The sequence below is a fragment of the Xanthobacter variabilis genome (genome assembly GCF_043831965.2).
GTDB lineage: Bacteria > Pseudomonadota > Alphaproteobacteria > Rhizobiales > Xanthobacteraceae > Xanthobacter.
Window position 1 is genome coordinate 4,493,166 of record NZ_CM195533.1, and the last position, 57,671, is coordinate 4,550,836.

The window sequence follows — 57,671 nt, forward strand, 5'->3', positions numbered from 1 at the left end:
GTTCAACAACCTGGTGGGCGTGAAGCCCACCAAGGGCCTGGTGCCGAACACCGGGCTCGTGCCCGCATGCCGCAGCCTCGACTGCATCTCCGTCTTCGGCGTCACCACCGGGGATGCGACGCTGGTGCGCCAGGTGATGGAAGGCGTGGACGAAGGCGACGCCTATTCCCGCGCCGCCGCCGCCCGCCCCCTGCCGCTCACGGGCTTCCGTTTCGGCGTGCTCGCGGGCAAGGAGCGCTTCTTCGACGGCGACAAGGAGGCCGAGGCCCTCTACGACACCTCCATTGCGCGCCTCACGGCGCTGGGCGGCACCGCCGTTCCCATCAATTACGCGCCGTTCCGCGACTGCGCGAACCTGCTCTATGGCGGTCCCTGGGTGGCCGAGCGCCTCGCGGCCATCGAGAACTTCTTCGATGGCCACGCGCAGGAGATGGACCCCACCGTGCGCACCATCGTCGGCGGCGGGCGCAAGTTCTCGGCCGTCGATGCCTTCTGCGGCGCCTATGCGCTGGAGGCCTATCGCAAGGCCACCGACGGCGAATGGGCGAAGATGGACGTGCTGCTGCTGCCCACCGCGCCGCGCATCACCACGGTCGCCGACATGCAGGCCGAGCCCATCGCCCGCAATTCCATGCTCGGGCGCTACACCAATTTCGTGAACCTGCTGGACTGCTGCGGCGTCGCCGTGCCCGCCGGCTTCCGCGCCGATGGGCTGCCGGTGGGCGTGACGCTCATCGCCCCCGCTTTCTGCGATGATGCCCTGGCGGTGCTGGCGGACCGGCTGCACCGCGCCGCCGCCAAGGACACCCCTTGCGGCCTTGGGCGCGATCGCGGCGCCGCGCTGCCGGAGGCCGCCCGGCTTGCCCCCTCCACCGATGGGCTGGTGCCCCTGGTGGTGGTGGGTGCCCACCTCTCCGGCATGCCGCTCAATCCCGAGCTGACGCGGGCCGGCGGCGTGCTGCTGAGGGCCTGCCGCACCACGCCGGACTATCGCCTGCACGAACTGCCGGGCACGGTGCCGCCCAAGCCTGGACTGGTGCGCGAGCCGGGCTTTGCCGGCCCCGGCATCGAGGTGGAGGTGTGGGGGCTGCCGGCCGCCGCCTTCGGTGCGTTCGTGGCCGCCATTCCCGCCCCCTTGGGCATCGGCAAGATCTCGCTGGATGACGGCAGCGCCGCCAGCGGCTTCCTGTGCGAGGCCCACGCCATCGCCCAGGCCCGCGACATCACCAGCTTCGGCGGCTGGCGCGCCTGGCGCGCCCAAGGCAGCGCGGCATAGGTCGGATCAAGCTTCAGGGGGCATGCCCGCCACATGGCTCACCCCTTAGGCCACCAACTGGCCCGCCTCTCGGCCCACGGCATGGGAGCGCGGCTTGGGAGCGCGGCTTGGGAGCGCGGCTTGGGCGCGGCTTGGGTGAGGTTTGGGCGCGCCTCCCACCGCAACCCCTCTCCCGCGTGCGGGGCGGGGGCGTGAACGCAGGGAAGAACGGCGCGGCAAGAAGGGGAAAGCTGGGCCTCTCAAAGGCCATGCGCTTTCAACGCCCATGGTCGGCATGAGAGGCCGGATCTTGGTCGCGCTCCCTCCCCGCAGGCCGGGGAGGGAGCGCGACACGGACCAAGCCTTGCTTCTCGCTTCTCAATCCCGCCTTGCACACCGCACCAGGATCGCATCCGCCTGAGCGAGCCGAGCCGGATGGGCCCGAGCCACAAAAGCAAAGGGGCCGCCCCCGCGACGGCCCCTTGCCCGCTCGATGCGCGTCAGAAGAAGCGATCGAAGCGCACGCGGTCTGCGGGCAGCCCGCCTTCGCGCACAAGCATCGTCTCCAGCGCCTGCATCATCGGAGGCGGGCCGGCGCAATAATAGTCGAAGCGATCCATGGTCCCCTCAAGCCAGGCCTGCGCCGCCTCGTGCACCATGCCGTGCGCGAGCCCGCGCACCATCTCCCCCGACACCACCGGCACATAAGTCAGGCGCGGCCCGAGACCGGTCAGCGCATCAAGACACGCCACATCCAGCACATCGGCGCCGGTGCGCCCGCCATGGAAGAAGATCACGCGCCGGGGCGCGCCCTCCGCCGCCACGGCACGGGCAATGGAGACCATCGGCGCCAGGCCCGAGCCCCCCGCCAGGCACACCACGTCCCTTTCCCCCGGCCGCAGATGGGCCAGGCCGAACGGCCCGTCGAGCGTGACCTCGTCGACCGCCCCCTCGAACAGGCGCGTGGTCATGCGCCCGCCGGGCACACGGCGCACCATCACCTCGAACACCCCCGCCTCATTGGGCAGGTTGGCGAGGGAATAGGCGCGCTCCAGGCCATCGGGCAAAGACAGCATCACATATTGCCCAGGCAGGAAACGCGCCGGCCCCTCGGCCCGGAAGCGGAAGCTGCGGATGTCGTGGGTGATGTCGTCGCTGCCGTCCAGCACCGCCTTGCACCGCACGGGAGAGATCAACGGCACGCAGGCCGGGTCCAGCCGCACCTTCACCGTGCAATCCCCACGCGCGCGGCATTGGCAGGCCAGAACGCGCCCCTTGCGCCGGTCGCGATCGGAGAGGCCCGGCGCGTCGGGCCAAAGGTTCTCCACCTCGCCGGAGGTGACTTCCACCTTGCAGGTGCCACAGCCGCCGGCATTGCATTCGTAAGGCAGGCCGAGGCCCGCGCGCAGGCCGGCCCGCAACAGGGTGTCGCCGTCCGCGCAGTCGAAGGTGTCGCCGGTGTCGCCGGTGTCGAGGGTGATGCGCGCCATGGCTCAGGGCACCAGCACGATGTCGTTGCCGCGCAGCTCGAAGCGATGGACCTTCAGGGGAATGGTGCACGGCGCCCCGCACGGCTTGCCGGTGGCGAGCTCGAACGCCCCCGAATGCCAGGGGCATTCCACCACCATGTCCTCTTCATCCACCTCCCCTTCGGAGAGGGAGGCATCCCCATGGGTGCAGGTGTCGTCGGTGACGAAAAAATGCCCGCCGACGCGGAACACGGCCAGCGGCGCGCGGCCGTCCAATTCCACCTTCAGCGCCCCGCCTTCCGGCACGTCGGAAGCGCGGCAGAGCACGATGTCGTCCGTCAGGGTCTCGCTCATGCTTCGATCTCCGCCAGGGAAAGGCCCCGCCGCTCGGGCCCCAGGGCCAGATAGCCGCCATCCACCGACAGGGTGGTGCCGGTGATGAGGGAGGCGCGCGGCGACAACAGAAACAGCACCGCCTCGGCCACCTCGTCCGGATCGCCAACCCGGCCGGTGATGTGCATGGGCGCGGCGATGCGATCCGCCTTCGCCCGGTCACCGCCGACCATGGCGGAGATGGGCGCGGACCAGGTCCAGCCCAACGACACCGCGTTCACACGGATGCCGTCGCCGGCAAGATCAAGGGCCTGCGAGCGCGTGACCTGCTCGATGGTGGCCTTGGTGGCGGGATAGACCCAGCGTCCCGCCTGGGCGATATGCCCCGACACGCTGGTGAAGTTCACCACCGCGCCGCCGCCCTGGGCCGCCATGTGCGGTCGGCAGGCCTGAAGGAAGGCGATGCCCCCGAACACGTTCACATTGAACGCCGCCGCCCAGTCCGCCCGCGAGGAGGACGGCCCCTGGTCGATGTAGCAGGCGGCCGCATTCACCAAGGCGTCGATACGTCCGAAGCGCTCCACGCAGGTGGCGACCGTGGCCGCGATGGCGCCATCATCCCCCACGTCGGTGCGGACGAAGAGCCCGGCGGCGCCGAGCTCCGCCGCCACCCGCGCGCCACCCTCCGCGTCGATATCGGCGATGACGACGCGGGCGCCCGCCTCCACCAGCTTGCGCGCCACAGCGGCGCCGATGAGGGTGGCGCCGCCGGTGACGATGGCCACCTTGCCCGACAAATCAGCCATGGCTCGCCTCCTGAAGGCTCGGCCAGCTTCGGAGCGCCCCGTTGCAGAACACAAGGGGCTGGGCTCCGGCGCCGCGCCGGTGCGCAACCACCCGGCCGATGAGAATGATGTGGTCGCCGCCCTCCACCACCTCGTGCCGCGCGCATTCGAACGTGGCGAGGCAGCCCGGCAGCAGCGGCGCGCCGCCCGCGCCCGCATCGAGATCGAGCCCCGCGAACCGATCCGCGCCCGGGCGGGCGAAGCGGTTGCACAGGTCTTCCTGGGCGGCGGAAAGCACATTGATCGCGAAATGCGTCGCGCCCCGGAACAGGGACAGGCGCGGTGAAGTCTTGGCCAGGCTCCACAGCACCAAGGGCGGGTCCAGGGAGACCGAGGCGAAGGAGTTCACCGTCAGCCCCACCTTCTCACCCTCCGGCGCCAGCGTGGTCACCACGCACACGCCGGTGGCGTAGAGGGAGAGGGAACGGCGCAAGGCGCGCCGCTCCGCTTCCGCAGTCTCGGCCGCAGCGTCGAGCGACACCATCTCACGCGACATGGGCCACCTTCGACGCCACATAACGCTTGGCCGCGTCGAGATCGGCGATGGCCGGCCAGAAGCGGGTGGGATCGTTGAAGTTACCGCAGAACTCGTCGGCAATGGCCGGCACCTTGGAGGCGGCGCCGAGGATTTCCATCACCGCCGGCGTGGGCGGCACCAGCAGGCCATTGGTGAACCCGCAGGTATATTGCCCGGAGGTTTCCCAGAAGCCGTTGAACAGGCTTTCCATCCAGTCGCGGTCGAACGGCTTGTCGCCCCGCTCCAGAATGGCGGCGAGATAGGCCTTCACCATACGATTGGCATTGTTGGCGCCCTGCCCGGCGATGGGATCGTTGAGCACCACCGCATCCCCGATGCCGAACACGATATTGCCCGAGGGCAGCACGCCCACCGGCTTTCGGGTGACGGGCGTGAACGAGCCCTTCAGCCACGCATTAGCGTCGGTCAGCTCCATGTCGTCGGGCACGTGCTCGGCCTGGTCGGGGGTGAGGCGCTTCACCACCTCACGCACGGTGGCCAGCATCTCCGCGCCGTCCTTCACGTCCTGGAACACATCCATGGGGCCGCCGGGCACGGCCTCGAAGAGGAAGGAGCGGCACTCGCCCTTGGTGTGCGTATAGAAGGGCAGCGAGAAGTATTCGCCAGCACCCGCAATGAAGTTGAAGCGCAGCGGACGGAAGGGGATCTCGCGCCATGGCCGGTCACCGGTGAGGTTCGACCCCGTCACCAGCACGGCGGCGAGATTGCGCGGCGGCACCTTGTGGGGCGAGCGGGCCTCGTCGCGCTCAAACAGGGCCGTGATTGCGCCCTTGCCGGCGGCGACGATGGTGAGGTCGTTCTCGGCCGAGATGCGCTCCAGGTCGGCGATGGTGATGGCCTGGATGACGAGCCGCCCGCCACGCCGGGAGAATTCGTTCATCCAGCGGTGGAACTTGGTGCGCACGTCCAGCGCCTGGCCATGATTGACGCCGAGCCGCCCCTGCACGGACAGGCCCACGGTGCCGTCCGGCCCGCGGAAGTCCACATGGATGCCCTCGCCATAGGGGCCGACGTCTTCCCAGAAATTCAAGCACAGATCGCGCTCGATCTTCAGCGAGCTTTCGAACAGGAAGGCCGTGGTGGCGAGGCGCGAATGCAGCACCTGCTCTGCCGTGCGGTCCGAATAGATGGTGACGTCGTAGCCTTTGTCGATCAGGCCGAAGCCGAGCAGCAGGCCGGCCTGCCCGCCGCCGATGATGGCGATCTTGCGCATGGGATGTTCCTTGAAATCTGGAAGGTCACGGCCGGGTCTTGAAGCCCGGCTCGTGGGGGCTGATGAGGGGCAGATCTAGGGTGACGTGGCAGAAGCGCCAGCCGTTGGGCGCGCGCTTGAGGCGCGTGTCGTAGGTGCCGCCCAGGAAGTGGGCCACCGGCTCGTCGCCGGGCTGGTCCTTGATCTTGGAGAGCTCCCACAGCCACCAGCGGCAGCGGGCGCCCTCCCCGTCCTCGTCGATGTCAATCACCGGCGAGGTCATGTAATGCAGCGTCCAGACGATGGTTTCGCGGCCGATGCGGGCGAGCTCGCTCACGATCAGCTCGCGGCCCTGGAAGCGGCCAAAGCCGGCCGCCTCCCACACAGCATCCTCGGTGTACAATCCGGCGAAGATCTCCGGATCGTTCCGCCGGTCGGCGCCGAGGGCATAGAGCCCGACGAGCCTGCGGATCTCCTCCAGGCTTTCGAGCCGCGCCAGGCGGCGCTCCAGCCCATCGGTGCCGCCCATCGCGGTGCTCATGCCGGGATCTGGCCGTGCTCGGCGACGAAGCGGGCCTCGTCGAACGAGTGCGGCACCTTCGGATCGCCGCGATAGAGCTCCACGTGGGGTGCCACCTCGGCCATGGACAGGGCCATCCAGAACACCGGCTTGGCCTCGGGCGCGATCTGGCCCAGAGGGAATTGATCCACATATTCCAGGATCTTGGGCAGCGCGGGCAGCATCGCCTCGTAGAATTCCTTCAGCTCCGCCTTGGTGGAGCTGATGCGCTTGTGCTGCCGCTCATCCTGGGTGGACAGCGCCCAGGCGGCGAAGGGGGCGAGGCCCTGGAAATCCGCGGGAAGGGTCGTGGTCATCGCGTCATCCTCACTCGGCGGCGGTCATGAAGTGTTCAAGGGCGTGGTAGCCGTGGCGGATGAGCACCTCGTCGTCCTGCAGGTGCATCACGCTCTTGGCGCCGGACTCCAGGGCGTCCTGAGTGTCCTCCATGGTGGCGGTGTCCTCCAGCCACGCATTGCGCTGGAGAACCTGGGAGAACTCCTGCGCCCACACTTCAGAGTTGGTCTTCGGCATGGGCAGGTAATACTTTCCTTCCCAGCGTGTCTTGTTATGGGCGAGCGGCCAGAACTGGTGGGTGAACCAGATGCCTTCCGAGACATGCAGCAGCAGGTTCGGGAATAGCACCGACAGCTCGAAGGAGAAATCGGGCCGGCGATCCGGGTTCACGCTCGGCGGCAGCATGGAGGCGCCGCGATTGGTGACCAGCGAGGCGCCGGTGATGGAATTGGCGAGCTTGGCCACGGGCTTGGGCTCGGCATCCATGGACAGGCACACCGCCGTGGTGCGGTGGGGGCCGAACAGCTGCACGTTCTGAAGGCCCGAGGAGAACACGTTCGGGAACGAACCGGCGTGGATGGTGGCCACGTGATAGGCTTCCGCGAAGGCGTCGTGGGCGACCTTCCAGTTGCAGTTCAGAACCGTGTTGTAGGCATAGCACTTGCCCATCTTCTCATAGGGGAAGTCGCCGAGATGCCGGCCGATGCCGCCCAGAAAATCGGTGAGGCTTTCCTTGCCCTCCGCGTCTAGATTGACGAACACGAAGCCGGCCCACACCTCGGTGCGCACGGGGGTCAGGCCATTCTCGCCGCGATGGAAGCAGGAGTGGAACTTCTCCTCCTCCGGCACCGAGACCAGTTCGCCCTTGGCGTCATAGACCCAGCCGTGGAAGCGGCAGGTGACCACCGCCGCCTTGCTGGAGCCAAAGGTTTCGTCGCCGGTCTCCACCACCACCTTGTTGCCCCGGTGGGAGCACACATTGTGGAAGCCGCGAATGGTTCCGTCCTTGCCGCGGATGAGGATGATGGAGGTGTGGGCGAAGGCCAGCTTCTTCACCTTGAAGTCGCCGGCCTTGGGCATTTCCTCCACCCGCGCCACCTTCAGCCAGGCCTTTTTGAACACCTTCTCCATTTCGGCGTCGAAGAAAGCGGGGGAAACGCAGGGCTCCACCGGGATGGGGCCGGTGCCGAGCTCGGGAAAGGCCGAAGCCCACTTCTGCTGGGTGTCAGACATGGATGTGCTCCTCAAAGTCCGTATTGGGCGCGCACGAGATGGGCGATGCCGAGCCGTTCCAGGATCGGCATGGGGCAGAGGAAGGTGACGCGCACCACGCCCGGCAGACGGCTGATCTCGATGGAGCCGGTGATGGTGGCCCGGTTCAAAATCTCGTCGTAGGGCAGGCCCGTGACGGCGGCGGCGCGCTCCAGGCCGTTCTTGGTGGCATCATTGAGGTTGGCGGCGGAGCCGATGAAGGTGATGGGGCCGTTCTCCTCCACCTCCATCTGGCCATAGCGGGCGCCGAGCGCCTTCACCGCCGCCTTCTGGGCGCCGGTCATGGGGCGCGCCATGGGCGGCAGGTCGTCGGGGCGCTGGAGCAGGATCGGGCCATCGATGCCAAGGCCCTTGATGACCTCCACCTCGACCTCGGTCTCGCCCGAGACGTCGGTGGCGTGGCCGGCGATCTCGCCATTGCCCTGCTGGGCGTGCATGTCGCCCATATAGATGCCGGCGCCCTTCACCTTCACCGGGCAGATGAGGATGGCCCCTTCACGCACCGAATTGGTGTCCATGTGGCCGTCGGTCTTGGCGGCGGCCAGCGCCTCGGCGGTCAGCGCGTATTTGTGCGGCGCGCCCACGAGGAAGGAGCCGAAATCGCCCGCATTGTGGGAGTCCGGAATGTCGGCGGAGGGGGTCGAGCCGATATTGCCGAGGAAGGGCTGCATGTGGGCCGCAAGACCCGCAATGTCCGCATGGGCAAGGCTGAGGATGGAGTGCTGCTCGGCCGCCGCCGGCAGGGCCGAGAATTCGCTCGCCTCGCCAGCCAGCTTCTGCGCCACTTCCTTGCTGACGGTGAGGCTGACGCCCGCCTCGCGGTCCAGCACGATCACATAGCCGTTCGCCACGCGGAACGCGTTCACCTCGGAGCCGCAGACGTCGCAGTGAATGGCCTCGTCGCCGATGCCTTCCACGTGGCTCGGCGGGCTCATGGTGCCGCACACCGGGCAGAGCTTGGCCACGAAGGGGTCGCCCTGATAGCGCCCTTCCACAAACTCCATCACGCCCGAGGCGGTGGCGAGCGAGGTGACCTGCATCTTGCGGATCTTGATGGCCACCGCGTCGCCCACCTCGGCGCCCTCCACGGCCACCGGCTGGGTCACCTCATGGCCGCCCTGGAACTTGGGCGTGATCATGGGCCCCCAGCAGCCCGGAGGCGTGCCGGTGCGGATGGTGCCGCCATCGGCCACCGGGCCGAGCATGGGAACCGACGGACCGACGATGCCGCCGGAATAGGAAAACACATCGATGACGGGCACAGCCGGCATGATCTTGAACTCCGAAAAATGTGCAGAAATTCAGAAAGCAGCGATGATGTTGACCCACACCCGGTCGCCCTGCGGCTTATTTTCCACCGCGAACTCGCTCATATACTTGGCGACAGCCGTGAGTTTTCCGGAGGTGTACATGATCTGCGGACCGAGACCGACCGCCTGCCCTTCAAAGCCGCCGAACACGGCGCCAAGGCCACTGTCAGGTGTGGTCTGCTTATAAGCATAGCCGCCGACGCCGATGGCGAACGGGCCAAAATGCTTGGCCGCCACGAAGTCCGTGTGCAACTCCTGGCCGGACTGGTAGTTTGTATCCTGGTTCTCCGTGTTGAAGTCGTACATGACCTTCGCGGAGAACTCCCAACCCTCCTTATTCAGGTAGGTGAAGGCGAAGACGGGCGTGAAAGTGAAGTAGTTCCGCCCGGTATTGGCGAGCGAGTTCGCATCATAGCGCCCGGTCGGCAAGGTGATATCGAAGCCGGTGATGAAGTTCCAGTCGCCGAAGTGCCAGCCCAGAATAAAGGGATCGATGGTGATGTCGCTGATGCCGGTGGAATGCCCCGACATGCCGCCGAAGGACGCGTCCACGCTGGCGATGGGCAGGAAGGCGTGCATGGCCCAGTTGGCGCCCAGGATCTGCACATCGGTGACATAGATGGCGCGGAATACGGTGGCCGCGGCCGTGGCACTGAAGTCGTTGAAGAGCGGACTGCTGTTCTTGAAGGTGCTGGCCGTATAATATTCGTTGTAGCTGACCAGGTAGAAACCGGGCGGCGGCAGATAGCCGGTCATGAAGCTTTCGGCGCCGTTCTGGTAGGAGCCGCCACCACCTTCGGTGGCGTGCGCCGCCCCCGCGCCGCAGAACAGCAGCGAAGTGGCAACAAGAATACGCTGTGCTGTGTGAGACATCGTGACCCCAGTGTCAGGTTTCGCCGCCAGATTTGACTTCCGGCTGGCTCCCGCGTTCCCGCAGGTTCTGGAGTCACTTTAGAAAGGCGCACGGACCGCCCTCAATTGGGGACGATCGCAGACCTATTAGGGTTTTCCCTAATGGAAATCGGGGGTCTCCCCAGATGCCGGCTTCACGCCGCACACCATCTGCACGATCTTGGCAAGGCTGTCGGTGCCCAACTTCTGTCGAATATTGGCGCGATGCACCTCGACGGTCTTGGGACTGATGCCCAATTCATGGGCGATCTGCTTATTTTGATGCCCTTCGATCATCAGGTCAAGCACCGACCGCTCGCGGGGGGAGAGAGAATGGAGGCGCTGGGCCCTTCGCGTATTGTGCTGGGCCTCCGCAAAAAGGCGCACGCCTTCCGCCACCGCGGCCTGGATGGTGTCGATCATCACCTGATAATTGAACGGCTTCTGGATGAAATCGAAGGCCCCGCTTTTGAGCGCCCGCACCGACATGGGCACGTCGCCATGGCCCGTGATGAAGACGATGGGCAGCGGCGCGCCCCGGCGCGAAAGCTCTTTCTGGAGGTCAAAACCACCCATCATCGGCATGCGCACGTCGAGCACAACGCAGCCGGGCCTGCCCGTGTCATAGGCATCAAGGAACTCGGCCGCCCCCGCGCACACGCGCAGGTCGCACCCGACGGATTCCAAAAGGAAGCGCAGGGAGGTGCGCACCGCGTCGTCGTCATCCACGATATAGACGACAGGCACGGGGGCCCCGGCCTCCGGTCGCGGCGGTGTGCTCATGCGTGGCCTCCCTTTTCTTCCTCGATAGGCAAGGCGACGTGGAACACCGTGCCCCTCGCCCCGGATGTTGCCCACATGTGCCCGGCATGGGAATCGACGATGGTGCGGCACAGAGCCAGGCCGATGCCCAGCCCCTCCTTCTTGGTGGTGTAGAAGGCGTCGAAAATCTGGTCCGGATTCATGCGCGGCAGGCCGTGGCCATTGTCCTCCACCGAGATGCGCACGGCGCGCGGCAGCCGATCGGTGGTGATCCGCAGCACCCGCCGCTCGGGCGCCGTGCCGGCCATCGCCTCGATGCCATTGAAAGCAATGTTGAGGATGACCTGCTCGATGAGGATGGGGTCCGCCACCGCGCTGACCGGCTGCTCGCACAGCCCATATTCCACCCGCGCCTCGGATCGCTCCGCCTTCAGGTCGATGAAGGAGGCCACGTCCCGCACCATCTCGTTCACATCCACCTGCTGGCGCTGGGGTTCATTTCGGCGCGTGAAATTGAGGATGGACCCCATGATGCGCCCTGCCCGCTCAGCCTGGGCATTCACCTCGCGCAGCGCCGTCAGCGTCTCGTCCGGATCGAAGCGGCCGCTCTCCAGGCGATGGATGCAGCCGCCGATATAATTGCCGATGGCCGCGAACGGCTGGTTCAACTCGTGGGCCAGGGCCGAGGCCAATTCGCCCATGGAGCGGCAGCGCGCCACATGCTCCAGCTCACGCTCACGCTCGCGCGCCTTGCGCTCGGCCTCCACGCGCTCGGTCACGTCACGGTAGTTGACCAGGATGCCCTCCATCTCGGAGGTCCGCAGCAGGTTCTTCACCGTCGCCTCGTGATGGCGCCAGCCGCCGTCGCGGTGGAGGATGCGATAGGTGACGTGCTGGGCCCCATCCGCGTCGGCCGGGCTCTGCCCCTCGGGACGCAGCAGCAGGCGGACCCGTTCGATGTCCGCGGGATGGATATAGTCCAGCACGTTGCGGCCGGTGGCGCGACGTTCGTCATAGCCCAACACCGTGGAGATGGAGGGTGACACATAGCGCAGCCGGCCGTTGGGCTGCACGATGGCAATGCCATCGGAGGAATGCTGGATCAGGCGCCGGAAATGGGCCTCGCGCGCAATCAGCCGCTCCTCATAAAGCTTGCGCTCGCGAATGTCGCGGAACAGCGCCAGCACCAGCCGGCGCCCTTCCACGGTGATGACCTTGAGGTTCACCTCCACCGGCAGCTCATCGCCCCCGCGCGGCAGTATGGTCCACTCAAAGGTCGAGCCGCCCTGCTCGCTGGCGCGGCGGATGAGCCGCAGCGCCTGCTCCGGGCAGAAGGGCTTGCGCGGCGGGCTGATGCCCGCAACCGTCATGGTCAGCAATTCATCGCGCGAGTACCCGGTCAGCAGTTCCGATGTCTCGTTGGCCTCCAGGATCTGCCCGTCGTCAGGATCATGGATGAAGATCGCGTCGCTCGCGTTCTCGAATGCGGTTCGGTAATGGCTGTCGGAAAGCTGGCTCATGGCAAGCTGGCTCGCAAGGGCAAAGGGCGCAATCGAGGGCACATGCGACAGTCATGTGTCGTTTCCCCGCCCATTTTCAAGTCGCGATCCTACCGTGCACATTTTTTCAGCATCGGCGCCGAGGCTTCGCGGAGGTGAGATGCCCTGCAGCGAACCACAACCGGAAAGTTCAGTCCACTTTGAAGCAAACCGACACCAAGAGGCCCCGGCGCGCGCCCCGCAAGCCGAGGCACGTTCGCGCTAAGGTTTCATTTCGCACCAAAAGCTAAATCCACGACTCACACAACCGACTCAAGCCATCGCCTGCGGCAGAAGATAGCATGGCCTCCATATAACCCTACGGAAGACTTGCTAAAAGCTATATTCCGTCATACACGCATTGCATGATGGGAGATGGTGGTATCCATCTGATAAAACTACGATTTATGCAGAAAATTCCGGAGTGGAACAAAACCGTCCCCTCACTCCAAAAGGCCGACCAATACCAATTCAACAGAAGATTTATTTCTTTTCGCGCGCTCTGAAACTTGATAAGACGAATTACTCGCGATGCGAGCACACTTGATTTCAGGTTGCTGTGCACCGCGAACATGCGAGCTGGAGGCTCCCCCCGAGGGCCCGAGTTCGCGGTGAAATTTGAGCTACCCATGCCAAGCCCTGACCGGCATGGGCTAGCGGGCCGGATGGTGAGCCCCCATTTCACCGTCCGGCCCGTCAAACTGCCCCCCCCCCGGAGCACGACAGGAGAGCCCGCAGGAAACGGCGTGGACCACGGCTGGCGGCCCTGGCCGGGAAGGGCACAAGGGCGATCGCTGCGTGTTAAGCGCGGTCACACCAGGGCCCGCCACGACGGGGCAACCTATGTCATCGGGATAAGGGCCCGTCCGCGCGCTCTACGCACGGGGCGGGAATGAGGAGCCCGCCCGCACGGCCGCACGCGGCGTGCGCCATCCCCTTCAATGGAAGCCTTGAAATGCCTCAGGCGTGCCCCAGCGCGCGCTTCGCCTCGGCATAACCGTCGGCAATATTGGCCTGCACCGCGAGATCGGAGAAATCATAGTCGCGCGAAGCATGTTCCGCGCCCTGGCCGCTGCGGACGATGCGGGTCATGGAGCTCATGGCGCCATCGCCCATGAGCTGGATAAAGGCGGGCAGACGCTTCACCTTGGCTGCCTCCACATCATCGAGGCGGCTGACGATGTGGTCGACCAACTTGCGATAATATTCGATCTTCTCGCGATAATGCAGATCACTCTGCACCCGTTCGGAATAGACGATCTCCTCGCGCCGCGCGAACACTTCGATCATGTTTGAGGGCAGCGGCCGGCGGCCGGAGAACAGGTCGACAATGAAGACCCGCTTGCCGTCCGGCCCGCAGCGCTCCAGCAGCAGATCCAGCGGCGAATTGTTGACGATCCCGCCATCCCAATAAGGCTTGCCGTCGATGATGGTCCAAGGGAAGCTCGGCGGCAGGCTGCCGCTGGCCAGAACGTGGTCGGCGGTCAGCTCGTCCACATAGCTGTCGAACACCTCCAGGCTGGCGGTGGTGACGTTCACCGCGCTCATCAGCAGCCGGACCGGGCTGTCCTTCAAGGTGGAGAAGTCCACATATTTGGCCAGCAGCGCCTTCATGGGCGAGGTGTCGTAATAGCTGGTCCAGTTGGCCGGCCAGTCCTCCGGCCCACGCGGGGGGATGACCCAGCGCGGTGTGAAGAAGTTCGGCACGCCCATGGTGAGAATGGTGGAGGCCGCCGCCGCCCGCCGCATCTCCAGAAAGGGGAGCTGCGGGGTGGCTACGGACAGGTCGGCCCAGAAGGATTCCAGCGCCTCTGTGGCATGGCGCGGATTGGCCGCCACCACCGCGCCGTTCAGCGCGCCGATCGAGACGCCGGCGACGATGTCGGGGAAAATGCCCTCTTCCTCCAGCGCCTTCACCACCCCGCACTCGAACGCGCCGAGCGCGCCGCCGCCCTGGAGAATCAGCGCCGTCTGGGTGGGGATGTGATCAAGCACGAAGCTCGGCTCGCGCAGGCGATGCTTCACCGCGCCGAGAGACACCCGATAGCGGATCAACCCTTCCGCCACCCGGATTTCATCGGGCGGCCGCCCCACGGTGAACAGTGCGCGCGGCACATCTCCCTTCAGGTAGAAGAACCCGAACGAGCCGTTCTCCAGAGAACCGCGCGCAATCCAGTTGTCCGCCTCCTCGGTGGCGCCGAGCACGTTGAAGCCGATGTCGCCCACCTCGCAGAAGAAATAGGAGACTTCGTCATAGCGCAGCCGGCGCCCCAGCATGTTGCGGGCGGCCAGCCGGCCCTGCTTCAGCGCATTGTCCCAATGCTGCAGGTGACGGCGTCGGGCGAACACGGGATCATGGAAATTGGTGATGTCGCCGGCGGCGAACACATTGGCGACGCCCGTGCGCAACTGTTCGTCCACCAGCACATAGCCCTCGTCGTCGAGGGGAATGCCGCTCCCCGCGAGAAAGCTGGTGGCCGGGGTCACGCCGATGGAAACGACAACGAGCTCGCACGGCACCCGGCGGCCGCCCGCGGTTTCCACCCCCTCCACCTTGTTCTTGCCGCGCACGGCGCTGACCGCGTCGCCCAGCAGCAGGGTGGCGCCCCGCTCGCGGGCATAATCCTCGAAATATTGGGAGAGGCTGGGGGCTTCCAAATGGGGCAGAAGGCGCGGCCCCTTCTCGATGATGGTGACCTTGAGCCCCTTCTCCAGCAGCGACATGGCGATCTCCATGCCGAGATAGCTGCCACCCAGCACCACCGCCCGCTTGGCCCCGACCATGGCGGCGCGAATGGCATCGGCATCGGTCTTGTGGCGCAGGCTGAAGACGCCGGGCAGCTTGGCGCCCGGCACGTCCAGCGGACGCGGCTTGGCGCCGGTGGCGATCAGCAGTTGGCCGTAGCCGATGTGCTCGCCAGCGGCGGTGACGATCTGCTGCTTGACCGTGTCGATCCGCACCACCTTGGTGCCCAGCACCAGTGAGATGGCATTCTCTTCATAGAAACTCTGGGGATGGATGTAGATGTGCCCATCCGGGTCGTCGCCCAGCAGCAGGCCCTTGGACAGGGCCGTGTGATGATAGGGCGGCACATCCTCGGCCGAAACCATCATCACGGAGCCGGTGGCCCCCTCCGACCGCAGGGTTGCGGCCGCCGAAGCACTGGCGATGCCGCCCCCGAGCAGCAGGCAGTCCGCATAGCGCGTGATGCCGCCATGAAGCTGCTCTTGCGCTGGTCCGACCGCGTTCATCGCTTCCCCTCGCCAATCCGGCACCAGGAGCCAGCACCGCATGGCGCCTGCTCCTGGTGACCTGTCGCGACAGAGGATAGCCTAGCGACATGACACGCAATCAAAAAGATCGCGGTCGCGCCGCGCGGGTGCCGGTTCAGCCGGCCTTCCGGCTTCCGTAATACTTGGCGATGGCGAGCACCTCACCCACGATGCCCCTGCGGAACAGCGACACCGCGGCCACGAAAATGACGCCCTGGATCACCAGCACCCACTCGCCGAGGCCGGCAAGATAGTTCTGCATGGTGACGATCACCGCGGCGCCCACCACCGGGCCGAGAATGGTGCCCATGCCGCCCACCAGCGTCATCAGGATCACCTCGCCAGACATCTGCCAGGCGACGTCCGTGAGCGAGGCCAGCTGGAACACCAGCACCTTGGTGGAGCCCGCAAGCCCCGCCAGGCCCGCCGACAGCACGAACGCGAGCAGCTTGTACTGGTTCGCCCGATAGCCCAGCGAGATGGCGCGCGGCTCATTCTCGCGGATGGCCTTGAGCACCTGCCCGAACGGCGAGTGGATGGTGCGGTAGATGACCAGGAAGCCGATCACGAAGATGGCCAGCACCACATAATACAGATGCACGTCGTTGGTGATGTCGATGAAGCCGAACAGCGGCCGGCGCGGCACCGACTGCAGACCATCCTCGCCGCCGGTGAAGGGGGCCTGGAGGCAGAAGAAGAAGAACATCTGCGCCAGGGCCAGCGTGACCATTGCGAAATAGATGCCCTGCCGGCGGATGGCGATGATGCCCACGACAAAGCCCAGCGCCGCCGCGAACGCGACGCCCGCCAGAATACCCAGCTCCGGCGAGAAGCCCATCACCTTGATGGTGTGGGCGGTGATGTAGGCCGAGCCGCCGAAGAACATGGCATGGCCGAACGAGAGCAGGCCCGTATAGCCCAGCATCAGGTTGAAGGCGCACGCGAACAGCGCGAAGCACATCACCTTCATCAGGAACACGGGATAGACGCCGAACGGCGCCACCAGCAGCACCGCGATGGCTGCAAGGCCCATCACGGTGAGCACGGACGAGCCGCCGGAGGCGGTGCCGGCCGGGGCGCGGGAAGAAGAACTGGTCGATGCGCTCATGGCAGCCGCCTCACTTCGCCGTGCCGAACAGGCCGGCGGGCTTCACCATGAGCACGATGGCCATGATGACGAAAATCACGGTGGACGAGGCCTCCGGGTAGAACACCTTTGTGAGACCCTCCACCACGCCCAGGCCGAAGCCGGTGAGGATGGCGCCCATGATGGAGCCCATGCCGCCGATCACCACTACCGCGAACACCACGATGATGAGGTTTGAGCCCATGGTAGGGCTCACTTGGTAGGCGGGCGCCGCGAGCACGCCGGCGAGCGCCGCCAGGCCCACGCCGAAGCCGTAGGTGAGCGTGATCATGCGCGGCACGTCGATGCCAAAGGCCTGCACCAGGTCCGGCCGCTCGGTGGCCGCGCGCAGGTAGGAGCCGAGCTTCGTGCGCTCAATGACGAACCAGGTGGCGAAGCACACCACCAGCGAGGCCACCACCACGAAGGCGCGGTAATTGGGCAGGAACATGAAGCCCAGATTGGTGCCGCCCGGCAGCGGATTGTTGTAGGGCAGGCCCGACGACCCGTATTGCCGCCGGAACAGCCCCTCGAAGATGAGCGCGAGGCCGAAGGTGAGCAGCAGGCCGTAGAGATGATCGAGATTATAGAGGCGCCGCAGGAGCGTACGCTCGATCACCATGCCGATGATGGCAACGATCACCGGCGCGATGATGAGCGCGCCCCAGAACGGCACGCCCAGATAGTTGAGCAGCATCCACGCCGCGAACGCGCCCATCATGTATTGCGCGCCGTGGGTGAAGTTGATGACGTTCAACAGGCCGAAGATCACCGCGAGCCCGAGGCTCAGCATGGCGTAGAACGCGCCGTTGATAAGGCCCAGCAGCAGCTGGCCAAACAGCGCCTGGGGAGGAATGCCGAGAAGCTCGAACATGGGACATCCGTCTCGTCAGGAGAAAGCGGGCCGGCCCGCGGGGGAAGGTCGGCCCGTCTCGAGTTGGCCTCAGCCCTTCTTCACCAGGGGGCAGTCGCTCTCGCTCAGCGGGCGGAACGCTTCATTGGCGGGAATGGTCGCCTTCAGGATGTAATAATCCCACGGCCCCTTGGATTCGGACGGCTTCTTCACCTCATAGAGGTACATGGGGTGGATGTGGCGCCCGTCCGCGCGCACCTCGCCCTTGCCGAACAGCGGGTCGTCGGTGGGGATCTTCTTCATCTCGGCCACCACGGCCGCGCCATCCTTGGCGGACTTCAGGGCCTCGACCGCCTTCAGATAGTGCAGCACGCCCGAATACACGCCGGCCTGCACCATGGTGGGGCGCCGGCCGCCATTGGCCTTGGCGAATTCGTCTGCGAACTTGCGGTTGGCGTCGGTCTGGTCCCAGTACCAGGCGGAGGTGAGGTTCAGCCCCTGCGCGGTCTTCAGGCCCAGCGAATGCACGTCGGTGAGGAAGATCAGCAGGCCGGCAAGCTTCTGCCCACCCTCGACGATGCCGTATTCCGACGCCTGCTTGATGGAATTGATGGTGTCACCACCGGCATTGGCCAGGCCGATGATCTTGGCCTTGGAGCTTTGCGCCTGCAGCAGGAAGGAGGAGAAGTCCGCATTGTTGAGCGGCACCTTCACGGAACCCACCACCTTGCCGCCATTGTCCACCACCACCTTGGAGGTGTCGCGCTCCAGCGCGTGGCCAAAGGCATAATCGGCGGTGAGGAAGAACCAGGTGTCGCCACCGGTCTTCACGATCGCCTTGCCGGTGCCGTTCGCGAGCGCCCAGGTGTCATAGGTCCAATGCACGGTATTGGGCGTGCAGGCCTTGCCGGTGAGGTCGGAGGTGGCGGCGCCGGAATTGATGAAGACCTTGTTCTTCTCCTGCGTCACGCCGGAAGCCGCGAGGGCCACGCCGGAATTGGGCGTGTCGAGGATCACGTCCACGCCTTCCGTATCGTACCACTTGCGGGCGATGGAGGTGCCCACGTCGGCCTTGTTCTGGTGGTCGGCGGCGATCACCTCCACCTTCAGGCCCTTGGCGGCGGCACCGAAGTCTTCCACCGCCTTCTTGGCGGCCCAAACCGAGCCGGGCCCGCCGAGATCGGCATAAAGGCCGGACTGATCGTTGAGCACGCCGATCTTCACGGGAACGGGGTCTGCAGCCTGGGCCACGCCGATGCCGACGAGGCTCGTGGCCGCCAGCAGAATGGCAGCAAATCGCATGATGTCTCCTCCGTGCCGGACTTTCGCCGGCTTTATATTTGTCAGGAACACAAGTGCACCGGGCGCAGTGATCGAATCACACGCCCAGGAATGCTTCGAGACGCGCCGCGTTTTCCGCGATCTTGTCATTCTCCACCATGTCCACCACGCGACCATGCTCGACCACATAGTGGCGGTCGGCGACGGTGGAGGCGAAGTGGAAGTTCTGCTCCACCAGCAGCACCGTGAAGCCCTTTTTCTTCAGGTCGCGGATGATCTGGCCGATATGCTGCACGATGACGGGGGCCAGGCCCTCGCTCGGCTCATCCAGCAGCAGCAGCTTGGCGCCCGTGCGCAGGATGCGGGCGATGGCCAGCATCTGCTGCTCGCCGCCGGAAAGCTTGGTGCCCTGGCTGTTGCGGCGCTCCTCGAGGCGCGGGAACAGTTCGTGGATCTCGTCCACTGTGAGCCCGCCCGGCAGCACCACCGGCGGCAGCAGGAGGTTCTCGCGCACCGAGAGGGACGCGAAGATGCCGCGCTCCTCCGGGCAGATGGCAATGCCGAGGCGGGCGATCTTGTTGGGCGCGAGGCCCACCGTCTCCGTGCCTTCATAGCGGATGGAGCCGGCACGCTTGCGCAAGAGGCCCATGATGGCCCGCATGGTGGTGGTCTTGCCGGCGCCATTGCGGCCGAGCAGGGTCACCACCTCGCCGGGATGCACGTCGAAGGTCATGCCGTGCAGCACATGGCTCTCGCCATAATGGCCGTGCAGGTCCTTCACCTGAAGCAGGGGCGCGTTGGTCTCGGCCATGTCAGTGCGCTCCATGCCCGGTGCCCATATAGGCCTCGACGACCTGCGGGTTCTTGGAAACCTCGGCATAGGGCCCCTCGGTGAGGATCTCGCCGCGCGCCAGCACGGTGATCATGTCCGAGAGGTCCGCCACCACCGAGAGATTGTGCTCCACCATGAGGATGGTGCGGTTGGCCGAGACCCGCTTGATGAGCTCGGCCGTGCGGGCGATATCCTCCCGGCCCATGCCGGAAGTGGGCTCGTCCAGCAGCAGCATCTCAGGGTCCAGCGCGAGCGTGGTGGCGATTTCCAGGGCGCGCTTGCGGCCATAGGGCAGCTCCACCGCGAGATGGTCGCGATAGGAGGTCAGGTCCACGTCCTCCAGCAGCTCCAGCGCACGATCGTTCAACTCGTTGAGCGTCGCGTCGGACTGCCAGAAGCGGAACGAATTGCCCAAGGGCCGCTGCAGCGCGATGCGCACATTCTCCAACACCGTGAGATGCGGGAAAGTGGCTGAGATCTGGAACGAACGCACCATGCCCTGCCGCGCCACGTCGGCCGGCGGCGTACGCGTGATATCGCGGCCGTTGAGGCGGATGGTTCCGCGGGTCGGCTCCAGAAACTTGGTGATGAGATTGAAGCAGGTGGTCTTGCCCGCTCCATTCGGCCCGATGAGGGCGTGAATGGTGTGGCGGCGGATCTTGAGGTTCACGTTCTTGACGGCCGCGAACCCCTTGAACTCCTTCGTGAGACCTGATGCTTCAACGATGTAGGGCACGTCTGCGACGGTGTCCATGATCGGTGGGCGCCCTCGTGTTGAGGCCATGGGGGCGCATGCGCGCACGCTGTGCGCACCCTTCTGGCGGTTTCCTCCGGATCGGCACCTTGAGCGGTGCGCTTTATCGTGCGGCGCACCCTAGCACGCGATGCGCCGGATGCGTCAACCGGTCCTCCCAGCGAACATTCGTCCGCCGAGAGGCCAAGTCCTTCATACCACAATGCGGAATAGAACGAGCGTACGCTCGGAAAAATTTTTGTGATGCCCACATGGTTGAGGGCATCCACGCCGTGCACCGATGCCCTGGCGGGCCCGTTGCACCGGCGTGCGAGCCGTTATTGCGCCAGGGCGCGCGCGTCCCCGTGATAGGATTCGTTCGGCCTCATGTCGGTGGCGGAGGCCAGGCGATTCGTCATGTTGAAGAAACCGGTGACGGCGCCGATATCCCAGATGTCCCGCTCCGTGAAACCGATGTTCCGCAGAGTGGCACGATCAGCCTCTTCCACCTCATGGGGCCGCTCGGTGAGCTTCACGGCGAAATCGAGCATGGCGCGCTGGCGCGGATCGAGCCGGGCGGCGCGATAGTTCATCACCAATTGCTCGCCCAGCACCGGATCGCCCGACAGCTGGCGCACCGCTGCGCCGTGGGCGGTGAGGCAGTAATAGCAGCGATTCACGCTGGAAACGGCAACGGCGATCATCTCCCGCTCCAGCTTGGACAGACCGGAGGGAGCCAGCATCAGATCGTTGTACATGGCGGAAAAAGCGGAAAGCTTCGCCAGGTCGAAGGCATAGGCCTGCAAGACATTGGGCACGAAGCCGATCTTGGTCCGGCACTTCTCGAAATACGCCTCATTCGCCGCGTCCAGCTCCGCCATGGGCAGGTCGAGCGCGATGGCGGGCGTGTCGTCCCGCTTGCGCGTCACCACCGCGGCAGCCTTGGCCGGGGCGGAAGCCGCGTTCGGCGTGGCGGGCGCCCGCTTCGCAGGCGTGCTGGTTTTTTCGGCGGCGGCGCTTTTCGCTCTTGAACGGGCGGCCGCGGTCTTCACTGTGGGGGGCATTGGCGTTTCCTCGTCATCTTGGCGTCGTGGCTCGGGCCGAACGTTCCCTACCGGGAACCGACGGTTCCAGGCGGAACCGGGCCGGTGCGGGCGAGGGCGTCCATTCGGGGGAGTGGCCATGACTGTTCAAGGCGTTCAGACTGCCGAAACCGATCATGACGTGCAAGGACGCATCGACGCGATCCGCGCCATCCTCTCGGCAACCGCGCCCGAGGTGCCGGAGTTGTTCGCCCGCACCTTCCTCGGCGCCATCGCGCCGGAAGACCTCGCGCCCCTCGATCCGGCCCTGGCCGCCGGGCTGATCCGCGACGCCTGGACCCACCTCATCACCCGCCCGCGCGGCGTTGCCGACGTGCGCGTGTTCGATGCCGGCACGGGCGCCGCGGCCGTGACCGTGATCGAGGCCATCAATGACGACATGGCCTTCCTGTTCGATTCCGTCGCCGGCGAGCTCGCTGATCGGAAGCTTCAACTGAAGCTTGCAGCCCACCCGATCTTCCATGTGGTGCGCGACCGCGACGGCAAGGCCTCGGGCCTCGCCGAGCATTCGGACCGGGAGGCGGAGGACAATCGCGAAAGCCTCATCCACCTGCACGTGGCCACCATCGACGCCGCCGAACAGGCGCGCCTCAAGGCCGGCATCGAGGCGACGCTGGGCGATGTCCACGCCATCAATGCCGATTTCCAGGCCATGCGCAGGCAGGCGAAAAGCCTGGCCAAGAGCCTGCGCAAGGACAAGACGCCGTATTCCGAAAAGGACAGGCTGGAGGCCGCCGACGTCATCTCCTGGCTCACCGAGGACAATTTCACCTTCCTCGGGGTGCGCACCTACACGCTGGATGGCAAAGGCGGACTGGAGATGGACCCTGGCTCCGGCCTCGGCGTGCTGCGCGACCCCACGGTGCGCGCGCTGCGCCTGGGCGACACGCCGGTGGTGACCTCGCCGGAGATCCGCTCCTTCCTGGAAGGGCCGCTGCCTCTGGTCTTCTCCAAGGCCAGCCTGCGCTCGCGCGTGCACCGGCGCAATGTCATGGACTATGTGGGCATCAAGACCCACGACGAGAAAGGCCGGCTCACCGGCGTCGTCCATCTCGTGGGGCTCTTGACCTCGGCCGCCTACACCCATTCGGTACGGGAAATCCCCTATCTGCGGCTGAAGGCCGATGCGGTCGTGCGCGGCTCCGGCCTGGAGCCGGAGAGCCACTCCGCCCGTGCGCTGGAAACGGTGCTCGAGACCTACCCGCGCGACGACTTCTTCCAGATCGAGATCGCCACCCTCGCCACCCACGCCCGCGAGATCCTCTCCCTTTATGACCGGCCGCGCGTGCGGGTGCTGCCGCGCCTGGATCGCTTCGGCCGCTTCGCCTCGGTGCTGGTCTACGTGCCGCGCGAGCGCTTCGATGCGGAGGTGCGCGAGCAGGTGGGCACGATCCTGGAAGGCGCCTTCGGCGGCGCCATCTCCGCTTTCACCGAAAGCTTCCTGGCCGCCGTGCCGCTCACCCGCGTGCATTACACGGTGGACCGCTCGGGCGGCCCGACGCCACAGCTGGAGCTGCCGGCGCTGGAGCGCGCCGTTTCGGCCGCCACCCAGTCCTGGGCCGATCGCCTGTGCGCCGCCATTACGGCTGACCCCGTCCTGGCTGGCACCAATGGCGCCCTGCTGCGACACCGCTACGGCCCGGCCTTCGATGCCGGCTACCAGGCCGCCTATGACGTGACCACCGCCCTCGCCGACATCGAGCGCGTCGAGCGCCTGTCGCCGGAGCGCCCGGTCGCCATCGACTTCTACCGGCGCCCCAATGATGCGGCCACGCGCATCTCCCTGCGCCTGCTCTCATACGGGGCGCCGCTGCCGCTGTCGCTGCGCGTGCCCATGCTGGAAAACATGGGCCTCAAGGCCATCAACGAGCGCACCTACCGCATCGAGCCCCAGGACGGCGACAGCATCGCCAGCGAGGAGGAAGCCGAGGGCACGCCCAGCATGGAACGCTGCTGGCTCCACGACATGTCGCTGGAGCGGGCCGATGGCGGCGCCATCTCCATCACCGGGGCGGACGAACGCCTCGAGGACTGCCTCAACGCGGTGCTGCGCGGAGCCGCCGAGAATGACGGCTTCAACGCCTTGGTGCTCGATGCCGGTCTCTCCTGGCGCGAGGCCGCTTTGGTGCGCACGCTGGCACGCTACCTGCGCCAGGCCGGCCTTCCCTTCAGCCTTGATTATCTGTGGCGCACGCTGGCCAAGCATGAGGCCATCGCCCGTGACATCGTGGCCCTGTTCCGCACCCGCTTCGATCCCGCCCCGGCGCTGACGCCCGAGGCCCGCGCCGGCCGCGAGGGCTCCCTGCGCGAGGCGCTGGCCGGCGCGCTGACCCAGGTATCGAGCCTGGACGAGGATCGCATCATCCGGCGCATCATCAATCTGGTCGATGCGACCGTGCGCACGACCTATTACCAGGCCGACGAGGAGGGCCGCCCGCGCGAGGCGATCGCCCTCAAACTGGAGAGCGCGAAGGTGGAGGGGCTTCCCCTGCCCCGGCCGCTCTACGAGGTCTTCGTCTGCGCGCCGCGCGTGGAGGGCGTGCATCTGCGCTTCGGCAAGGTGGCGCGCGGCGGCCTGCGCTGGTCCGACCGGCCGCAGGACTTCCGCACCGAGATCCTCGGCCTGGTGAAGGCGCAGCAGGTGAAGAATGCGGTGATCGTGCCAGTGGGGGCGAAAGGCGGCTTCGTGCCCCGGCGCCTGCCCGCCGGCGGCAGCCGCGAGGCCATTTTCGCGGAAGGCACCGCCGCCTACGAGCTGTTCGTCTCCAGCCTGCTCGACCTCACCGACAACCTGAAGGGCGGCGTGGTGATCCACCCCGCCGACACCGTGCGCCTCGACGGCGACGACCCCTATCTCGTGGTGGCCGCGGACAAGGGCACCGCCACCTTCTCCGACACCGCCAACGCCATTTCCGCCCGCCACGGCTTCTGGCTGGACGACGCGTTCGCCTCCGGCGGCTCGGTGGGCTACGACCACAAGGCCATGGGCATCACCGCGCGCGGCGCCTGGGAGGCGGTGAAGCGGCATTTCCGCGAGATGGACATCGACATTCAGACCACGCCGGTGACGGTGGCGGGCGTGGGTGACATGTCCGGCGACGTGTTCGGCAATGGCATGCTCTTGTCATCCGCCATCAAGCTGGTGGCCGCCTTCGACCATCGCCACATTTTCCTCGACCCCGACCCCGACCCGGAACGCGCCCATGCCGAGCGCCGGCGCCTGTTCGACCTGCCGCGCTCCTCCTGGGCCGACTATGACGCGCGCCTCATCTCCCCCGGCGGCGGCGTGTTTCCGCGCTCGGCCAAGAGCATCGAGCTTTCGGACGAAGTGCAGGCGCTGCTGCGGTTCCCCAAGACCCACGCCACCCCGGCGGAGCTCATCAACGCCATTCTGAAGTCGTCCGTGGACCTTCTGTTTTTCGGCGGCATCGGCACCTATGTGCGCGCCTCCGCCGAGACCGACGCCGATGCCGGCGACCGCGCCAATGATGCCGTGCGCGTCACCGGCGCCGAGCTCAACGCCAAGGTCATCGGCGAGGGCGCGAACCTGGGCATGACCCAGCGCTCCCGCATCGAGGCGGCACGGCGCGGCATTCGCCTCAACACCGATGCCATCGACAATTCGGCGGGCGTGAACACCTCCGACGTGGAGGTGAACATCAAGATCGCCCTGGCCCACCCGCTGGAGGCCCGGGCGCTCACCCGCGACAGCCGCGCCAGCCTGCTGAAGGAGATGACCGACGAAGTGGCGCGCCTGGTTCTGCGCAACAATTATGCCCAGACCCTGGCCCTTTCCCTGGCCCAGCGCAGCGGCGCCGACAACCTCGCCTTCCAGCAGCGGCTCATGCAGATGCTCGAGGCGCGCGGCGAGCTGGACCGGGCGGTGGAATTCCTGCCCTCCGACGCAGAGATCGCCGACCGGCGCTCGCGCGGGGACGTGCTCACCCGGCCTGAGCTGGCGGTGCTGCTGGCCTATGCCAAGCTCACCCTCAATGCCGACCTTGTCGCCTCCAGCGTGCCGGACGACCCCTATCTTGCCCGCGAGCTGGTCACCTACTTCCCGCCGGAGGTGGAGGCGCGCTTCCCCGAGGCCATTGCCGCTCATCCGCTGAAGCGGGAGATCATCGCCACCGGACTTTCCAACGCCATCGTGAACCTATGCGGCCCGTCCGCCCTCGCCCGCATCGCGGACCAGACCGGGGCCGATGCCGCCGCCATTACCCGCGCCTTCGCCGTGGTGCGCGACAGCTATGGGCTACCCGAGCTCATGGCGGAGATCGATGCGCTCGACACCAAGGTGAAGGGAATGACCCAGCTCGGCCTCTATGCCGCGCTTGAAGAGCTGGCGCTCAGCCGCATCATCTGGTTCCTCGGCAATGTCTCGTTCGCCGAGGGCATTGCGGCGGTGGTGGAGCGATATCGCGCCGGCATCGCGGCGGTGGCCGCGGCGCTGGATGAGAGCCTGCCCGAGGCGTGGCGGATCGCCCGCCAGGCGCGCATCGACGAACTCGCCGCGGACGAGGTCCCGCCGGATCTGGCGCGGCGGCTCGCCTCCACCCAAGCGCTCGCGGCGGCGGCCGACATCGCGCTCCTGGCCCAGACCACGGGGCGCCCCATCCCCGATGTCGCCAGCACCTTCTTCGCCACCGGGCGCTACTTCGCGGTGGATGACCTGGTGATGCAGGCGCGCAGCATCGTGGCGCCCGATTACTATGACCGCCTGGCCCTCGACCGCGCCTTGATGCAGCTCGAAACCTTCCTGCGGCGCATCACCGGGCTGGTCCTGACCGAGGGTGGCGCCGGGGAGGCAGGGCTTGATGCCTATGTGGCCGCCCACCGCGACGAGGTGGAGCGCATGCGCGGCACCGTGCGCGACATCGCCGCCTCCGGCCTCAGCCTTTCCAAGCTGACGCTCGCGGCCAGCCTGCTTGGGGATCTGGTGCGCGGCTGAGACACGGCGACGGCACCGCCGGGGCCAATGATGGGCCCGGCGGTCCAACCCCAAAGGCCGGATTTTCAATAGCCGACGGTCATCCGCATGCGGATGTGGGCCGGCTTCTCGATCTCGTCGAGGAGAGCCACGGCATAGTCCTCGGCCGAGATCGCGCTGCGCCCGTCCGCCCCCACGAGAAGCTGGTCGCCACCCAGCCGGAACACGCCGGTGCGCGCGCCCGGTTCAAAGAAGGCGGACGGCGAGATGAACGTCCAGTCGAGCTCGCTTTCGGCCCGCAACTGCTGGAGAAAATCGACCCCCGGACGGGCGAAGGGTTTCCACTCCGCGGGAAACTCGGGGGTATCGACGAGCAGAACGCCCGGCGCCACCTCCAGGCTCCCCGCTCCGCCGACGATCAACACACGGCGCACGCCGGCCGCCTTCAGGGCGCTGGCCAGCGCGGGTTCCCCAAGGGTCTGGAAATGAAGCGCGCTCACGACCGCGTCGTGCCCCCGCAGCAATTCTGCAAGACCAGGAGCTGCGACATCGGCGGCCACCCGGGTCAGCGCGGCATGATTGGCGAGCCCCTCGGGCTTGCGCGCGATGGCGGTCACCTCGTGACCACGGGCGAGGGCCTCAGCCACGATGCGAGACCCCGCCATGCCAGTGGCCCCGAGAACGGCAATCTTCATGACATGCTCCCTATCTCCACGCTCCCGCGCATCAATCCCGCAAAGCGGCGGGACGCGACGGATCGCGCGGAGCCGATATGGTTCCCATTGAGAACCATATCCCTATCAGGAACCTGGTATAAAGAAGGCACCTTCCGAACACGAGGTAACGCCGGAGGAACCGATGGCCCCGCGCAAGGCACCCGTCCATGAGAGGGCTCAAGGCCAAATGGCGCCGCTCCAGCCGCCTGAAGCCGCCACGACCACGAGCCGCGCGCCGGTGACAATCGACACGCAGACCGCAGGAGGCTGCCCGACCCGTGATGTGCTCGACCGCATCGGGGATACCTGGAGCGTGCTGGTTGTCCTGAATCTGATTGCCGGCCCCTGCCGCTTCAATGCGCTGCGCCGGCAGGTCGGCTCGGTCTCGCAACGCATGCTCACGGTCACGTTGCGCGGCCTGGAGCGGGACGGGATGGTGGCACGCACCGTGTTCCCGACCACTCCGCCCCAGGTCCAATATGAGCTCACCCCCCTGGGACGATCCCTCGCCGGGGTCCTGGAGAGCCTGAATGGATGGGCCCATGAGCATTCGGGTGAAGTGGCGGCAGCCCGCCGCCACTTCGATGCCAGGACGGCGTGAAGCGGCGAGCCGCCCCACCGCGTGCGCCCGAAAAGCGCAGGCGCTTCAGGCGTGCGCCTTGGCGCCGCGCCAGCCTTCCACCACGCGCAGCTCGCCCTCCAGGCGGTCGACAGTGATCCGCCCCCGGCCGAGATAGACGGCCCCGGCCACCCCATCCACGGAAAGCCAGTCGCCTTCGCTGATCCGGGTGTCGCCCACACGGGCCTCGCCCGCCTCCGGTTCCACCGCGAGTTCGACACAGCCGGCGACGCAGGGCTTGCCCATCTGGCGCGCCACCAGCGCCGCATGGGCCGTACGCCCGCCCACGGCCGTGACGATGCCGGCGGAAACCGAGAAGCCGGCCACGTCCGAGGTCGATGTGTCGGGCCGCACCAGGATTACCGGCTCGCCGCCATCGGCCAGGCGCTGGGCGCTCCGGGAAGAAAAGGCCGCGCGCCCCACCGCCACGCCGGCGGAAGCGCCGGTGCCGAGCACCAGCGGCTCGCCCACATCGGTCAGGCGCGCTTCCACCAGCATCTCAGGATCCAGCGCACCGACACGCTTGAGGCCTTCCTCGGGCGTGATGACGCCCTCCCGGACGAGATCGATGGCGATGCGCAGGGCCGCCCGCGGCGTGCGCTTGGCGGAGCGGGTCTGCAGCATCCAAAGCCGCCCGTCCTCGATGGTGAATTCCACGTCCTGCACGTCGCGGAAGGCCCGCTCGAGGGTCACCAGGGTCTCGCGCAGGTTCCTGGCGGCCACCGGCACCACGCGCCCCAGGGCCGCCTCGGTCTGCGGCGAGCGGGAGCCGGACACCACATCCTCGCCCTGCGCCTCGAACAGCACGTCGATGACCGGCTCCGGCGCCCCGCTGGAGGGATCGCGCGAGAAGGCGACGCCCGAGCCGGAGGTCAGGCTGCGATTGCCAAACACCATGGCCTGCACCGTCACCGCCGTGCCCTCGAGATATTCCAGGCGCTCCAGCGCGCGATAGGTCCGCGCCCGCTCGCCCATCCAGGAGCGGTAGACCGCCTGGGCGGCGGCCTCCAGCTGCGCCATCGGGTCGGCGGGGGCGGCGTCCCCATCATCGTCCAGGGCCTCGGAATAGGCGCGGGCCAGGCGTTCCAGGGCCTCGCCGTCGAGCTGCTCCACCCGCCGCACGCCTTCTTCCGCCAGCAAAGCGGCGCGGGGCGCCGAGAGAATCGCCTGATCGATGCCGAGCACGACGGAGGCGAAGCTCTCCAGGAACCGCCGGCGGCAGTCCCAGGCGAAGCGCGGATTGCCGGTGCTGCGGATCAGGCCATGCACCGCCTCAGGCGTGGCGCCCACATCCAGCACCGTGTCGAGCATGCCGGGCATGGAGCGCGCGGCGCCCGAGCGCACCGAAACCAGCAGCGGCTTGCGACGATCCCCCAGCGTGCGGCCGGTGGCCTCCTGCAGAAAGCCGATGCCCTCGGCAAGGCCGGCCCGCAGCTTCTCGCGGGCATCCCCATCGCCCCGCACGATGGCGGCGCACAGGCTCACCGGGAGCACGAAGGCGGGCGGAACGGGCAACCCCAGGGCCGCCATCTGCGCCAGATTGGCCGCCTTCGCCCCCACCGTGTCGGCCGATGGCAGGGTGCCGGGCTCAGCTGGCGCGCGCGTCGCGCCGATGCGCACGATCTTCATGGATGAGCCCTTCCTATTTGGTGAGGTCGGCGAGAACATGGGCATGCAGCAGATGGCCGAAACCGGCGAGCTGGTCGGTGGCCCGCTCCAGCGAGCGGGCCAGCTCCAAGGCGGAGAGGGCCACCTTCATGTCGTAGTCGCCGCGCAGCACCCGCGTGGTCACGGCCCGCTCGGCGGTGTCGCCCTCATGCTCGATCTCGACCAGACGCGCGAAGGCGGCAAGGGCGTCCTCGCTATCCACCCGGTTACCGTCGGGGATCTCGGAGGCCGCGGCCACCCCCATGGCGGCCGCCTCGCTGCCCTCGACCGCGATCCGCGCCAGATGCACCAGCACCTCGGCAAGGTCGGCATCGAACCCCGAGGGCACCAGGGAGGCAATGAAGGCGGCCTGTTCCAGCTCGTCGATGGCCTCCTCGATGCTGTTGGCCAGCCGCTCCACGCCACGGTCGGCATCAAGCCGGGCAATCTCGCCGCGCACTTCGAGGGCGATGCGGTCCGCTTTCTGCTCGATATTGCGGGCCCGCTCAGCCAGGGCATCGCCATCGGTCTCGCGGCCATTGGCGATGGCGTCCACGTGCTGGGCGATGTCCACCGCCACCTCGCGCGCAAGGCCCGCCTGCCGGATCACCACCGCCAGCAGCGCCGTATCCACCCGCTGCAGACGCCACACCAGATCCGCTTCGATGCGGTCGCGGGCCAGCCGCAGCGAGCTGCCGTCGAGCAGCGCCTCTGCGGAGATGCGCAGGACGGATTGAAGGAAGCTCACCGCCGCCTCGCGGCCCAGCACCGCATCGAGCCGCTCGCCGAAGCCGATGCGGGTGGGCGCGGCATGATGCACCGCCGTCGCCACCAGCTCGCTGCCGCCGAGCTCCAGGAAGGCGCGATGGCCCACGCGGTTGCGGGCGCCCCATTGCAGAATGCGCAGCGCGTCCGCCTTCGGCACCCAGGTGCGCAGCACCTTGCGCGCCTTGTTCCAATCGATGAGGAACACCAGCGCCGCCCCAAGCGCTTCCAGGAAGGCGAAGCGCTTGGCCTCGTCCGCATCGGTCAGGCGGCCGGACACGAGATAGAAGACGCCGCCTTCTGCGAGCCCTTCCGCATGGTGCGCGTCCAAGTCGCTCCAGCGCGCCGGAAAGTCGTCGAAGCAGGCGACGAAAAATTTCGCGCGCGGGCGATGCACGTCTGAATACGTCACGCTGACCGTGTCGTTCTCCACCACGATCACCACCACATGAGCGTCGGTTTCGCCGATGTCGTTCTGGATGGTGAGCCGCGTGCCGGAACGGGTGGCGATGGTGGCGAGGCCCGGATGGTCGAACTTCAGCCGCCGGGTCGCCTCCACCCCGCGCATGAACGCCTCCACCGCCGGCCGGTCCTCTGGCTGAAGGCCATAGACATGGGCCCCCGCCACCACCTCCTCGGCGTGGGTCGCGGCGAGCTGGTTCAGCTCCTTGTGCAGATCCATGATGAGGCGATGCAGGCTGTCTCCGCCATTGGCGGACAGGCTGGAAAGCGTCAGGATCTCGGCTTCCGACAGGGTGTCGCTGTGGCCAAGGGCGGTGTTGGCGCGCAAGGCCGCGAGGCGTTGCTGGGCGGCCTCGCCCGCAGCGGCATCACCCGCCGCCACGGCCCGCGCCATGGTCGCCACATCCTCCCACACGCCGACGCCCAGCGCCCCGATGCCCGGCGCGCTGACATCGCTGGCCGCCGCGCGGCCCGCCCGTGTCACCAGCGCATCCATGGCCACCGGGTCGAGGCCCACCTGCCGGCATTCGTCGCCCAGGTCGAAGCGCTGCACGGCAGGGGCCCGGGCGTGGCGGCTGGCGTCCTGCAGCACGCTGAGCCGCACCTTCACGCGATCATTGGCCTTGAGGCCCTCCGCGATGAGGGACGGCAGGAGAATCTCGCCCTGGCCGAGCTCCTCGACGATCTGGGATTTCATCATCATCTCCCACCTTTGGCGGCGGCTTTTTGCCGGCCAAGACCGGCGCTACGCACAGGGACGCAGCCATGAACCGCATCCCGGCACATGCGACAGAGACATATCCGCATATGTAGCAATGGCATATGAAATCATAGACGAGATGCGATAAATTTTTTGCGGTATCCCGATCTAGCCTGTCATGAAAACGTCATTGAATGACGTTTTCATAAACATGACTTCATCATTACCTTAGCGGATGTAGTGAATGCCGCCGAGGATCCGCTCCATTTATGCATAGGCCGCTTCCGCTGGGAGAATGCCTTCCGCCAAAATGCGCGAAGGCCGCCCCGGCCCCACGGGCTCAGCCCAGGCGACCAAGGATGTCCCAAGCCACCTTAAGTGGCGCAGCCGCCCCGGCAGGCGGAGGACACTCCCGCCTCAGGCGAAAATGCGGGAACGAAGGACGCGGCAGGCGGATGCCCCTGTCATGGCCGCTCCAGGCGTGCCGTGAGACCCGCCGCCATCGCCCGACACAAACAACACCATGTCCAGGGGGTTACGCCCGCCGGGGGCGCGGATGGGCCTTCGCGTCGTCCGCGCCACGCTGGTGCGCGGCGCCCTTCACCGCATACATGGCGGAATCCGCCCGCGCGAACAGGTCCGTCACGGACGCGCTGCCGCCTTCTCCGCCGCCCGCTCGCGCGATGCCGACGGACGCACCGACGCTGAAGACCTGGCCGAGCGCGCAGATGGGCTTTGCAATTTCCTCCACCGCCGCGCGCGCCCGCCCCTCCAGCCTGGAGACCGCATGTCCGCCGCGCACCAGCACGGCGAATTCGTCCCCGCCGATGCGGGCGATCACCTCCGCCCCGCGGAAAATGCGGCGCAGTCGGGCCGCAACCTCCACAAGGCAGGCATCGCCGACCGCATGACCGTAGGTGTCGTTGACCGCCTTGAAGCCATCGAGATCGACCAGCAGCAGCGCGCACACGGGCCCGCCCGCAGGATCCGCGGCGGACTGGGCAGCAAGCGCCTGCTCGAACATGGCGCGGTTGGCGAGGCCGGTGAGGGCGTCGTGCTCGGCATACTGGCGCAGGCGCTCCATCTGCCGATGATCGGCGGTGATGTCCTGCTTGAGGCCGAAGATGCGCACCGGGGTGCCATTCTCCATCTCCACCTCGGCGGTCACGCGCATCCATTTGAGGGTGCCGCGCACATCCCGAATGCGCACGTCGAGGGTGAAGCCGGTGCCGGTTTCGATGGCCTGCTCGCGCCGGCGTTCCAGCTCCCGGCGCGAGGCATGGTCATAAAGCGGCAGCACGATCTCGCGGGTAATGCGGCTGCCGCGCGGCAGGCCGAAAATGTCATAAACGCCATCGGTCCAGGTGAGCCGGCCGGTGACGAGATCGCACTCCCATACGCCGATCTTGGCCAGCGCGGCGGCCCGCTCATACATCTTCCGGTATCGCTGCTCACCCGCCACATGGGCCCGCGATGCGCGCTCCGCCTGCGCGAGATCGAAGCCGAGCTGGGCCAGGGTGGCGCCATCCAGCCGCGGCGCCAGCAGCGAGGCCGCCACGCGCGCCGCGTCCTCCATGCGGGCGGCGAGTTCGGCCATCCCGATGTCATGGGGCTGCGTGTCCACCGCGCACAAAGCCCCAAGGCCCGCGCCGGACGGCGCGATCAGGGGCACGCTCGCGAAGAAGCGCAGCGGCTCGTCGACCCCGGGAAGCCGCGTGTCGCTATAGGCTGCGCACTCTTGAAGATCGTCGATGGCGAGGCGCTGCCGGAGCGCCGCAGCCACCTCGAACAGATGCGCGGGCATCGCCGTGTCGTCGCCCCCGACCCGCCCTTCGGCATCCACGACCACCTCCCCCTTGCCGGGGCAGGCCAGCACCATGAACCCAACCCCAAGCGCACTGCGCAACAGCCGCAGGAAGGACACGACCTCCTCGCCAATGACAATGTCACGCTCGGGAACGAACAGCCGCATGGCTCAAGACCTTCGCTTGGCGCCGGGCAGCGCCAGGGACATCACGGACGACGCCCATCGCTTACGCCCGCGAACCTCCGGCCACGACCACGGGCGCAGGGGAAAGGCCACCTCGCCGGGGTTCGTCGCTCATGAAGGGTCACGGTCGGGAGTGTACGGAACACGCCGCGTCGTTCAAGGCAAAATAGCTTGTATAATAAACGAAATTCTTGCATCCCGTTGCCGGCGAACGGATTGTGATTAGGTCAAAAATCCGCATTGGCATCCCCATTCCACCAACGCGATAATTCTTCTCCATGCCCCCGATCGACACGAACCGGGAAAGACGGCGGGCGGCCTTTGGCTGGATCCTTTTCGATCCCGCCTGCCAGCCTTATTTCACACTGATCACCACCTTCATCTTCGCGCCCTACTTCGCTTCGGCGGTGGCGCCCACGCCGGCGGACGGGCAGGCCCTCTGGGGCTTCGCCACCGGAGCGGCCGGCCTCATCATCGCCGTGCTGTCGCCGGTGCTGGGTGCGGTCGCGGATGCCTCCGGACGGCGCAAGCCCTGGATCGCCCTCTTCGGCGCCATGCTGATGCTGGGGTCGGGCCTGCTGTGGTTCTCGCCGCCCGGGGACGAAAGCCGCATTCCCTTGATTTTGATCGCGTTCGCGGTGGGCACCATCGGCGTCGAATTCGCCACGGTGTTCAACAATGCCATGATGCCCCGGCTCGCCCCGCCGGAGCAGCTCGGCCGGCTTTCGGGCATCGGCTGGGCGGCGGGCTATTTCGGCGGCCTGATCTCGCTGGCGCTGATGCTCGCATTCTTCTCCACCCAGCCGGACACGGGCCTCACCCTGCTGGGCCATCCCCCCGCCTTCGGGCTGAACGCGGCCGAGCGGCAGGGCGACCGGCTGGCAGGGCCGTTCACCGCCGTCTGGTTCGCCGTGCTGGTGACGCCCCTGTTTCTGCTGGTGCGCGATCCGCCATCGGCCATGCCCATGGCGCTGGCGGCGCGGACCGGGCTCGCGCGCATCCGCGCCCTGCTGCCACGCCTGAAGGCCCGGCCGATGCTCACGCGCTTCCTCATCGGCAACATGATCTATGCGGACGGGCTGGTGGCCCTGTTCGCCTTCGGCGGCATTTATGCGGCCGGGGTGTTCGGCTGGAGTTCGGTGCAAATCGGCATCTTCGGGATCCTGATCACCATTACCGGCACGTTCGGGGCGCTGGCGGGCGGGTGGCTGGACGACCGGCTGGGCTCGCGCACGGTGATCCTCGTCTCGCTCATCAGCCTGATCGCCGCCTGCATCGGTCTGCTCTCGCTGGCGCGGGACTCGGTCCTGTTCGGCCTTCTGCCCACGGCGCCCGCCAGCGGACTGTTCGCCACCGTGCCGGAGCAGGCCTATCTCGGCCTTGGCCTTCTCATCGGCCTGGTGGCGGGCCCGCTGCAGGCCGCCTCGCGCACCCTGCTGGTGCGGCTGGCCCCGACCGAGCATCTCACCGAATGCTTCGGCCTGTTCGCGCTGTCGGGGCGCATCACCTCCTTCGCCGCGCCGACCACGGTGGCGCTGGTGACCGCCATCACCGCCAGCCAAAGGGCCGGCGTCGCGGTGCTGCTGGCTTTCTTTGGCCTAGGCGCGCTGCTGATCGCCGGGCTGAAGAGCTCACCGCAGGAGCCTGCGCGGTGAGCGGCCTCCTTGCCGCCGCCGGAATCGTCCGCCAAGGATGGCGCACCGCCGGACCCTGTCCGCAAGCGCCGAGGCTGCCATGACGCTCCGTTCCATCCGCTTCAATCCCGTGCCCCATGTGGACCCGGCTTCCGCCACCACCGTCCACGAATGGTACCAGGACAAGACCGGGGCTTTTTCCGCCGGCTTCTGGGCCTCGGAGAGCTCCACCCTCTCCGTCCATTATGACGAGGACGAATTCTGCGTGCTCATCGAGGGCACGGTGGAACTGACCGACGCCTCCGGCCACCTGGAAACTTATACCGCCGGGGAATCCTTCCTGATCCCCGCGGGCTTCAAGGGCATCTGGCGCTCGGTCACGCCCGTGCGCAAATTCTATGTGGTGCACCTGCCCAAGGACACCGCCGAGGCGCAGGCCGCCGCTCCCGAGGCGACCGCCCGCACCACCGACTGAGGGCGGCCCGAAGGCCGCCAGCCCCATCCGCGCTCTGCCTCTCGCTTTCCGGGGGCACGAGTGCCATTTTGTTCTCCTGCGAGAATCGCGGAGCGACACGAGATATCCGTTTTGAGCACGCCTTCCGATCCCATCCACCGCGCCGACACCCCCGCTCCCGCCGCGACGCCCCGCCCTGGCGGCATTGCGGCGCGGGCCCGCGCGGCGATGATGGCTTCCGCCCCCGGCCCCTCCTATCTCGACGGGCTCAATCCCGAACAGCGCGCGGCGGTGGAGACCCTTGAGGGCCCGCTGCTGGTGCTGGCCGGCGCGGGCACCGGCAAGACGCGCGTGCTCACCACCCGCATCGCCCACATCCTCGCCACCGGGCGCGCCTTTCCCTCCCAGATCCTGGCCGTGACCTTCACCAACAAGGCCGCGCGCGAGATGAAGGACCGCATCGGCACCATGGTGGGGGACCAGGTGGAGGGGATGCCCTGGCTCGGCACCTTCCACGCCATCGGCGTGCGCATCCTGCGGCGCCATCACGAGCTGGTGGGGCTGAAGAGCGGCTTCACCATCCTCGACACTGACGACCAGATCCGCCTTCTCAAGCAACTGCTGGCCGCAGACAACATCGATGAGAAGCGCTGGCCGGCGCGCCTGCTGGCCGCCACCATCGACAGCTGGAAGAATCGCGGCCTCTCCCCCAAGGACGTGCCCGCCGGCGAGGGCGCGGCCTTCGCCAATGGCAAGGGCGGCGCGCTTTATGCCGCCTACCAGGCGCGGCTGAAGGCCCTCAATGCGGTGGATTTCGGCGACCTCCTGCTGGAAGGCATCCGCCTGTTCCGCGAAAACCCCGATGTGCTCGCCGAATACCATCGCAGGTTCAAATATCTGCTGGTGGATGAGTACCAGGATACGAACGTCGCCCAGTATCTGTGGCTGCGGCTTCTGGCCCAGGGTTCGAAAAACGTGTGCTGCGTGGGCGACGACGACCAGTCCATCTATGGCTGGCGCGGCGCCGAGGTGGACAACATCCTGCGCTTCGAGAGCGATTTTCCCGGCGCCACCGTCATCCGCCTGGAGCGCAATTATCGCTCCACCGGGCACATCCTGGCCGCCGCTTCCCACCTCATCGCCCATAATGAGGGCCGGCTCGGCAAGACCCTGTTCTCCGAAGGCGAAGAGGGCGAGCACGTCACCGTCACCGGCGCCTGGGACAGTGGCGAGGAAGCCCGCGCCATCGGCGAGGAGATCGAGGCGCTCCAGCGCGCCGGCCATCCGCTTTCGCAGATCGCCATATTGGTGCGCGCCTCGTTCCAGATGCGGGAGTTCGAAGACCGCTTCGTCACGCTGGGCCTCAATTATCGCGTCATCGGCGGCCCGCGCTTCTATGAGCGGACGGAAATCCGCGATGCGCTGGCCTATCTGCGCTGCGTGAACTCCGCCTCGGACGATCTCGCCTTCGAGCGCATCGTGAACGTGCCCAAGCGCGGCATCGGCGATGCCACCATGAAGCAGATCCACGACGTTGCCCGCGCCGCAGGCGTGCCGCTCCAGGACGCAGCGCGGGTGCTGACGGAGAGTGAGGAGCTGAAGCCCAAGGTGCGCTCCACACTGCGCGGCCTCATGGAATCCTTCGAGCGCTGGCGCGAGCAGGCCCGCGTGCTGCCCCACACCGAACTGGCCGAGCTCGTCCTCGACGACAGCGGCTATACCGAAATGTGGCAGAAGGACCGCTCCGCCGAGGCGGCCGGGCGCCTCGAAAACCTGAAGGAGCTGGTGCGCTCCATGGAGCCGTTCGAGAATCTCGGCGGCTTCCTGGAGCACATCTCCCTGGTGATGGACACCGACAACGGCGCCGGCGAGGACGCGGTGCAGGTGATGACCCTGCATTCCGCCAAGGGGCTGGAGTTCGATACCGTCTTCCTGCCCGGCTGGGAGGAGGGCCTCTTCCCCCACCAGCGCGCACTGGACGAGCAGGGCAAAGCGGGGCTCGAAGAAGAGCGGCGCCTGGCCTATGTGGGCATCACCCGCGCGCGGGCATCGGCACGCATCTATTTCGCCTCCAACCGGCGCATTCACGGCCTGTGGAATTCCACCGTGCCGAGCCGTTTCCTGGACGAGCTGCCGGACGCCCATGTGCGGGTGGAGGAAAGCCGCGGCGGCGCCGGCTGGGGCGGATCAGGCTACGGCCATTCCGGTTATGGCAATTCCGGCTATGGCGAGAGCCGCTTCGACCGCATGGGCGGCTCGTTCGGCAACTCGTCCTATTCCACGCCCGGCTGGCAGCGCGCGCAAAGCCAGCGCAGCGACAGCGCCAACGACCGCAGCGGCTACAATGCCGGACGCGGCAACGCCCGCAGCCCGCAGCGCAGCGCGCCGGTCATCGAGGGCACGCTGGTGGCGTCCTCTACCGCATCGTCCTCCGCCTTCAGCTGCGGCGAGCGGGTGTTCCACATCAAGTTCGGCTACGGCGACATCATCGGCATCGACGGCAACAAGCTCACCGTCCAGTTCGACAAAGCGGGCGAGAAGCGGGTGCTTGAAACCTTTGTGGAGAAGGCCTGAGACCGCGCGCGGCTCGTGCCGGCCGCGCGCGGTGCACTCCCGGCCACCAAAGCATCCTCATGCCACAGCCCCTCACCCGCTCGCGGGGGCGAGGGAAAAGGGCAACGCAGCGGAAGACCGACAGGGCCACCACGCCCAGAAGCCCCTTCTCCCGCGCTGCCGATACGTCATCGGCCCGTCGGTGAGCGGCAATGAATGCTTGGCCGACCCTTTGTTTGCAGATGCGAGTGGCGCAGCCGGTGCGTCCGGCAGATCAAAAGATGCATTAAAGAAAAATTGCACGCCTAAACTACGGTCCTGGTCCTTGTCAGAAGCCGTCATCATGCTTTAATTTTCCTTGTCGCGCGGTGGGAGGTGCCTTCCCAAGCGGCATCCGGTAGCCAACGCATTCTCTCCTCCCTGCGAACGGCGCCGCCGCCGGGTCGCTCGGTGTCGCATCCGACCCATGGCCCTGCTGACATTGACCCCGCTCCTGCTCGCGCTGCTCCTCTATATCGGAGCCATGCTGGCGCTGTTCCGGCTGCGCGCCACCCTGGGCATCGGCACCTTCTTCTGCGCGCTGGGCAGTCTCCATTTCATGGAGACTTATCTTGCGGCCACATTCTACCTCTCATTGCCTTTTGGCGTGTCCCTTTCACCGGGCTCGGTGGTCATGTTCTCCGGCAAGCTGGCGCTGCTGCTCCTGGTCTACATCCGGGAGGATGCGGAGATGGCACGCCAACCGATCTACGGGCTGCTTCTGGGCAACGCCATCCTCATCGCCCTGGTCTCGATCCTGCGGCTGGAGTTCGCGCACGGGACGGGCCCGGCGACGAGCGAGCTCTCGTTCATGGACCAGATCGGCGGCCTCATGCTGTGGGGCACCGCGCTGCTGTTCGTGGACTGCATCGCGATGATCCTGCTTTACGAACGCATTTCGCGGCCACTGCGGCGCATGCCGGTGCTCGCCATCTGGCTGACGCTGGCGCTGGTGCTCACCTTCGATCAGGCGGGCTTCTTCACGGTGCTGCACCTCAGCGTCGGGGTTCCCCTGTCCGCCGGCCTTGGCGGCTGGATCGGCAAGCTGGTGGCCGCGGGCATCTATGCGGTCATCCTTGTCTTCTACCTCCAGCGCTATGAGCTGCACACCGCCAGCACCCCGCGCCGCCTGCGCGATGTGTTCGACGCCCTCACCTACCGGCAGCGCTATGAGGCGCTGAGCCTGGCTGCGCGCCGCGACCCGCTGACCCAGGTTCTGCACCGCGGCCAGTTCGAGCCGCTGGGGCGCGAGCTGCTCAAGCTGGCGCAGGCCACCCGCCGGCCCACAAGCCTGCTGCTCATCGACATCGACAACTTCAAGGACGTGAACGATCAGCACGGCCACCCCATGGGGGATCAGGTGCTGCGACAGGTGGCGGACGCCTTGGCCGACGCCCTGCGCCAATCGGACTATGTGGTGCGTTACGGTGGCGACGAGTTCGCCGCCTTCGCCCCGGGTGTGGACCATACCGGCGCCTTGCGGCTGGCCTCCGTTCTGCGGGCGCGCGTCGCCGCCCTGACGTTGCCGGACGGCGTGCCCACGCTCACCCTGTCGATCGGCGTCGCCACCGCACCCCATGATGGGGAGAGCTTGACGGACCTGCTCGGGGTGGCCGACAAGCGCCTTTATGCGGCCAAGGCCGGCGGACGCGACAATTTCGTCGGAGCGTTCGAAGCCTGAGGCGCCCCTGAAGTCCGGATACCGTTCCCGATGCTCGAAGGCCTTCCCCCGAACGATGCCACCCATGTGATGCGCGTGGCCGCCCCTCGCCTCGCGGCCATGCACATCTCCGACCTCATCTCCGAGAGCTTCGACCCCGCCGATGTGGCTGTGACGGACTTTGAGCGGACGGAGGACGAATGGGTGGTGGAGGTGTTCGCCGGCGAGGCGTTCGATGCCGACCGCCTGCGCGCCCTGGTGGCCGCCGCCGCGGGGGAGGAAATCGCTGCCACCGCCGTCTTTTCCGCCATCGAGGAGAAGGACTGGGTGGCCGCGAGCCTGGAAGGCCTCGCCCCGGTGAAGGTGGGTTCGTTCATGGTGCATGGTGCACATGATCGCGGGCGGGTGCCGGCCAGCGTCATCGGCATTGAGATCGAAGCCGCCCTCGCCTTCGGCACCGGGCATCATGGCACCACCCAGGGGTGCCTGGCCGCGATCGCCGACATCGCGCGCATCGGGCGGCCGCAGCGGATTCTGGATGTGGGCACCGGCACCGGCGTGCTCGCCATCGCCGCCGCTCGCCGCTTTCACACCCAGGTGGTGGCCAGCGATATCGACATCGTTGCCGTGCGGACAGCCAAGGCCAATGCGCGCGCCAACAAGGCCGGGCCCGGTGTCACCCTGCTGCATGCGGCGGGCGCCGACGCCCAGAGCATCCGGGCGGCCGGCCCCTATGATCTGATCCTCGCGAATATCCTGCTGCCGCCGCTGAAGCGCCTCGCCAAGCCGCTGCGGGCGCTGCTGGCGCCGGGTGGGCGGATCGTGCTCTCGGGCCTGCTGGTGGCGCAGGAGCCGGCTGCCCTCGCCGCCTATCGCAGCCAGGGTCTCCATCTGGTTTCCCGACGTCATATCGAGGGCTGGGCCACTCTGATGCTCGCCGCCTACGACTGAACGCCCGCCCAAGGAGCGGTGATGGCGGACGCCCTTCCGCCGTCACCTTGCTGCGCGCGTCAATGCGGTTACCGCCGTCATGCGCAATCAAGCAGAGGCGCAGCCGCCTGACACCAGCGGCGTCAGCAGGGCGAGCAAAGACAAGAAAAAGGCCGCAAGAGCTTCATGCTGCGCGGCCGGTCCGCCCCCACCAAGCCTCCACCACACAGACCTGAGCCGGCGAGGGCTAAGGGCCTTTCCGCGCGAGGTGCGAACCGGTTTGCGTAGAGGAAACGCATCAAGACAAAAAGACAGACGCCTCTGTGCTTCCTGAAAAACGGAAGCCACCGAGGTCGCACGGGACCCTGTGCGGTGCGATCAGGCACACGCCATGCGCGGCCAGTTGTATTTCAGTGCATGAGGCCCGGCCCGGAGGCCGGGCCTCATCATCCGCACCCACCCTCCGGGTGCGGAGCAAACTTCAAAAGCAGGGCTCACGCGCGTCGCGAGAGGCTCACAGGCTGAGATCGCGAAAATCCTGGCCGCGGTGAGCAAGATAGCGCGCCACTTCACGCTCGGCCTGAGCGGTCCGCGCGGCGATGAGGGCATCGAACATCCGCCCCCAGAAGCCCCGTTCAGGCTTCACGGCGGAAGCGGCAGCCACATCGCGCGGGAGGGAGAACGACTTCGCGGGATAGGTCACGGCACTCATGGAGGCCTCCTGTTCCGGGTCACGTCATCCGGCATCGGTTCCGGGCACATCGCCCGTCATGACCAACAGGATATGCTGCACTGCACAGAATACGAAGAGATAGGTCAGCATAGCTGCCCTGCATTGCGTGCAATGAAGGCACGCCCCATCCGGCCCGCACCTTGCAGGCAATCCATCTCATTGATTTTGCGAAGAGTGCCGCGCTTCCGCTCAAAATTCAGGCATCGCCGACGGGTGGGGAAATACCCCCGAGGGGCGGCCATGTCAACCGCTCTCCCTGCAGCAAAGAGCACGAGCGCAGGGAGCAAAAGAAATGGCCGGCGCCCACCCTGCTGCGCGCCGGCCATCCCGTGGCGGAAGCTGAACAGAAAACCGCCTCAGCAGCGGGCAGTCATGCACACCCGGCGCCCCAGGCCATCGGGGGCCGGCAGCGCGGCATGGGTGGCGCGCATCATGGCGATACGCTCCAGAACGTCATCGGGAAAAGCGGTCACGCCCCGTGTCCTGAGGTCCACATGGAGCGCCACCTGCTCACAGGTGGCCGATACCCACCCTTCGGCGGCATGATGGAGCACCTGATAGAGGTGGATCCGCTTTTCGTCGTAGTCCATGAGGCGCAGAGTGACGCGCACGGGGCATTCCGGCGTGATCTCCCGAAGGAAGCGCACATGCGCTTCCGCAGTAAAGAAGGAGGCCCCTCTCTCCCGCGCATATTCAGGACCAAGGCCCAGCAGAGTTAAAGCCTCTTCCACTGCCTGGTCGAACACCAGATTATAGTAAGCCATCTTCAGGTGGCCGTTATAATCGATCCACGCCCGTTCCACCTTCCTGGCGGAGGAGACAAACGGGGCGAAGAATACAGGCTCGAAGTCGATCCGATCCAGCATGGCAGTCGCACCCTGTCTTGGAGTTGCTTTATGGGCACTCACTTTGCCCGCAGATTGGGCTATCGTCACCTCGGAAATGGAGCAAAATCTGGCGGACCGGCCGAATCAGAAATATCACTGTCAAATCGAAAACACCTCCCGATGGCCATCACCTACCACTTCCGTTCAAATGCGAATCAGCCCGCCATCGGCGGTCGCCGTCAAAGTTAAGGAAACGTAAATGCTTGCTGCAGCAGCGAACCCCGCCCCCCGCGATGGCGAGCAGGTGGCCCTTGCCATCGCCGACCTCCGCGCGGCGCTGGATCACAAGGTCGTGACGAATGCGGCCATCCGCGAGCAGCACGCCAATGTGACCACCTACCTGCCCAATGAGCCGGCCGACGCCGTGGTGATGGCAGAATGCACCCAGGATGTGCAGACGGCGGTGCGCATCTGCGCGGCCCACGGGGTGCCGGTCGTCGCCTGGGGCGCGGGCACCTCCCTGGAAGGGCAGGTGAATGCGCCGCACGGCGGGGTGTGCATCGACCTCTCGCGCATGAACCGCATCCTGGCGGTCAACAGCGCCGACCTCGACTGCGTCATCGAGCCCGGCGTCACCCGCAAGCGGCTGAACGAGGAGCTGCGCGACCAGGGCCTGTTCTTCCCCATCGACCCCGGCGCCGATGCCTCCCTGGGCGGCATGGTTTCCACCCGCGCATCCGGCACCAATGCGGTGCGCTACGGCACCATGAAGGACAATGTGCTGTCGCTGAAGGTGGTGACCGCCGACGGCAACCTCATCACGACCGCCACGCGCGCGCGCAAATCCTCGGCGGGCTACGACCTCACCCGCCTGTTCGTGGGCGCGGAGGGCACGCTCGGCATCGTCACCGAGATCACCCTGAAGCTCTACGGCATTCCGGAGGCGATCTCCTCCGCGGTGTGCCCCTTCCCCAGCATCACGGCGGCCTGCGATGCCGTCATCGCCACCATCCAGAGCGGCATTCCGGTGGCGCGCATCGAGCTTCTGGACGAGGTGCAGGTCAAGGCCTGCAACGCCTACGCCAAGCTCTCTCTCGCCGAGAGCCCGACCCTGTTCCTGGAGTTCCACGGCACCGACGCGGGTGTGGAGGAACAGGCGCAGCGCTTCGGCGCCATCGCGGAAGAGTTTGGCGGCGGCCCTTCCGTCTTTTCCACCCGGCCGGAGGAACGCTCCAAGCTGTGGCAGGCCCGGCACGATGCCTATTGGGCCGCGCTGCTGCTGCGCCCGGGCGCGAAGGCCGTGGCCACCGACGTTTGCGTGCCGATCTCGCGCCTTGCCGACTGCGTGGAGGAGACCAAGGCGGACATTGACGCCATGGGCCTGGTGGCGCCCATCGTCGGCCATGTGGGTGACGGCAATTTCCACACCGTGCTGATGGTGGACATGGCGGATGCCACCGACCTTGCCAAGGCCAAGCAGTTCATGGGCCGGCTGGTGGAACGGGCGCTCGCCATGGGCGGCACCTGCACCGGCGAGCATGGCATCGGCCAGGGCAAGATGAAATACATGGCGGCCGAACATGGCGAAGAGGCGCTCGACGTGATGCGGACCATCAAGCGGGCCCTGGATCCGGGCAACATCATGAATCCCGGCAAGGTCGTCACCCTCTGACCACCTACGGGCGCCGGTTGCGGGGCAAGCGGAAAAGCCGCCCCTGCTCGCGGCATCCACACACCTTCTTCCTGCGAACCGGAATGCGCGGCGCAAGAAATTTCCGTAAGGACGGCAGGAGCGGCTTTCGCGCTGCAACAATGACGCGAAGATGCGCCACAATGGAGCCGAAACGGCCCGCCGGCGGCGGGCGATCGAGGAGACGGGCGTGCAAGGGATCCTCATCAGCCTCGCGACGGCGGTGACACTCGCCATTCTCGGCGCCTTCGCGGCGCCGCTGGTGGTGGACTGGAACGCCTGGCGCGGCACGTTCGAGCGTGAGATCGGCCAGACCCTGGGCATTCCGGTGGTCATTCGCGGCCCCATCGAGGCGGAGATCCTGCCGGCCCCGCGCGTCACCCTCTCGGACGTGACGCTGGGCGATGTGGTTTCCACCGGCGGCACGGTGCGGCAATTCAAGGCGGAACTGTCCCTCGGCGCCCTCATGCGCGGGCAGGTGGAGGCCACCGGCGTCACGCTGGTGCAGCCTCGCATGCGCATCATCATCGACAGCAATGGCCGCGTCGCCCTGCCCACCGGCGCCGGCCGCGCCGCTGATATCGGCATCGCCCGCCTGGACGTGCGGGACGGTACCCTGGACGTGCTCGACCGCGCCTCCGACCACACCCTCACCCTCAGCGACCTCGACCTGAATGGGGAGGCGCGCTCGCTCAGCGGCCCGTTCAAGCTCGACGGCGAAGTGGAGTCGGGCGGCGCGCGGTTCGCGCTGCGCTCCACCCTGGGCAAGCTCGATGAGGCCGGCACGGGCAAGCTGCGGCTGGTTCTGGACGGGCGCAACCGGCCCTACAGCATGGATCTCGACGGGGCCTTTTCCGCCACCGGCGGCGCCCTCGCCTTCGACGGGCGTGCGAGCCTCGCGCGCAAGGGTGCTGGTGGGCTCGATTCCTGGCAGTTCGCGGGCCACCTGAAGGCCTCTCCCTCACAGATCCTTGCCGACAATCTGGAACTGGCATTGGGCGGCGAGGCGACCCCCGCCCAGCTCGCCGGGGCCGCCCGCCTCAGCCTGGGCCGCGCCATCGGCCTGGATGTGGTGCTGAACGCCCGCAGCCTCGACCTCGACGCCCTCGGCGCGAGCGGCGCTGCAAGCGCCCCCTCCGCCAGCCCCGCCATCCGCCCGGCGGAAGCCCTGGCGCGCGGCCTGTGGACCCTCGCCGACCTGCCCTCGCCCGACATCGCCTCCAAGATCGGCGTTTCGGCGGAACAGCTGGTGCTCGGCGGCACCCTGGTTCGGGATGTGCGGCTCGACATCACCGGAGGCCCCACCGGCTGGCGCGTCGATACCGCGGAGGCAAAGCTTCCCGGCAAGGCCGCGCTGAAAGCCTCCGGCGCGCCGGAGGGCCAGGGCTTCGCCGGCGCCCTCAACTTCAGCGCAGAGGACCCCGCCGCCTTCCTGCGCTGGGCCGCGCCCGACGCCGCCCGCGACATCGCCGGGGTGGTAAAGGCGCCCGCGCGCATGGCCACGCGGCTGAAGGTCTCGCCCGGCGCGCTCACCCTCGACAATCTCAACGCCGCCTTCGGCGATGGCCGGCTCACCGGCACCATCGCCGCCGCCCTGCCCACCAGCGGCGGACCGAAGCTGGACATGACCCTGGCGATGGACGGCTTCGACCTCGACCCCCTGGTGGCGGCGATGCAGCGGACCGCGACCGCCGTGGGTGGTGGCGCCGATGCGGCGCTGAAGCTCGACGGGCACGACCTCACCGTCGCCGGCCAGCCCCTGGGCAGCCTCGCCCTGGAGGCCAGCGCCACCGGTGGAAGCTGGCGCGTGAAGCGCATGGTGATGGACGACCTGGGGGGCATCCATCTGGAAGGGGCAGGCTGGATGGAGAATTTCTCCACCACGCCCCGCGGCGAATTCAACCTCACCATGGCGGGCGCCAAGGCCGATGGCCTGGTGCCGGTGGCGCGCCTGATGGCCGGCCCGGAAACGGCAGACGTGCTCGCCCGCCTGGCGCCCGTTGCGGCCCCGGTGAAGCTTTCCACCGCCGTGGTGTGGAGCGAAGCCGGCGGGCGCGCCATCACCAGCGCCGGGCGCCTGGGCAGCCTCTCGGGCGATGTGGCCTTCACCCGCAGCGCGGCCGGCGTGCCCATGGCGGTGAAGCTCAATGCCGATGCGGCCGACGGCGCCGCCGTCCTTGGCGCGCTGGGCATTGAGGGGCTCAATCCGCGCCTCGGTTCCGTACATGGCGAATTCAGCCTTGCCCCTCTCACCCAGGGCGAAGGCGATGTGCGGGCCCGCCTCACGGCCACCGGCGTCACCCTCCAGGCCGAGGGCCGCGCGCGCATGGTCAAGGACGCCATCGAGCCTCGCCTTTCCGTACGGGCCGATGGCGCTGACCTCGGGCGCCTGCTGCCCCAGCTCGCCGCCGCCACTGACAATGGCCCGGTGCCGGCGGCGCTGGCCTTTGAGCTTTCCCGCACCGATGGCGTGTGGCGTGCGGAGAAGATCGAAGGCTCACTCGCCGGCGCGCCCGTGACCGGAAACGTCGACCTGGAACCCGGCACCGTGCCGCGCTTCACCGGCCGGCTCGCCTTCGACACCCTGTCCGTGCCGACCCTCGTCGGCCTGTTTGGCGCCCGCTCGGGGGTGGAGCCCGCCAGCTCCGCCGTCACGCCCTGGAGCACCGCGCTCTTCCGGCCCCATCCGGTGAACGGCGTGGCACTGGGCGTGGACCTGGTGGCGAGCCGCCTCGCCCTGATTGGCCCCTACGCCCTCACCACCGCCAAGCTGCGGCTAGCCAGCGACGGCGTCGACCTTGACCTCCGGGACATCACCGGCAGCTTCGGAGGCGGGCGGGTCGGCGCCCATCTGGAAGTGCGCCACCGAGGCGACGGCGTGGAGACGGAGGGCCGCCTGCTGCTCGACAAGGTGGACATTGCCGCCCTCGCCGCCCCGGCCGGCGCCAGCGCGCCCCCCACCGGTCGCGTGAGCCTCTCCCTCGACCTTGGCGGCAGCGGCCGCACCCCGCTGCAGCTGGTGCAGGGCCTGTCCGGCCAGGGCACCATCGCGGTTCAAAACCTGGAGGTGGGTGAAGCCGACCCGACGGCGCTTGCCGCCGTGCTTCAGGAGACCGCGAGCCTCGCCACGCCGCCCGACGAACGCCGCACCGCGCTCTTGTTCGATCGCGCGCTGATGCGCGGACCGCTGAAGGTCCCGGCGGCGGAATCGACGCTGAGCGCGGTTAATGGTGTGGTGCGCCTTTCTCCTGCACGGGCGCAGGTGGGCGACACCCGCCTCGCCTTTACCGGCGGCATCGACCTCGCCCGGCTGCTCATGGAGAGCGGTATTGAATATGAAGGCGCCGCCCTTTCCGGCACCAGCCCCACGGGCATACTCGCCTGGCGCGGCGTCCTCACCGATCCGGACCGCAGGGTGAGCGCCACCGGTCTCACCAGCGTCATCGCCATGCGCGCCATCGAGCGCGAGACGCGCCGGCTGGAAGAGCAGCATGGCAGCCCGGCCGGCGCTCAGCCCGCCGCCCCGGCGGCGCCTCCGCCCCCGGCTCCGTCAGCACCTCAGGTTCCCATTGCGAGCCCCGCCGCGCCCCGGCCCGTGACCCCGCAGCTACCGGCCCCGCAACCTGCGACCGCGCCGGCGAAACCGGCGGTGGCCGCCCCCGCCCGACCGGCGGCACCACAGGCCACACGTCCGGTGAGCCGCGGCAATGATGTCATCGAGCGTCGCGAATTGCCCGCGCCGCCGGCTCCGGCCACATCCCCCTTCGGCGTCTCCACCAGCGCGCCAGCGGCAGGAGCCAGCACGTCGCCGGCTCCGTTGCCTGCGCCCGCAGCATCGCATGCGCCGGCTCCTGCCGCCGCGCCGCCTGCCCCCCGTCCGCCGAACGAGGCGAACCGCTCGGCGGCGCCCCAGCCGACCGTCGCGCCCAGCGCCGCGCCACCCGCCAACGGAGCGACCACGGTGCGCCGTCCGCCGCGCCCGGCGACGCCCCCGGCCACAGCCGCGGAGCAGGCCGCGCAGCGCCCGCACGTCGCGCCGCCACGGCCACGCCAGCCAGCCACCGTAGAGCCACCGCCCCTGCCGCTGGAACCGACCCTGCCGCCCACGCGCGGATTCGGCGACCTGCCGCGTCCACCAGGCTTGGTGGGGGACTAACGCGTTCGCGCGGGAAAGGGGCACCGGTTCGCGCGGGAAAAGCGCGCACCAGCAATAGGATAGGTTGCCTCAGCGGTTCCCTGAGACACGGAGACAGTCGCGGCGCATTTCTGCGTTCTGCGACATCCGGAACATGCACTCGTGTCTGGAGTAATGGTTTTTTCCGGTCGTCGAGCGAGGCGCATTGCGTCGCGGACGTTGATCGGTCATCGCCCCGCTCGCATGCAAGCGCGGGCAGATCGCGCACAGCCACTGCAGGCCGTCAGGCGCGCTCCAGGGTCACATAGGTGAACGGCGCGTCGTCGCGCGGGCCCTGCAGTGGCCCCTCACGACGGATCTCCCGCCACAGGGAACGGTCAAATGGCGGGAAGCGGACGTCGCCTTCGGGCGACAGGTCCACTTCCGTCAGCTCCAGGGTCCGTGCCAGCGGCAGCGTGTCCGCAAACACGCGATAGCCACCGATCACCATGGCCTCATCGGCCCCGAGCGATGCCGCAGCGGCGGTGGCGGCCTCCAGGGCCGACGGCAGGTCCGCGGCCTTGATGACGCCTTCGGGAACAGTGAAGGCCGGATCGGCGCTCAGAACCACAGAAATGCGCCCCGGCAAAGGCTTGCCGATGGATTCGAACGTTCGCCGGCCCATGATCAGCGGCTTGCCCCAGGTGAGGGCACGAAACCGCTTCAAATCCGACGAGAGATGCCACGGCAAGGCGCCCTCCCGGCCGATGACGCCGTTCCGGCCCACCGCCACGACCAGCGAAAGCGGAAGGGACGCGCTCATGCAGGGCCCGCCTTTCCGAGCTGGGCCAACGCCTTGTCCGCAGCCGCGAGGCCAGACAGATGGGCTCCGTGAGCCGTTGAAAACGCAGAGCCTCCCAAGGCCTCTCCGGCAAAGAAGATGCGCTCGTCGATGCCCTCGGACAAAGTCTGGCGCAGGTCGCCCGCGCCGGGCAGCGCACAGGAATAGCCCCCGCCAATATAGGGCCGGGCGGACCACCGCGTGACCCGCGCCCGCCGGATGTGCCGTTTCAGGCCGGAAGAGAAGGCCTTTTCCAGGGCCGACGCAGCGAAATCCACCATCGCCCCCTCGCCCGCGCGCACCAGGGCCCCGGCATCGGGGCCCGCTATGTGCACCACTGCGGCGGGAGCGCCACCGGGATTGAGGATGGCGGACACCGCCAGCGCCTCCGCGCGGCTTTCGTCAAAGGCATCAAGACCCATGCGCGGCGCGACGCCGAACATGTCCTGGTCGAACAGCAGAGCCACCTTTTCCGCCACACCGAGGGGCAGGGCCGAGAAGGCCTCCCCCAGCTTCGGCGGCAAGGCCGGGGAAAATGCGAGCAGCCCCTGCGCCACCACCGCGGTGGACACGGCGACGATGGCGATGCGGCACCGCAGCCGCCCCAGCTTGGTCTCCAGCTCGATATGCGCGCCGCCGTGATCGATGCGGGAGACCGGACAATCCAGGGTGACCGGAACATCCCGCCCATGGGCGAGAATGAGATCGCCGTACCCGTCCACAACCGGCCAATTGTCGTTGCTGTCTTGATAGAGGCTGAAATCGAGCGTGGAAATCCGCTCCGGCGGGGCGGCGGACATCAGGCTCAGCCAATGGCGCGCCAACGGCTCCCAGCGGCCGAGCTCCGGCAGCACCTCGCTCGCAGCCACGTCGCGGCCGGTGCGGCCGATGGCATAGACGGCGGCAAAGGCGGCCTCCACGGCGGCCTCGGCCTCCTCGATCTCATCGGGCTTCGCGAACCGCGTGCCGAGATGGAGCATCCGTTCACCACGGCGCCCGCCCGAATCATCAAAGGCAAAGCCCAGCTTCCGCGCGATGGGCACGAAGGGATTGCGGCGCGCGTCGTGCAGCCAGTGGCATCCGAGATCGAACGGCACGCCCAGCGTCTCGCGGTCCGTTGCCGCACGGCCGCCGGGCACGCAGGCCGCTTCCAGCACCCGGAAGTCCACCCCAGCCGCAGCAAGGCGCACACCGGCCGCAAGACCAGCGGCCCCGGCCCCAATGACAGCCACCTCGGTTTCAAAGGTCACTGAAGCAACCCTTCAGCCGGCACGAAACGGCTGCTCACTTCTTGTTTCGGAAAACGTCGAGCTGCACCACCTGGGCGCCGCCCGCAGGGCGCTCGGCGGCCTCGTCCTCCACCGGAGCGTCGACGACGTCCCCGTTGGCGCTGGACACCACAGGTTCCGAAGCGGCCCCACGTGAGGGCTGCTTGAGCGCGGTGGGCACGACCGCTGGCTTCACGGCGGGGTGCTCCTCGCCCTCATCCTCGCCATCGCTTTCGGTCTCATCCTCGGGCGCGGCCAGCTCGAACTGGAGGCCGAACTTCACGGACGGATCGAAGAAGCCCTTCAGGGCCGAGAACGGAATGAGCAGCTTCTCCGGAATGCCGCCAAACGACAGCCCCACCTCGAAGGAGACGTCGGTGACGTTGAGATCCCAGAACTGGTGCTGAAGAACGATGGTCATCTCCTCCGGATACTTCTCGCGCATGCGCTGCGAGAGCCGCACGCCGGGGGCGCGGGTGTCGAAGGAGATGTAGAAATGATGGTCGCCCGGCAGGCCGTCCTTGGCCACGTCCAACAGCACGCGCCGCACGACGGAGCGCAGCGCTTCCTGGGCGAGAAGATCGTAGCGGATGTGATCGACCGACATGAGTCCGCTTGAGCCTTGTTCCCCAGCCGGACCCCCAATTCCACCGCCGCCTTCCCCAAAGGCGCCAGATCTCGCGCGGGAGCGGGGTGCGACCTTCCCGCCGATCCGGCTGCGCCGGAGGGAAGTGGAGGCTTCTGTTGCCAGGTGCCTCCGAACCCCGCCTATCCAGAGCTACCCGGTAGGACTTTGATTTGGTCTTTCAAACCGCTCACGCGGCCTGAGCAACCGGAGCATAGTTGTCGTTGGCAACTATAAGTTTAGCCCGATAACGGTGGTACAATGCCGAGCGAAAGAAAGCCCTTTACACCCTCGTCGATCCTATTTCGCCCCCGCCGGAGCCCAGCCGCCGAATAGCGGCTTGGGCTCTGGTGGAGGCGCCGGGTACCGCCCCCGGGTCCGAATGGCTTATTACGACACCCATTTATCGCTATAGCCGGCTTGCGCCGGCACGGGGAATATAGGCGCGCCCCGCCCCCCTGGAAAGGGGCGCCGGCGGACAAAGTCGTCTCTGCCCTCATCCTTCCGATAGAGGATGCAGGTCGCGCACCATGCCTTTCAGGCGTTCGTCCAGCACATGGGTGTAGATTTGCGTTGTGGATACGTCCGCATGGCCGAGCAGGGTCTGCACCACGCGCAGGTCGGCGCCGTGGGCCAGAAGGTGGCTGGCGAAGGCGTGCCGCAGCACGTGGGGCGAGAGCTTGGCCGGGTCGAGCCCCGCCGCCAGCGCCAGCTCCTTCAGGTCGCGCGCCGCCTGCTGGCGGGTCACGTGGCCGCTCTCGCCGAACGAGGGGAACAGCCAGCGCGAGGCCTCCAGCCCGGCGGCGGCGCGGGCGTCGAGCCAGGCCGCCATGGCGGCCTTGGCCGGGGCGGAGAGCGGCACCAGGCGTTCCTTCTGCCCCTTGCCCATCACCATGATGGCATCCGAGCGACTGCGGCCAGCGGATGCGGGAAGGCCCACCAGCTCCGACACGCGCAGCCCGCTCGCATAAAGCAGCTCGACGATGCACACCGTCCGCCGCCGCTTGAGCGCCTCGGCGCGGGCGGCGCGCGCGCCTGCCCCCTCGGCGGGGGCCAGATCCTCCGCGGCGCGGGCGTGGGCGGCCTCGATCAGGCGCGAAACCTCCGCCACCGTGAGCACCTTGGGCAGCGGGCGGCCGCGCTTGGGCCCTTCGAGCACGGCGGCGGGATCATCGCCCCGGTGCCCCTCGGCGAACAGGAAGCGGTAGAACTGGCGCAGCGCCGAAAGACGCCGCGCGATGGTGGTGCCCTTGAAGCCGCGCTTGTCGAGATCGGCCAGATAGGCGCGGATGGCATCGGTGCCGGCGCTGGCCAGCTTTTCATCGGCCGGGGCCTGCGGGCGCTCCGCGAGGAACGTGGAGAAGTCCTCCAGGTCGCGGCGATAGGCCTCCAGCGTGTTGGCGCTCGCCCCGCGTTCCACCGCCTGCATGTCGAGGAACAAGGCGAGGGGCCCGGACCTGCTCATTTGCCGATCCGGTCAGGGGGGACCGTGAAGGTGATCTCCCGCTCCTTTGGCTGCACCTGATTGGCCAGCACCCACAAGGCGCCGTAGCCGAGCCCGGCCAGAATGCCCAGCACCACGAGCAGACGGATGAGAGTAGGCACCGGCAGCTTCTCCCACGCCGGGCGAATCGCGACATCCCGGCCATGCGCGAAGAGGTGCCACGCTCCACCGTCGTGTTCAACCGCATTGCCCGCCTCGCTCGCCAATGGTAGAGCCCGAAGGTGTCGGCTGGAAAGCATGACTTCCACCTGTCGCGATGGCCGCGCCGTGCCCAAGGTCGAACCCGCGGGCAAACCAATCGGCGATGCGACCGGCGGGCCGGAGCCAAGGACATTTCGGGTGCAGACACAGAAGATCGAGCCGCCAGCAGAGGACACCCGGACCATGACCACGGGGCGCCCCCATGGCCAGCCCGCCACCGATGAGCTTCTGGCGCGGCTGGGCGCGCGCGCGGTGGTGCTGGTGGGCATGCCGGGCGCCGGCAAGTCGTCCGTGGGCCGTCGGCTCGCCAAGCGGCTCGGCCTGCCCTTCGTCGATGCTGACGAAGAGATCGAGCGCGCCGCCTGCATGAGCATTCCGGAGATCTTCGCCCGCCGCGGCGAGGCCGAGTTCCGCGAGGGCGAGAAGCGCGTGGTGGCCCGGCTGCTGCAATCCGGCCCCATGGTGCTCGCCACCGGCGGCGGCGCCTTCATGAGCGCGGAGACCCGCGCGGCGGTTGCCGAATACGGCATCTCGGTCTGGCTCCGGGCCGATCTGCACACCCTCCTGCGCCGGGTGAAGAAGCGCAACGACCGCCCGCTGCTGGCCCAGGGCGACCCCGGCGCCAAGCTCGCCGCCCTGCTGCGCCAGCGCGGCCCCACCTATGCCGAAGCCGACGTGGTGGTGGATTCCCGCGACGTCGCCCATGACGTGGTGGTGGACGAAGTGGTGGCATCGCTCGCCCGGCACCTGACCCTTCCTGATCGAGGACACAGCACCATGGCCGTTTCGCCTGCCCCCACCTCCCCTGCCGGCGCCCCGCGCAGCGCCGTGCGCGTGGACCTGGCGGGCCGGCCCTATGACATCCTCATCGGCCCCGGACTGCTGGCGGAAACGGGCATCCACATCACCGCCTTGCGCAAGGGCGCGCGGGTGGCCATCGTCACCGACCGCAACGTGGCGGCGGCCGGCCATCTCGCCACCGTCGAAGCCTCGCTGCGCGAGGCCGGCATCGAGCACACCGCCATCGTGGTGGAGCCGGGCGAGAAGACCAAGTGCTGGGCGGGCCTGCAGCAGGTGGTGGAAGGCCTGATCTCGGCCCGCATCGAGCGGCGCGACCTGGTGCTGGCCCTGGGCGGCGGCGTGGTCGGCGACCTCGCCGGCTTCTCCGCCTCGGTGCTGCGGCGCGGCGTGGACGTGGTGCAGGCGCCCACGACCCTGCTTTCCCAGGTGGATTCGTCCGTCGGCGGCAAGACCGGCATCAATTCGCCCCAGGGCAAGAACCTGGTGGGCACCTTCCACCAGCCGGTTCTGGTGCTGGCGGACACCGCCGCGCTCGACACCCTGCCCGTGCGCGAGGTGCGCGCCGGCTATGCGGAAGTCGCGAAATACGGCCTGCTTGGCGACCGCACCTTCTTCGAGTGGCTGGAAGCGCACCACGCCGGCGTGATCAGCGGCGGCCCCGAGCGCATCGAGGCGGTGGCGACAAGCTGCCTTGCCAAGGCCGCCGTGGTCGCACGCGACGAGAAGGAAACCGGCGACCGCGCTTTGCTCAATCTCGGCCACACCTTCGGCCATGCGCTCGAGGCCGGCGCCGGCTTCTCCGATCGCCTGTTGCATGGCGAGGGCGTGGCCATCGGCATGGCCCTGGCCTTCGCCTTCTCCGCCAAGCTTGGCCTTTGCAGCGGGCAGGACGTGACGCGGGTGGTGCGCCACCTTCAGGCGGCCGGCCTGCCCACCCGCATCGCCGACGTGCCGGGGGAGCTGCCCGATACGGACGGCCTGATGGCCCTCATCGCCCAGGACAAGAAGGTCAGCCGCGGCGCGCTCACCTTCATTCTGGCCCGCGGCATCGGCGAGGCCTTCGTGGCCAAGGACGTGGACCCCGCCCAGGTGCGCGCCTTCCTCGCCGAGGTGCGCTGAGCGCCGGCCGGCTGACTCAAGGGGCGCGCGAAGCATGTCGCTGCTATGGCGACATGCTCTAGCCCATTGAATCGACGCGCTTTCTTCGTGCGGCCCACGCTCGACTTCGCGCGACTGCGCTCTGGGACGGAGCGCCATTCCGCGACCGGGCCAACCCTTCGCCCGCGTTTGGCGGCTCTTCACGCCGTGGCTCCCTCTCCCGCTCATGGGGGAAGGCTACGGCGGGGCGGGGCATGAGTAGCGGAGGCATGGGCGGCGGGACATAGGCGGCGCCGTGCGCCGAGAATTCAGCGGCTGCGAAGGCCTGCTGCGCACTCAAAGCCACCGGTCCGACGAATTGGGCGCGCCATCCGAGAGCATTTTCCGCCCCTCCCCTCTAAGCGGAGGGCGGGGAGGCGCTTTACGCCAATCCTCGCATCCTGAAGGTCGACCAGCCCTAAACCTGGACCGCGCCCAGCAGTTCGTCCACCGCCCCGCGCACGGACGCCATGTGGGTGAACACGCCCATATGGGTGGCGTGAGGAAGGGCCAGAAGGCGGGCGCCCGGCACCGTGCGCGCCACCTCCTGCCCGTGCGCGAAGGGCACGATGCCATCATCAGTGCCATGCACCGCCAGCACCGGAACGCTTACGCCCTGCCCGCACCGCACGGGCAGCTTCGAGAATTCCTCCACGTCGTTGAGCGTGCCCGGCATGCGCTCGTCGGTGCGCAGGCACGAGCTGAGCAACAGGGCCGTCAGGAGCGGGCCGGCTTGGGGATCGGCGAACACCTGCGCCCGCTGCCCGTCATCGGGCACGAAGCCGCGCGCGGCCGCCTGCGGCCAATGGCGAACCAGCCAGGCGGGAACATGGTGGATGCCCGGGAGGCGCGCCAGGAAGTCCGCCTGGGCAAGGCCCGCGCGCGCCGCGGGCTTCGCCTCCAGCTTGCCCGTGCAGGCGCTGACGAGCACCAGGCCTCGGCACTGCGCGGCATGGTTTCGCGCAAAAGCCAAAGCGGAAGGCCCGCCGCCGGAGAAGGCCGCCACGTAAGCAGACTCTACCCCCAGAGTGGCCAGCAGGCTGGCATAAGCCTCGGCCTGCTCCTCGGCGGTGCGGCCGGTGTCGAGCGGCGTGCCCGGATAGCCCGGGCGCGCCACCGCGATGATCCGCCACCCCTCCCATCGCGCCAGCAGCGCGCGGGCGAGCAGCCAGGACTGGTCGAGCCCCCCCATGACGCCGTGCAGAGCCAGCAGCGTCGGCCCCTGCCCCCCGATGGCGCAGGCCAGCGGCCCACGCGGGGTTTCGATGATCCGAGGCTTGGGGATCTGCTCCAGCAATCTTTCCGCCGCGTACGCCACAGGGTGCATCCCCTCGCTCCGTGGAGTGCGGCCCGCGCGGGCCGCGACTCATGAGTGTCGAACATTCCCCGGATTGCGGGAAATGTGAACCTGAACCGCCGCGCCCGGCGGCTGCGACGTGCGCTGCGCCACCCGGCGAATGAGCGCGAGCGCCTCCACGGGAGGCCTCTGCTCGATCCGGCGATAAGCGCGCCCGTCAGCCGTGCGCCACACCATCGCACGATCCACCATCTCCCGCCGCAGCAAGGCGTGGTCCTCGAACAGATGGCGGGCATTCATGAGTGCGTTGATCTCGGCTTCCGAGAGCGTCTCGCCGGCGGGCAGGTGGGACCACAGCTGCCACAGGCACAGCACGCGCCAGCTTTCCTTGCCGGGCCAGCGGGTGAGCCGCCCCTCGGCATCGAACAGGCGCGCCACCCGCTCCAGCCGCTTCTCGTCGACCGGCTCTGCGGGCGGCGACGGGGGCAGGCTCCGCGCCTGTGTCACGGTTCGAAAATGCTGGAAGTTGCGGTGCCCGCCGGCGCGCGCCAGCATGTTGAGCAGCTCGAGATGGCTCGGCAGGTGATTGCATTGGGCGAGCTGCCCCCGCAGGGCGCGCGCGAAAGCGGAAATGTCGTCCGCCGCAAGGGCAAAGACCGATCTGGACATGACTTATCCTCGACACTGCGCCGATGGTCCGGGAAACGGATGTCGTTGGTCACCGGCTTGCGACGCGGCGCGGGATAAGCTGTCGGTCGAACGTGAACGAGGCAGGTTTAGCTCCCCTTTCGGGGCGGTGACGCCTGGGTGAACTGCGGACCCTGCGTTTCAACTAGCCCACAGGGGCCGCGAATTCAAGCCGATGCCCCTGCGGCATCAGAAATGCTTTTCGGGCCAGCGGCACAGATCGACGATAAGGCAGCGGCCGCATTCGGGCTGGCGGGCCTTACAGATGTAGCGGCCATGCAGGATCAGCCAATGGTGGGCGTGGAGCTTGAAGCGGTCCGGAATGCGGGCCTCCAGCGCCTCTTCCACCGCCAGCGGCGTCGCGCCAGGGGCAAGGCCGGTGCGGTTGGCCACCCGGAACAGGTGCGTATCCACCGCAATGGTGGGTTCGCCAAAGGCGATGTTGAGCACCACATTGGCGGTCTTGCGGCCGACGCCCGGCAGCGCCTCCAGCGCCTCGCGGTCGCGCGGCACCTCGCCATGGTGGCGCTCCAGCAGCAGGCGCGAAAGCTCCACCACGTTCTTCGCCTTGTTCTTGAACAGGCCCAGGGTGCGAATGTAATGGGCCACCTGCTCCTCCCCCAGCGCCACCATGGCCGCGGGCGTGGGGGCGGCGGCGAACAGGCCCTTGGTCGCCTTGTTCACGCCCGTGTCGGTGGCCTGGGCGGAAAGCACCACGGCCACCAACAGGGTGTAGGGGTCGGTGTGGTCCAGTTCGCCCTTGGGCTCGGGATCCTGCTTCTCAAAGCGGGAGAAGGCCTCGACGATCTCAGCCTCGCTCCAGGATGTCACGGTCTTGCCGTAGGCCGCCGCCGCCGCATTGGCCACCGCCTTGCTGCGGCGGGGCGCGGCAACGGGCTCGGCCGCCTTCGCCGCCCCTTTGCGCTTGGGCGCCATCGCGCCTTTCGTGCTGGCTGAAGGCTTGCCCTTCGCTGCGCCTTTGCCGGCGCCCTTGGGGGCTGCTTCGCCCGAGGTCGCCGCCTTGGCCAAGGCCGTGCGCCCCTTGCCGTTTCCCCCCTTGGCCGTCGCGGCAACGGCGGCGTCGGAAGCGGCGGCCTTGCGGCGCTTCGGCCGGGCCGGGGGCGGAGAGATCAGGTCGGCCAGGGGATCAATGCTGTCCTCGGCGACGGGCGGCTGCGGAGCGGGCGGCTTTCGTGGCATTTTTCCCGTATACTGCCGCCCCATGAGCGACGCTACCGATCCGAGCCTGAGCCGAAAGGACGCGCGCGGGAACCTCGCCGCAGCGGCGAGCGATCCGGTCGTCTATGCCGTCACGCTCGCGCCCCATCGCTCGCTCTCGCCAACGGGCTTCCGGCTCCTGATGGGGGCCGTGGGGCTGGTGAGCT

At 67.8% G+C, this 57,671-nt stretch carries 45 protein-coding genes and 1 other RNA gene (2 of these 46 cut by a window edge); 12 read left to right on the plus strand and 34 right to left on the minus strand.

Annotation, left to right across the window (positions count from 1 at the left end; translation table 11 throughout):
- Positions 1-1,276, plus strand: the 3' portion of a protein-coding gene (atzF, locus tag V5F26_RS19435) for an allophanate hydrolase (protein WP_394946577.1). Its footprint begins 542 nt before the window's first position; only the last 1,276 of its 1,818 coding nucleotides appear in the window; its start codon lies off the left edge, out of view; the stop codon is at positions 1,274-1,276.
- 479 nt (positions 1,277-1,755) lie between these two features.
- On the opposite strand, the gene V5F26_RS19440 is transcribed toward atzF, so the two are convergent.
- The 19 genes from V5F26_RS19440 to V5F26_RS19530 form a co-directional block, all read right to left on the minus strand.
- Positions 1,756-2,745: a 2Fe-2S iron-sulfur cluster-binding protein gene (locus tag V5F26_RS19440; protein ID WP_394946578.1), complete on the minus strand. Its 990-nt coding sequence runs from the start codon at positions 2,743-2,745 to the stop codon at positions 1,756-1,758.
- A 3-nt stretch (positions 2,746-2,748) separates the two neighbouring features.
- Positions 2,749-3,078, minus strand: coding sequence for a non-heme iron oxygenase ferredoxin subunit (locus tag V5F26_RS19445; RefSeq protein ID WP_394946579.1), 330 nt, complete (start codon positions 3,076-3,078; stop codon positions 2,749-2,751).
- Positions 3,075-3,863, minus strand: coding sequence for an SDR family oxidoreductase (locus tag V5F26_RS19450; RefSeq protein WP_394946580.1), 789 nt, complete (start codon positions 3,861-3,863; stop codon positions 3,075-3,077). The genes V5F26_RS19445 and V5F26_RS19450 overlap by 4 nt, the downstream gene beginning before the upstream one ends.
- Entirely contained in the window at positions 3,856-4,398 is a 543-nt protein-coding gene (locus V5F26_RS19455) for a flavin reductase family protein (protein WP_394058588.1), read from the minus strand. The genes V5F26_RS19450 and V5F26_RS19455 overlap by 8 nt, the downstream gene beginning before the upstream one ends.
- Complete coding sequence (locus tag V5F26_RS19460) at positions 4,388-5,653, minus strand: styrene monooxygenase/indole monooxygenase family protein (protein WP_234053016.1); 1,266 nt, start codon at positions 5,651-5,653, stop codon at positions 4,388-4,390. Before V5F26_RS19460 ends, V5F26_RS19455 begins: the two co-directional genes overlap by 11 nt.
- A 25-nt stretch (positions 5,654-5,678) precedes the next feature.
- Positions 5,679-6,173 carry a nuclear transport factor 2 family protein gene (locus V5F26_RS19465; protein WP_394946581.1) on the minus strand — a complete coding sequence of 165 codons (495 nt, stop codon included), beginning with the start codon at positions 6,171-6,173 and terminating at the stop codon, positions 5,679-5,681.
- Positions 6,170-6,508, minus strand: a complete 339-nt coding sequence (locus V5F26_RS19470; RefSeq protein WP_394946582.1) for a hypothetical protein — start codon at positions 6,506-6,508, stop codon at positions 6,170-6,172. Before V5F26_RS19470 ends, V5F26_RS19465 begins: the two co-directional genes overlap by 4 nt.
- A 10-nt stretch (positions 6,509-6,518) precedes the next feature.
- On the minus strand, positions 6,519-7,721 hold the full coding sequence (locus tag V5F26_RS19475; RefSeq protein ID WP_394946583.1) for an aromatic ring-hydroxylating oxygenase subunit alpha: 1,203 nt from the start codon (positions 7,719-7,721) through the stop codon (positions 6,519-6,521).
- Between the two features lie 11 nt (positions 7,722-7,732).
- Positions 7,733-9,031: an acetamidase/formamidase family protein gene (locus tag V5F26_RS19480; RefSeq protein WP_394946584.1), complete on the minus strand. Its 1,299-nt coding sequence runs from the start codon at positions 9,029-9,031 to the stop codon at positions 7,733-7,735.
- A 30-nt stretch (positions 9,032-9,061) separates the two neighbouring features.
- Entirely contained in the window at positions 9,062-9,943 is an 882-nt protein-coding gene (locus V5F26_RS19485) for a SphA family protein (RefSeq protein ID WP_394946585.1), read from the minus strand.
- 138 nt (positions 9,944-10,081) lie between these two features.
- On the minus strand, positions 10,082-10,744 hold the full coding sequence (locus tag V5F26_RS19490) for a response regulator transcription factor (protein ID WP_394058599.1): 663 nt from the start codon (positions 10,742-10,744) through the stop codon (positions 10,082-10,084).
- Positions 10,741-12,243, minus strand: coding sequence for a PAS domain S-box protein (locus V5F26_RS19495; protein ID WP_394946586.1), 1,503 nt, complete (start codon positions 12,241-12,243; stop codon positions 10,741-10,743). Before V5F26_RS19495 ends, V5F26_RS19490 begins: the two co-directional genes overlap by 4 nt.
- Positions 12,244-13,221: 978 nt before the next feature.
- Positions 13,222-15,513, minus strand: coding sequence for an FAD-dependent oxidoreductase (locus V5F26_RS19500; protein ID WP_394946587.1), 2,292 nt, complete (start codon positions 15,511-15,513; stop codon positions 13,222-13,224).
- Between the two features lie 136 nt (positions 15,514-15,649).
- Positions 15,650-16,642 (minus strand): branched-chain amino acid ABC transporter permease, encoded by a 993-nt coding sequence (locus tag V5F26_RS19505; RefSeq protein WP_394058605.1) that lies wholly within the window; start codon positions 16,640-16,642, stop codon positions 15,650-15,652.
- 10 nt (positions 16,643-16,652) lie between these two features.
- Complete coding sequence (locus V5F26_RS19510; RefSeq protein ID WP_394058607.1) at positions 16,653-17,534, minus strand: branched-chain amino acid ABC transporter permease; 882 nt, start codon at positions 17,532-17,534, stop codon at positions 16,653-16,655.
- Between the two features lie 69 nt (positions 17,535-17,603).
- Positions 17,604-18,815, minus strand: a complete 1,212-nt coding sequence (locus V5F26_RS19515; protein ID WP_394946588.1) for an ABC transporter substrate-binding protein — start codon at positions 18,813-18,815, stop codon at positions 17,604-17,606.
- A gap of 76 nt (positions 18,816-18,891) precedes the next feature.
- Positions 18,892-19,605 (minus strand): ABC transporter ATP-binding protein, encoded by a 714-nt coding sequence (locus V5F26_RS19520; RefSeq protein WP_394058609.1) that lies wholly within the window; start codon positions 19,603-19,605, stop codon positions 18,892-18,894.
- A 1-nt stretch (position 19,606) separates the two neighbouring features.
- Positions 19,607-20,380, minus strand: a complete 774-nt coding sequence (locus tag V5F26_RS19525) for an ABC transporter ATP-binding protein (protein ID WP_234053029.1) — start codon at positions 20,378-20,380, stop codon at positions 19,607-19,609.
- Between the two features lie 317 nt (positions 20,381-20,697).
- Positions 20,698-21,240, minus strand: a complete 543-nt coding sequence (locus tag V5F26_RS19530) for a peroxidase-related enzyme (RefSeq protein WP_394946812.1) — start codon at positions 21,238-21,240, stop codon at positions 20,698-20,700.
- A 301-nt stretch (positions 21,241-21,541) separates the two neighbouring features.
- Here V5F26_RS19530 and V5F26_RS19535 point away from each other — a divergent pair, with 301 nt between their 5' ends.
- Positions 21,542-26,413, plus strand: coding sequence for an NAD-glutamate dehydrogenase (locus tag V5F26_RS19535; protein ID WP_394946589.1), 4,872 nt, complete (start codon positions 21,542-21,544; stop codon positions 26,411-26,413).
- Positions 26,414-26,478: 65 nt separating this feature from the next.
- On the opposite strand, the gene V5F26_RS19540 is transcribed toward V5F26_RS19535, so the two are convergent.
- Entirely contained in the window at positions 26,479-27,087 is a 609-nt protein-coding gene (locus V5F26_RS19540; RefSeq protein ID WP_234053031.1) for an NAD(P)-dependent oxidoreductase, read from the minus strand.
- 208 nt (positions 27,088-27,295) lie between these two features.
- Between V5F26_RS19540 and V5F26_RS19545 the strand changes: the two genes are divergently transcribed.
- Positions 27,296-27,709: a winged helix-turn-helix transcriptional regulator gene (locus tag V5F26_RS19545; RefSeq protein ID WP_394946590.1), complete on the plus strand. Its 414-nt coding sequence runs from the start codon at positions 27,296-27,298 to the stop codon at positions 27,707-27,709.
- 45 nt (positions 27,710-27,754) lie between these two features.
- Here V5F26_RS19545 and V5F26_RS19550 read toward each other — a convergent pair whose 3' ends face one another.
- The 3 genes from V5F26_RS19550 to V5F26_RS19560 form a co-directional block, all read right to left on the minus strand.
- On the minus strand, positions 27,755-29,356 hold the full coding sequence (locus V5F26_RS19550; protein ID WP_394058614.1) for a PEP/pyruvate-binding domain-containing protein: 1,602 nt from the start codon (positions 29,354-29,356) through the stop codon (positions 27,755-27,757).
- A gap of 13 nt (positions 29,357-29,369) precedes the next feature.
- Positions 29,370-31,304: a DUF47 family protein gene (locus tag V5F26_RS19555; protein WP_394946591.1), complete on the minus strand. Its 1,935-nt coding sequence runs from the start codon at positions 31,302-31,304 to the stop codon at positions 29,370-29,372.
- 532 nt (positions 31,305-31,836) lie between these two features.
- Positions 31,837-33,273, minus strand: a complete 1,437-nt coding sequence (locus tag V5F26_RS19560) for a diguanylate cyclase domain-containing protein (RefSeq protein WP_394946592.1) — start codon at positions 33,271-33,273, stop codon at positions 31,837-31,839.
- A 296-nt stretch (positions 33,274-33,569) separates the two neighbouring features.
- Between V5F26_RS19560 and V5F26_RS19565 the strand changes: the two genes are divergently transcribed.
- From V5F26_RS19565 to V5F26_RS19585, 5 genes are all read left to right on the plus strand, one after another.
- Entirely contained in the window at positions 33,570-34,946 is a 1,377-nt protein-coding gene (locus V5F26_RS19565; protein WP_394946593.1) for an MFS transporter, read from the plus strand.
- 79 nt (positions 34,947-35,025) lie between these two features.
- Entirely contained in the window at positions 35,026-35,400 is a 375-nt protein-coding gene (locus tag V5F26_RS19570; RefSeq protein WP_234053036.1) for a cupin domain-containing protein, read from the plus strand.
- A gap of 111 nt (positions 35,401-35,511) precedes the next feature.
- Positions 35,512-37,953, plus strand: coding sequence for an ATP-dependent helicase (locus tag V5F26_RS19575; protein ID WP_394946594.1), 2,442 nt, complete (start codon positions 35,512-35,514; stop codon positions 37,951-37,953).
- 445 nt (positions 37,954-38,398) lie between these two features.
- Entirely contained in the window at positions 38,399-39,652 is a 1,254-nt protein-coding gene (locus V5F26_RS19580; protein ID WP_234053037.1) for a GGDEF domain-containing protein, read from the plus strand.
- 30 nt (positions 39,653-39,682) lie between these two features.
- Positions 39,683-40,582, plus strand: a complete 900-nt coding sequence (locus V5F26_RS19585) for a 50S ribosomal protein L11 methyltransferase (protein WP_394946595.1) — start codon at positions 39,683-39,685, stop codon at positions 40,580-40,582.
- A 493-nt stretch (positions 40,583-41,075) separates the two neighbouring features.
- Here the strand turns inward: V5F26_RS19585 and V5F26_RS19590 are convergent, their stop codons facing one another.
- Positions 41,076-41,273, minus strand: coding sequence for a hypothetical protein (locus V5F26_RS19590; RefSeq protein ID WP_234053039.1), 198 nt, complete (start codon positions 41,271-41,273; stop codon positions 41,076-41,078).
- 377 nt (positions 41,274-41,650) lie between these two features.
- Complete coding sequence (locus V5F26_RS19595) at positions 41,651-42,160, minus strand: thioesterase family protein (protein ID WP_394058627.1); 510 nt, start codon at positions 42,158-42,160, stop codon at positions 41,651-41,653.
- Positions 42,161-42,380: 220 nt separating this feature from the next.
- Between V5F26_RS19595 and V5F26_RS19600 the strand changes: the two genes are divergently transcribed.
- Positions 42,381-43,793, plus strand: coding sequence for an FAD-binding oxidoreductase (locus tag V5F26_RS19600; RefSeq protein ID WP_234053041.1), 1,413 nt, complete (start codon positions 42,381-42,383; stop codon positions 43,791-43,793).
- Between the two features lie 208 nt (positions 43,794-44,001).
- The gene (locus tag V5F26_RS19605; protein ID WP_394946596.1) at positions 44,002-47,967 is read left to right on the plus strand and encodes an AsmA family protein; all 3,966 of its coding nucleotides are present in this window, start codon (positions 44,002-44,004) and stop codon (positions 47,965-47,967) included.
- A 262-nt stretch (positions 47,968-48,229) separates the two neighbouring features.
- On the opposite strand, the gene V5F26_RS19610 is transcribed toward V5F26_RS19605, so the two are convergent.
- The 6 genes from V5F26_RS19610 to V5F26_RS19635 form a co-directional block, all read right to left on the minus strand.
- Positions 48,230-48,748, minus strand: coding sequence for a dihydrofolate reductase (locus tag V5F26_RS19610; protein WP_394946597.1), 519 nt, complete (start codon positions 48,746-48,748; stop codon positions 48,230-48,232).
- Positions 48,745-50,016 (minus strand): flavin monoamine oxidase family protein, encoded by a 1,272-nt coding sequence (locus tag V5F26_RS19615; RefSeq protein WP_394946598.1) that lies wholly within the window; start codon positions 50,014-50,016, stop codon positions 48,745-48,747. Before V5F26_RS19615 ends, V5F26_RS19610 begins: the two co-directional genes overlap by 4 nt.
- A gap of 34 nt (positions 50,017-50,050) precedes the next feature.
- Entirely contained in the window at positions 50,051-50,641 is a 591-nt protein-coding gene (locus V5F26_RS19620; protein ID WP_394946599.1) for an SspB family protein, read from the minus strand.
- 123 nt (positions 50,642-50,764) lie between these two features.
- Positions 50,765-51,128: a transfer-messenger RNA gene (gene ssrA, locus V5F26_RS19625) on the minus strand.
- Between the two features lie 27 nt (positions 51,129-51,155).
- Complete coding sequence (locus V5F26_RS19630; protein WP_394946600.1) at positions 51,156-52,124, minus strand: site-specific tyrosine recombinase XerD; 969 nt, start codon at positions 52,122-52,124, stop codon at positions 51,156-51,158.
- Positions 52,121-52,402, minus strand: coding sequence for a hypothetical protein (locus V5F26_RS19635; protein ID WP_234054509.1), 282 nt, complete (start codon positions 52,400-52,402; stop codon positions 52,121-52,123). Before V5F26_RS19635 ends, V5F26_RS19630 begins: the two co-directional genes overlap by 4 nt.
- 145 nt (positions 52,403-52,547) lie before the next feature.
- On the opposite strand from V5F26_RS19635, the gene aroB reads away from it, so the two are divergent.
- A complete protein-coding gene (aroB, locus tag V5F26_RS19640; protein ID WP_394946813.1) occupies positions 52,548-54,284 on the plus strand; it encodes a 3-dehydroquinate synthase in 1,737 nt (578 codons plus the stop codon).
- A 436-nt stretch (positions 54,285-54,720) separates the two neighbouring features.
- Here aroB and V5F26_RS19645 read toward each other — a convergent pair whose 3' ends face one another.
- The 3 genes from V5F26_RS19645 to nth form a co-directional block, all read right to left on the minus strand.
- Positions 54,721-55,629 carry an alpha/beta fold hydrolase gene (locus tag V5F26_RS19645; RefSeq protein ID WP_394946601.1) on the minus strand — a complete coding sequence of 303 codons (909 nt, stop codon included), beginning with the start codon at positions 55,627-55,629 and terminating at the stop codon, positions 54,721-54,723.
- 39 nt (positions 55,630-55,668) lie between these two features.
- Positions 55,669-56,268 (minus strand): DUF2087 domain-containing protein, encoded by a 600-nt coding sequence (locus tag V5F26_RS19650; protein ID WP_394946602.1) that lies wholly within the window; start codon positions 56,266-56,268, stop codon positions 55,669-55,671.
- Positions 56,269-56,475: 207 nt separating this feature from the next.
- The gene (gene nth, locus V5F26_RS19655) at positions 56,476-57,222 is read right to left on the minus strand and encodes an endonuclease III (RefSeq protein WP_394946814.1); all 747 of its coding nucleotides are present in this window, start codon (positions 57,220-57,222) and stop codon (positions 56,476-56,478) included.
- 286 nt (positions 57,223-57,508) lie between these two features.
- On the opposite strand from nth, the gene V5F26_RS19660 reads away from it, so the two are divergent.
- Positions 57,509-57,671 carry the start of a DUF2244 domain-containing protein gene (locus V5F26_RS19660; protein ID WP_394946603.1) on the plus strand. Its footprint extends 383 nt past the window's final position, so only the first 163 of its 546 coding nucleotides appear in the window; it begins with the start codon at positions 57,509-57,511; the stop codon falls past the right edge of the window.

What these genes read in the sequence shown, in the direction of transcription:
- V5F26_RS19440 (WP_394946578.1), bottom strand. Translation starts at nt 2,745, where the DNA reads ATGGCGCGCATCACCCTCGACACCGGCGACACCGGCGACACCTTCGAC.
- V5F26_RS19445 (WP_394946579.1), bottom strand. Translation starts at nt 3,078, where the DNA reads ATGAGCGAGACCCTGACGGACGACATCGTGCTCTGCCGCGCTTCCGAC.
- V5F26_RS19450 (WP_394946580.1), bottom strand. Translation starts at nt 3,863, where the DNA reads ATGGCTGATTTGTCGGGCAAGGTGGCCATCGTCACCGGCGGCGCCACC.
- V5F26_RS19455 (WP_394058588.1), bottom strand. Translation starts at nt 4,398, where the DNA reads ATGTCGCGTGAGATGGTGTCGCTCGACGCTGCGGCCGAGACTGCGGAA.
- V5F26_RS19460 (WP_234053016.1), bottom strand. Translation starts at nt 5,653, where the DNA reads ATGCGCAAGATCGCCATCATCGGCGGCGGGCAGGCCGGCCTGCTGCTC.
- V5F26_RS19465 (WP_394946581.1), bottom strand. Translation starts at nt 6,173, where the DNA reads ATGAGCACCGCGATGGGCGGCACCGATGGGCTGGAGCGCCGCCTGGCG.
- V5F26_RS19470 (WP_394946582.1), bottom strand. Translation starts at nt 6,508, where the DNA reads ATGACCACGACCCTTCCCGCGGATTTCCAGGGCCTCGCCCCCTTCGCC.
- V5F26_RS19475 (WP_394946583.1), bottom strand. Translation starts at nt 7,721, where the DNA reads ATGTCTGACACCCAGCAGAAGTGGGCTTCGGCCTTTCCCGAGCTCGGC.
- V5F26_RS19480 (WP_394946584.1), bottom strand. Translation starts at nt 9,031, where the DNA reads ATGCCGGCTGTGCCCGTCATCGATGTGTTTTCCTATTCCGGCGGCATC.
- V5F26_RS19485 (WP_394946585.1), bottom strand. Translation starts at nt 9,943, where the DNA reads ATGTCTCACACAGCACAGCGTATTCTTGTTGCCACTTCGCTGCTGTTC.
- V5F26_RS19490 (WP_394058599.1), bottom strand. Translation starts at nt 10,744, where the DNA reads ATGAGCACACCGCCGCGACCGGAGGCCGGGGCCCCCGTGCCTGTCGTC.
- V5F26_RS19495 (WP_394946586.1), bottom strand. Translation starts at nt 12,243, where the DNA reads ATGAGCCAGCTTTCCGACAGCCATTACCGAACCGCATTCGAGAACGCG.
- V5F26_RS19500 (WP_394946587.1), bottom strand. Translation starts at nt 15,513, where the DNA reads ATGAACGCGGTCGGACCAGCGCAAGAGCAGCTTCATGGCGGCATCACG.
- V5F26_RS19505 (WP_394058605.1), bottom strand. Translation starts at nt 16,642, where the DNA reads ATGAGCGCATCGACCAGTTCTTCTTCCCGCGCCCCGGCCGGCACCGCC.
- V5F26_RS19510 (WP_394058607.1), bottom strand. Translation starts at nt 17,534, where the DNA reads ATGTTCGAGCTTCTCGGCATTCCTCCCCAGGCGCTGTTTGGCCAGCTG.
- V5F26_RS19515 (WP_394946588.1), bottom strand. Translation starts at nt 18,815, where the DNA reads ATGCGATTTGCTGCCATTCTGCTGGCGGCCACGAGCCTCGTCGGCATC.
- V5F26_RS19520 (WP_394058609.1), bottom strand. Translation starts at nt 19,605, where the DNA reads ATGGCCGAGACCAACGCGCCCCTGCTTCAGGTGAAGGACCTGCACGGC.
- V5F26_RS19525 (WP_234053029.1), bottom strand. Translation starts at nt 20,380, where the DNA reads ATGGACACCGTCGCAGACGTGCCCTACATCGTTGAAGCATCAGGTCTC.
- V5F26_RS19530 (WP_394946812.1), bottom strand. Translation starts at nt 21,240, where the DNA reads ATGGCGGAGCTGGACGCGGCGAATGAGGCGTATTTCGAGAAGTGCCGG.
- V5F26_RS19535 (WP_394946589.1), top strand. Translation starts at nt 21,542, where the DNA reads ATGACTGTTCAAGGCGTTCAGACTGCCGAAACCGATCATGACGTGCAA.
- V5F26_RS19540 (WP_234053031.1), bottom strand. Translation starts at nt 27,087, where the DNA reads ATGAAGATTGCCGTTCTCGGGGCCACTGGCATGGCGGGGTCTCGCATC.
- V5F26_RS19545 (WP_394946590.1), top strand. Translation starts at nt 27,296, where the DNA reads ATGGCGCCGCTCCAGCCGCCTGAAGCCGCCACGACCACGAGCCGCGCG.
- V5F26_RS19550 (WP_394058614.1), bottom strand. Translation starts at nt 29,356, where the DNA reads ATGAAGATCGTGCGCATCGGCGCGACGCGCGCGCCAGCTGAGCCCGGC.
- V5F26_RS19555 (WP_394946591.1), bottom strand. Translation starts at nt 31,304, where the DNA reads ATGATGATGAAATCCCAGATCGTCGAGGAGCTCGGCCAGGGCGAGATT.
- V5F26_RS19560 (WP_394946592.1), bottom strand. Translation starts at nt 33,273, where the DNA reads ATGCGGCTGTTCGTTCCCGAGCGTGACATTGTCATTGGCGAGGAGGTC.
- V5F26_RS19565 (WP_394946593.1), top strand. Translation starts at nt 33,570, where the DNA reads ATGCCCCCGATCGACACGAACCGGGAAAGACGGCGGGCGGCCTTTGGC.
- V5F26_RS19570 (WP_234053036.1), top strand. Translation starts at nt 35,026, where the DNA reads ATGACGCTCCGTTCCATCCGCTTCAATCCCGTGCCCCATGTGGACCCG.
- V5F26_RS19580 (WP_234053037.1), top strand. Translation starts at nt 38,399, where the DNA reads ATGGCCCTGCTGACATTGACCCCGCTCCTGCTCGCGCTGCTCCTCTAT.
- V5F26_RS19585 (WP_394946595.1), top strand. Translation starts at nt 39,683, where the DNA reads ATGCTCGAAGGCCTTCCCCCGAACGATGCCACCCATGTGATGCGCGTG.
- V5F26_RS19590 (WP_234053039.1), bottom strand. Translation starts at nt 41,273, where the DNA reads ATGAGTGCCGTGACCTATCCCGCGAAGTCGTTCTCCCTCCCGCGCGAT.
- V5F26_RS19595 (WP_394058627.1), bottom strand. Translation starts at nt 42,160, where the DNA reads ATGCTGGATCGGATCGACTTCGAGCCTGTATTCTTCGCCCCGTTTGTC.
- V5F26_RS19600 (WP_234053041.1), top strand. Translation starts at nt 42,381, where the DNA reads ATGCTTGCTGCAGCAGCGAACCCCGCCCCCCGCGATGGCGAGCAGGTG.
- V5F26_RS19610 (WP_394946597.1), bottom strand. Translation starts at nt 48,748, where the DNA reads ATGAGCGCGTCCCTTCCGCTTTCGCTGGTCGTGGCGGTGGGCCGGAAC.
- V5F26_RS19620 (WP_394946599.1), bottom strand. Translation starts at nt 50,641, where the DNA reads ATGTCGGTCGATCACATCCGCTACGATCTTCTCGCCCAGGAAGCGCTG.
- V5F26_RS19630 (WP_394946600.1), bottom strand. Translation starts at nt 52,124, where the DNA reads ATGAGCAGGTCCGGGCCCCTCGCCTTGTTCCTCGACATGCAGGCGGTG.
- V5F26_RS19635 (WP_234054509.1), bottom strand. Translation starts at nt 52,402, where the DNA reads ATGCTTTCCAGCCGACACCTTCGGGCTCTACCATTGGCGAGCGAGGCG.
- aroB (WP_394946813.1), top strand. Translation starts at nt 52,548, where the DNA reads ATGACCACGGGGCGCCCCCATGGCCAGCCCGCCACCGATGAGCTTCTG.
- V5F26_RS19645 (WP_394946601.1), bottom strand. Translation starts at nt 55,629, where the DNA reads ATGCACCCTGTGGCGTACGCGGCGGAAAGATTGCTGGAGCAGATCCCC.
- V5F26_RS19650 (WP_394946602.1), bottom strand. Translation starts at nt 56,268, where the DNA reads ATGTCCAGATCGGTCTTTGCCCTTGCGGCGGACGACATTTCCGCTTTC.
- nth (WP_394946814.1), bottom strand. Translation starts at nt 57,222, where the DNA reads ATGGCGCCCAAGCGCAAAGGGGCGGCGAAGGCGGCCGAGCCCGTTGCC.